The organism is Kitasatospora mediocidica KCTC 9733 (genome assembly GCF_000744225.1).
In the GTDB taxonomy this organism is placed as follows: Bacteria; Actinomycetota; Actinomycetes; order Streptomycetales; family Streptomycetaceae; genus Kitasatospora; species Kitasatospora mediocidica.
Genome location: NZ_JQLN01000007.1, coordinates 570,526 through 628,196, shown reverse-complemented (window position 1 = coordinate 628,196; position 57,671 = coordinate 570,526). Strand labels below are relative to the sequence as shown.

The 57,671-nt window shown below is 72.9% G+C and carries 43 protein-coding genes and 1 riboswitch (2 of these 44 only partly in view); of the genes, 13 read left to right on the top strand and 30 right to left on the bottom strand.

Annotation, left to right across the window (positions count from 1 at the left end; genetic code table 11):
• Nucleotides 1–2,696 carry the 3' portion of a non-ribosomal peptide synthetase gene (locus BS80_RS33095; RefSeq protein ID WP_035805047.1) on the top strand. 310 nt of this gene lie to the left of the window's left edge, so 2,696 of the gene's 3,006 nt are visible here — the last part of the coding sequence; the start codon falls outside the window, past its left edge; its stop codon occupies nucleotides 2,694–2,696.
• Nucleotides 2,697–2,844: 148 nt separating this feature from the next.
• A complete protein-coding gene (locus tag BS80_RS33090; protein WP_035805045.1) occupies nucleotides 2,845–3,567 on the top strand; it encodes a spermidine synthase family protein in 723 nt (240 codons plus the stop codon).
• Here the strand turns inward: BS80_RS33090 and BS80_RS33085 are convergent.
• The 3 genes from BS80_RS33085 to BS80_RS33075 all read right to left on the bottom strand — a co-directional run bounded on the left by BS80_RS33085 (nucleotide 3,537) and on the right by BS80_RS33075 (nucleotide 10,227).
• A complete protein-coding gene (locus tag BS80_RS33085; protein ID WP_035805041.1) occupies nucleotides 3,537–5,645 on the bottom strand; it encodes an MMPL family transporter in 2,109 nt (702 codons plus the stop codon). The two genes, BS80_RS33090 and BS80_RS33085, sit on opposite strands and share 31 nt — an antisense overlap.
• A 76-nt stretch (nucleotides 5,646–5,721) precedes the next feature.
• Nucleotides 5,722–6,657 carry a deoxyribonuclease IV gene (locus BS80_RS33080; RefSeq protein WP_051967526.1) on the bottom strand — a complete coding sequence of 312 codons (936 nt, stop codon included), beginning with the start codon at nucleotides 6,655–6,657 and terminating at the stop codon, nucleotides 5,722–5,724.
• Nucleotides 6,658–6,741: 84 nt separating this feature from the next.
• The gene (locus BS80_RS33075) at nucleotides 6,742–10,227 is read right to left on the bottom strand and encodes a S8 family serine peptidase (protein ID WP_035806613.1); all 3,486 of its coding nucleotides are present in this window, start codon (nucleotides 10,225–10,227) and stop codon (nucleotides 6,742–6,744) included.
• A gap of 311 nt (nucleotides 10,228–10,538) precedes the next feature.
• Here BS80_RS33075 and BS80_RS33070 point away from each other — a divergent pair, with 311 nt between their 5' ends.
• Nucleotides 10,539–12,065 carry a fatty acyl-CoA synthetase gene (locus BS80_RS33070; RefSeq protein WP_035805038.1) on the top strand — a complete coding sequence of 509 codons (1,527 nt, stop codon included), beginning with the start codon at nucleotides 10,539–10,541 and terminating at the stop codon, nucleotides 12,063–12,065.
• Between the two features lie 11 nt (nucleotides 12,066–12,076).
• Here the strand turns inward: BS80_RS33070 and BS80_RS38320 are convergent, their stop codons facing one another.
• From BS80_RS38320 to BS80_RS33055, 3 genes are all read right to left on the bottom strand, one after another.
• On the bottom strand, nucleotides 12,077–15,193 hold the full coding sequence (locus tag BS80_RS38320) for a SpoIIE family protein phosphatase (RefSeq protein ID WP_083975629.1): 3,117 nt from the start codon (nucleotides 15,191–15,193) through the stop codon (nucleotides 12,077–12,079).
• 116 nt (nucleotides 15,194–15,309) lie between these two features.
• Nucleotides 15,310–16,245 carry a hypothetical protein gene (locus BS80_RS33060; RefSeq protein WP_063772137.1) on the bottom strand — a complete coding sequence of 312 codons (936 nt, stop codon included), beginning with the start codon at nucleotides 16,243–16,245 and terminating at the stop codon, nucleotides 15,310–15,312.
• A 2-nt stretch (nucleotides 16,246–16,247) separates the two neighbouring features.
• On the bottom strand, nucleotides 16,248–17,582 hold the full coding sequence (locus tag BS80_RS33055; protein ID WP_035806608.1) for a VWA domain-containing protein: 1,335 nt from the start codon (nucleotides 17,580–17,582) through the stop codon (nucleotides 16,248–16,250).
• Between the two features lie 157 nt (nucleotides 17,583–17,739).
• Here BS80_RS33055 and BS80_RS33050 point away from each other — a divergent pair, with 157 nt between their 5' ends.
• On the top strand, nucleotides 17,740–19,887 hold the full coding sequence (locus BS80_RS33050; RefSeq protein ID WP_051967525.1) for an NB-ARC domain-containing protein: 2,148 nt from the start codon (nucleotides 17,740–17,742) through the stop codon (nucleotides 19,885–19,887).
• Here BS80_RS33050 and BS80_RS33045 read toward each other — a convergent pair.
• On the bottom strand, nucleotides 19,867–21,537 hold the full coding sequence (locus BS80_RS33045; RefSeq protein ID WP_051967524.1) for a hypothetical protein: 1,671 nt from the start codon (nucleotides 21,535–21,537) through the stop codon (nucleotides 19,867–19,869). The two genes, BS80_RS33050 and BS80_RS33045, sit on opposite strands and share 21 nt — an antisense overlap.
• 309 nt (nucleotides 21,538–21,846) lie before the next feature.
• Here BS80_RS33045 and BS80_RS33040 point away from each other — a divergent pair, with 309 nt between their 5' ends.
• Nucleotides 21,847–23,232 carry a S53 family peptidase gene (locus BS80_RS33040; protein ID WP_035805036.1) on the top strand — a complete coding sequence of 462 codons (1,386 nt, stop codon included), beginning with the start codon at nucleotides 21,847–21,849 and terminating at the stop codon, nucleotides 23,230–23,232.
• Nucleotides 23,233–23,305: 73 nt separating this feature from the next.
• Here the strand turns inward: BS80_RS33040 and BS80_RS33035 are convergent, their stop codons facing one another.
• Nucleotides 23,306–23,842 (bottom strand): GNAT family N-acetyltransferase, encoded by a 537-nt coding sequence (locus BS80_RS33035; RefSeq protein WP_232246743.1) that lies wholly within the window; start codon nucleotides 23,840–23,842, stop codon nucleotides 23,306–23,308.
• A 43-nt stretch (nucleotides 23,843–23,885) separates the two neighbouring features.
• Nucleotides 23,886–24,818, bottom strand: a complete 933-nt coding sequence (locus BS80_RS33030; protein ID WP_232246742.1) for an AEC family transporter — start codon at nucleotides 24,816–24,818, stop codon at nucleotides 23,886–23,888.
• Between the two features lie 158 nt (nucleotides 24,819–24,976).
• Here BS80_RS33030 and BS80_RS33025 point away from each other — a divergent pair, with 158 nt between their 5' ends.
• Nucleotides 24,977–25,549 (top strand): methyltransferase family protein, encoded by a 573-nt coding sequence (locus BS80_RS33025; protein WP_035805028.1) that lies wholly within the window; start codon nucleotides 24,977–24,979, stop codon nucleotides 25,547–25,549.
• Between the two features lie 34 nt (nucleotides 25,550–25,583).
• Here BS80_RS33025 and BS80_RS33020 read toward each other — a convergent pair whose 3' ends face one another.
• From BS80_RS33020 to BS80_RS32975, 10 genes are all read right to left on the bottom strand, one after another.
• Nucleotides 25,584–26,930: an ammonium transporter gene (locus BS80_RS33020; protein ID WP_035805025.1), complete on the bottom strand. Its 1,347-nt coding sequence runs from the start codon at nucleotides 26,928–26,930 to the stop codon at nucleotides 25,584–25,586.
• A complete protein-coding gene (locus BS80_RS33015) occupies nucleotides 26,927–28,303 on the bottom strand; it encodes an ammonium transporter (RefSeq protein WP_035805023.1) in 1,377 nt (458 codons plus the stop codon). Before BS80_RS33015 ends, BS80_RS33020 begins: the two co-directional genes overlap by 4 nt.
• A gap of 53 nt (nucleotides 28,304–28,356) precedes the next feature.
• Nucleotides 28,357–29,328, bottom strand: a complete 972-nt coding sequence (locus tag BS80_RS33010; protein ID WP_083975628.1) for an urease accessory protein UreD — start codon at nucleotides 29,326–29,328, stop codon at nucleotides 28,357–28,359.
• Nucleotides 29,325–29,945, bottom strand: coding sequence for an urease accessory protein UreG (gene ureG, locus BS80_RS33005; protein WP_035805020.1), 621 nt, complete (start codon nucleotides 29,943–29,945; stop codon nucleotides 29,325–29,327). The genes BS80_RS33010 and ureG overlap by 4 nt, the downstream gene beginning before the upstream one ends.
• A gap of 52 nt (nucleotides 29,946–29,997) precedes the next feature.
• Nucleotides 29,998–30,696 carry an urease accessory protein UreF gene (locus tag BS80_RS33000; protein WP_035805018.1) on the bottom strand — a complete coding sequence of 233 codons (699 nt, stop codon included), beginning with the start codon at nucleotides 30,694–30,696 and terminating at the stop codon, nucleotides 29,998–30,000.
• Nucleotides 30,693–32,417 carry an urease subunit alpha gene (gene ureC / locus BS80_RS32995; RefSeq protein WP_035805016.1) on the bottom strand — a complete coding sequence of 575 codons (1,725 nt, stop codon included), beginning with the start codon at nucleotides 32,415–32,417 and terminating at the stop codon, nucleotides 30,693–30,695. Before ureC ends, BS80_RS33000 begins: the two co-directional genes overlap by 4 nt.
• On the bottom strand, nucleotides 32,417–32,815 hold the full coding sequence (locus BS80_RS32990; protein WP_035805014.1) for an urease subunit beta: 399 nt from the start codon (nucleotides 32,813–32,815) through the stop codon (nucleotides 32,417–32,419). Before BS80_RS32990 ends, ureC begins: the two co-directional genes overlap by 1 nt.
• Nucleotides 32,816–32,862: 47 nt before the next feature.
• The gene (locus BS80_RS32985; RefSeq protein WP_051967523.1) at nucleotides 32,863–33,732 is read right to left on the bottom strand and encodes a sirohydrochlorin chelatase; all 870 of its coding nucleotides are present in this window, start codon (nucleotides 33,730–33,732) and stop codon (nucleotides 32,863–32,865) included.
• A gap of 3 nt (nucleotides 33,733–33,735) precedes the next feature.
• Nucleotides 33,736–34,041, bottom strand: coding sequence for an urease subunit gamma (locus BS80_RS32980; RefSeq protein ID WP_035805011.1), 306 nt, complete (start codon nucleotides 34,039–34,041; stop codon nucleotides 33,736–33,738).
• Nucleotides 34,042–34,520: 479 nt separating this feature from the next.
• Complete coding sequence (locus tag BS80_RS32975; RefSeq protein ID WP_035805008.1) at nucleotides 34,521–36,290, bottom strand: MOSC and FAD-binding oxidoreductase domain-containing protein; 1,770 nt, start codon at nucleotides 36,288–36,290, stop codon at nucleotides 34,521–34,523.
• Nucleotides 36,291–36,487: 197 nt separating this feature from the next.
• On the opposite strand from BS80_RS32975, the gene BS80_RS32970 reads away from it, so the two are divergent.
• Together BS80_RS32970 and BS80_RS32965 are read left to right on the top strand one after the other, a co-directional pair.
• The gene (locus BS80_RS32970) at nucleotides 36,488–37,201 is read left to right on the top strand and encodes an SDR family NAD(P)-dependent oxidoreductase (RefSeq protein ID WP_035805003.1); all 714 of its coding nucleotides are present in this window, start codon (nucleotides 36,488–36,490) and stop codon (nucleotides 37,199–37,201) included.
• A gap of 113 nt (nucleotides 37,202–37,314) precedes the next feature.
• Nucleotides 37,315–37,842: a hypothetical protein gene (locus BS80_RS32965; protein ID WP_035805000.1), complete on the top strand. Its 528-nt coding sequence runs from the start codon at nucleotides 37,315–37,317 to the stop codon at nucleotides 37,840–37,842.
• A 22-nt stretch (nucleotides 37,843–37,864) separates the two neighbouring features.
• On the opposite strand, the gene BS80_RS32960 is transcribed toward BS80_RS32965, so the two are convergent.
• Nucleotides 37,865–38,212 (bottom strand): ArsR/SmtB family transcription factor, encoded by a 348-nt coding sequence (locus BS80_RS32960; RefSeq protein WP_035804997.1) that lies wholly within the window; start codon nucleotides 38,210–38,212, stop codon nucleotides 37,865–37,867.
• Between the two features lie 96 nt (nucleotides 38,213–38,308).
• Nucleotides 38,309–38,518: riboswitch (cobalamin riboswitch) on the top strand.
• 63 nt (nucleotides 38,519–38,581) lie between these two features.
• On the opposite strand from BS80_RS32960, the gene nicT reads away from it, so the two are divergent.
• The gene (gene nicT / locus BS80_RS32955) at nucleotides 38,582–39,730 is read left to right on the top strand and encodes a Nickel transporter NicT (RefSeq protein WP_035804995.1); all 1,149 of its coding nucleotides are present in this window, start codon (nucleotides 38,582–38,584) and stop codon (nucleotides 39,728–39,730) included.
• Nucleotides 39,731–39,818: 88 nt separating this feature from the next.
• On the opposite strand, the gene BS80_RS43685 is transcribed toward nicT, so the two are convergent.
• From BS80_RS43685 to BS80_RS32930, 5 genes are all read right to left on the bottom strand, one after another.
• The gene (locus BS80_RS43685) at nucleotides 39,819–43,406 is read right to left on the bottom strand and encodes a beta strand repeat-containing protein (RefSeq protein WP_035804993.1); all 3,588 of its coding nucleotides are present in this window, start codon (nucleotides 43,404–43,406) and stop codon (nucleotides 39,819–39,821) included.
• A gap of 152 nt (nucleotides 43,407–43,558) precedes the next feature.
• On the bottom strand, nucleotides 43,559–44,362 hold the full coding sequence (locus tag BS80_RS32945) for an amino acid ABC transporter permease (protein WP_035804992.1): 804 nt from the start codon (nucleotides 44,360–44,362) through the stop codon (nucleotides 43,559–43,561).
• Nucleotides 44,359–45,006: an amino acid ABC transporter permease gene (locus tag BS80_RS32940; protein ID WP_232246741.1), complete on the bottom strand. Its 648-nt coding sequence runs from the start codon at nucleotides 45,004–45,006 to the stop codon at nucleotides 44,359–44,361. Before BS80_RS32940 ends, BS80_RS32945 begins: the two co-directional genes overlap by 4 nt.
• Before the next feature lie 5 nt (nucleotides 45,007–45,011).
• On the bottom strand, nucleotides 45,012–45,971 hold the full coding sequence (locus BS80_RS32935) for a glutamate ABC transporter substrate-binding protein (RefSeq protein ID WP_035804991.1): 960 nt from the start codon (nucleotides 45,969–45,971) through the stop codon (nucleotides 45,012–45,014).
• 135 nt (nucleotides 45,972–46,106) lie between these two features.
• Nucleotides 46,107–46,952, bottom strand: a complete 846-nt coding sequence (locus BS80_RS32930) for a neprosin family prolyl endopeptidase (protein WP_035804989.1) — start codon at nucleotides 46,950–46,952, stop codon at nucleotides 46,107–46,109.
• Nucleotides 46,953–47,108: 156 nt separating this feature from the next.
• Between BS80_RS32930 and BS80_RS32925 the strand changes: the two genes are divergently transcribed.
• The gene (locus tag BS80_RS32925; RefSeq protein ID WP_035804987.1) at nucleotides 47,109–48,566 is read left to right on the top strand and encodes a helix-turn-helix domain-containing protein; all 1,458 of its coding nucleotides are present in this window, start codon (nucleotides 47,109–47,111) and stop codon (nucleotides 48,564–48,566) included.
• On the opposite strand, the gene BS80_RS32920 is transcribed toward BS80_RS32925, so the two are convergent.
• The 4 genes from BS80_RS32920 to BS80_RS32905 all read right to left on the bottom strand — a co-directional run bounded on the left by BS80_RS32920 (nucleotide 48,563) and on the right by BS80_RS32905 (nucleotide 52,476).
• Entirely contained in the window at nucleotides 48,563–49,378 is an 816-nt protein-coding gene (locus BS80_RS32920; RefSeq protein ID WP_035804985.1) for a class I SAM-dependent methyltransferase, read from the bottom strand. The genes BS80_RS32925 and BS80_RS32920 overlap by 4 nt on opposite strands.
• Nucleotides 49,379–49,397: 19 nt before the next feature.
• The gene (locus tag BS80_RS32915) at nucleotides 49,398–50,342 is read right to left on the bottom strand and encodes a phytanoyl-CoA dioxygenase family protein (RefSeq protein ID WP_035804983.1); all 945 of its coding nucleotides are present in this window, start codon (nucleotides 50,340–50,342) and stop codon (nucleotides 49,398–49,400) included.
• 85 nt (nucleotides 50,343–50,427) lie between these two features.
• Nucleotides 50,428–51,180, bottom strand: a complete 753-nt coding sequence (locus BS80_RS32910) for a class I SAM-dependent DNA methyltransferase (protein WP_035804980.1) — start codon at nucleotides 51,178–51,180, stop codon at nucleotides 50,428–50,430.
• A gap of 51 nt (nucleotides 51,181–51,231) precedes the next feature.
• On the bottom strand, nucleotides 51,232–52,476 hold the full coding sequence (locus BS80_RS32905; RefSeq protein ID WP_035804978.1) for a YcaO-like family protein: 1,245 nt from the start codon (nucleotides 52,474–52,476) through the stop codon (nucleotides 51,232–51,234).
• Between the two features lie 705 nt (nucleotides 52,477–53,181).
• On the opposite strand from BS80_RS32905, the gene BS80_RS32900 reads away from it, so the two are divergent.
• Complete coding sequence (locus BS80_RS32900; RefSeq protein ID WP_051967522.1) at nucleotides 53,182–54,324, top strand: glycosyltransferase family 4 protein; 1,143 nt, start codon at nucleotides 53,182–53,184, stop codon at nucleotides 54,322–54,324.
• Entirely contained in the window at nucleotides 54,324–55,256 is a 933-nt protein-coding gene (locus BS80_RS32895) for an NAD-dependent epimerase/dehydratase family protein (RefSeq protein WP_035804975.1), read from the top strand. Before BS80_RS32900 ends, BS80_RS32895 begins: the two co-directional genes overlap by 1 nt.
• A 47-nt stretch (nucleotides 55,257–55,303) precedes the next feature.
• On the opposite strand, the gene BS80_RS32890 is transcribed toward BS80_RS32895, so the two are convergent.
• Nucleotides 55,304–56,746: an MFS transporter gene (locus tag BS80_RS32890; protein WP_198045684.1), complete on the bottom strand. Its 1,443-nt coding sequence runs from the start codon at nucleotides 56,744–56,746 to the stop codon at nucleotides 55,304–55,306.
• 111 nt (nucleotides 56,747–56,857) lie between these two features.
• On the opposite strand from BS80_RS32890, the gene BS80_RS32885 reads away from it, so the two are divergent.
• A protein-coding gene (locus tag BS80_RS32885) for a sulfotransferase domain-containing protein (RefSeq protein ID WP_051967521.1) crosses the window boundary here: on the top strand, nucleotides 56,858–57,671 show its 5' portion. It continues 17 nt past the right edge of the window; only the first 814 of its 831 coding nucleotides appear in the window; it begins with the start codon at nucleotides 56,858–56,860; the stop codon falls past the right edge of the window.

The window sequence follows — 57,671 nt, the reverse complement described above, 5'->3', positions numbered from 1 at the left end:
CCGCGCTGGTGTTCCGCGCCTTCCACGGCGTCACCGATGCCCGCGGCCTGATGCTGTGGGCCGCCGACGTCTTCCGCGTGCTGCGCGGGGAGCCGCCGGTGGGCTACCGGGCCACCGTCAACCATCACGAACTGGTCGAGCGCGTCGCCGGTCACGAGCTGCCGACCGCGCCCGTCTCCCCGCAGGAATGGCCCTCGCTGCTGGGCGACCCGACGCCGAACCTGCCCCACCTGCTCTGGCGCCGCCGCACGATCGACGGCCGCCACCCGGCGGCAGTGGCCAAGGTGGCCGCCGCGCTGGCCGCGACCACCGAGTCCGGCAGCGGCCGGTTCTTCGTCCCGGTCGACCTGCGGCGCCATGAACCGGACCTGCGCTCGACCGCCATGCTGGCCCACTCGCTGCAGGTCGACGTCGCGGCGGGGGAGGACTGGCAGCAGGTGCACCAGCGGCTGCTCGGCTCGCTGGCCGGGCGCGAGGAGCTGGCGCTGCCGCTCGCCCCCTGGCTGCTGCGGATGCCGCTGCCGGTGCTGCGGATGCTCAACGCGGGGATCGAACGCTCCGCCTGGCGCAAGCGCCGCTACTTCGGCAGCGGCTACCTCTCGCAACTGGGCGGCATCGAACTCGCCGAGTTGTCCACCGAGGACTTCCGGGCCGGCGCCTCCTACGCGCTGGGTGGCAGCAGCCCCGGCGGGCCGCCCGAGATCGACCTGATGGAGCGCGCCGGCCGCACCGAGGTCACCGTCGCCTGGCACGACGAGCCCGGCATGGCCGACCGCGTCGAGGGCCTGTTGGAGACCATCGCGGACGCGCTGTCCCCGCTCGTGCACCGCCAGTGGGAGGGCAACCGCACCGAGCGGGCGCTGCCGTCCGACCGCTCGGTGGTCGAGCTCTTCCGCGAGCAGGTCGAACGCACCCCGGACCGGATCGCGCTCAGCGGACCCGAAGGCAAGGTGACCTACGCCGAGTTGAGCCGCCGGGCGGACCGGGTGGCCGCCGAGCTGCGCCGCCAGGGGGTGGGCCCCGGCACGGTGGTCGGCCTGCTGGCGGGCCGTACGGTGGCTGCGCTGGCCGGACTGTGGGGGGTGCTGCGGGCGGGGGCCTGCTATCTGCCGCTGGACGCCCGGCACCCCGACGCCCGGATCGCCGACCTGCTGGCGGACGCCGGGAGCGGCTTCTGCCTGCTGGAGCGTCCCCACGACCAGCGCGAGTGCCTGCCCGAGGGCTGCCGACCACTGCTGCTGGACGAGTTGGCCCTGGACGGCGCGGCCCCCGCCGGCTTCCAGGACGCGGCGGTCGACCCGGCGGATCCCGTCTACGTCATCTACACCTCGGGATCGACCGGCAGACCCAAGGGCGTGCAGATCGAGCACCGCAGCCTGGCCAACTACGTGCACTGGGCCACCCGCGCCTTCGAGGTGGACGCCGACACCCGCCTGCCGCTGATCACCTCGCCCTCCTTCGACGTGTCGGGCACCTCGGTCTTCCTGCCGCTGCTGGCCGGCGGCGAGGTGATCCTGCTGCGCGAGGAGCCCAACCACCTGTCGCTGAGAGACCTGTTGCAGCAGTCGGGCGCCAACACCCTGAACCTGACGCCCTCCCACCTCGACCTGATCGGCCGGCTGGACCTGACGCCCACCGGCTACCGCACGGTGGTGGTGATCGGTGAGCAGCTGCGGGTGGAGGTCGCCGCCCGGGCCCAGCAGATGTTCGGGCCCGACTGCCGGATCATCAACGAGTACGGGCCGACCGAGGCGACCATCGGCTGCAGCGCGCACACCTTCGACCCGCAACGTGACGCCGGTGCGGTCGTGCCGATCGGCCGGCCGGCCGACAACACCACCGCCCACCTGCTCGACGAGCACCTGCGGTTCGTCGCCCCCGGCGAGATCGGCGAGCTGTACCTGGGCGGCGCGCAGCTCGCCCGCGGCTACCTCGGCCGACCCGAGCTCAACCGCGAGCGCTTCGTCCACCTGGCCGACGGCACCCGGGTCTACCGCACCGGCGACCTGGTCCGCCTGCTGCCCTCGGGCGAGCTGGAGTGCGTCGGGCGGATCGACGACCAGGTCAAGGTGCGCGGTCACCGGGTGGAGCCGGCGGAGGTGGCCCAGGCGCTGGAGGCGCATCCCGCCGTGGACCGGGCCGTGGTGATCGCCAGGGCGCGCCCCGGCCGTACGGCGAAGGCGCTCTACGGTTATGTGTTGGCCGACCCGGCCGTCGGCGGGGAGGAGCTGATCACCCACCTGGCCGCCCGGCTGCCCTCGTACCTGGTGCCCGCGGCCGTGTTCGTGCTGGCGGAGCTGCCCTACACCGTGAGCGGCAAGATCGACACCCGCGCCCTGCCCGATCCCTTCGCCGCCGACCCGCAAGGCCCCGATGACGGCTCCGCCGCGGACGCCGGGACGCAGGCGGCGGCACCGGTGGACGCGGTCGAGGAGGCGGTTGCGCTGATCTGGGCCCGCGCCCTCGGTGTGCCGCGCTCGCGGCTCGACGGGAGCGCCGACTTCCACCGCCTGGGCGGGGACTCGATGACGCTGCTCTCGATGCTGGCCGGCGTCTGCCGTGAGGTGCTGACGGCGCCCGATCAGGAGAAGGCCTTCATGGGCCAGCTGGCCTGGCTCCTCCGTGACCCCACCCTGACCCGAGTAGCCCATCTGGCCCGGCGGGCCCGAGCCGGTCTGGAGGCGCCGTCAGGTTGAGCGGTGCCCTCTCCGGCTGCCCGGTGGGGATCGTTGCCGCCTCGATCCGGCCACACCCTCACCCTCCGTTCCCGATCCGTTCCCGGCCGCGTTCGTGCCACACTTCGTGATCACGGACCGTCGGCAGCAGTGATCGGAGAACCCCCAGGTGAGTGCCCGTTTCGAGGAGCTGGACTGGCGGCAGACGTCGCTCGGTGAGCTCGTGCTGCGTCGGCGGTGGTATCCCGGGGTCGGCCGGGACGTGTACGAGATCAAGTTGAACGAAGAGTTTCTGATGTCGAGTCTGTTCACCGTCGCCGAGGAGGAGTTGGCGCACCTCGCGCTGGCCGAGCTGACGGGCGGCACCGGCCTCGACGTGGTGGTCGGCGGGCTCGGGCTCGGGTGTACGGCGCTGTCCGTGCTGGAGAGTGCGGACGTGGCCTCGCTGGTGGTGGTCGACGCGCTCGGCGAGGTGATCGAGTGGCACCAGCGCGGGCTGCTGCCCGGCGGGGTGGCCGCGGACCCGCGGTGCCGGCTGGTGCAGGGCGACTTCTTCGCCATGGTCGGCTCGCCCGGGGGCCTGGACCCGGCGACGCCCGGCCGCCGGTTCCACGCGGTCATCGTCGACATCGACCACTCGCCGCGGCACTTCCTGCACCCGGGCAACGCCGGGTTCTACCAGCCGGCGGGGCTGCGGCGGCTGCACGAACGGCTGCACCCGGGCGGGGTGTTCGCGCTCTGGTCGAACGACCCGCCGGACGAGGAGTTCATGGCGTCCTTCGCGCAGAGCTTCGCCGAGGTGCGGGCCGAGGTCGTCACCTTCGACAACCCGCTGCAGGAGCGCACCTCGACCAACACCGTCTACCTCGGCCGCACACCGGCCGCCGGATAGCTCTCGGGCGCGGCGGCCGGTCTGCGGGAGAGCGCGCTGGGCCACCAGATGCGGCCGCTCAGGTCGATGGTCAGGGCGGTGACCAGCACGGACCGCACCACCAGGGTGTCCAGCAGGACGCCCAGGGCGACCGCGAAGCCGATCTCCGCGAAGGCGACCACCGGCAGGGTGCCGAGGACGGCGAAGGTACTGGCCAGGATCAGTCCGGCCGAGGTGATCACGCCGCCGGTGGCGGCCAGACCGGCCACCGCGCCCGCACGGGTGCCGCGGTGGGTGGACTCCTCGCGCACCCGGGTCATCAGGAAGATGTTGTAGTCGATGCCGAGGGCCACCAGGAAGACGAAGACGAAGAGCGGGAACGCCTGGTCCTGGCCCTCGAAGTGGAAGACGTACTTGAAGACGAACGCGCTGATGCCCAGCGCCGCCGCGTAGGAGAGCACCACGGTGGCGATCAGTACCAGCGGGGCGACCACGGCCCGCAGCAGGGCCGCCAGGATGATCATCACCACGGCGAGCACCAGCGGGATGACCACCTTGTTGTCGTGCGCGGCCGCCCGCCCGGCGTCCAGGATCACCGCGGTGCTGCCGCCGACCTTGGCGTCGGCGTTCGGGACGGCGTGCACGGCGGTGCGCACCCGGTCCACGGTGTTCTTGGCGGCCTGGCTGTCGGGTGGATCGGTCGGGGTGGCCTGGAGGTAGCCGAGGCCGTTCTTCAGGACGGGCACGGTGGTGCTCGCGATCCCGGCGGTGTTCTGGGTGGCGGTCCGCACGGCGTCGGCGCCGGCGGCCGTGCTGATCAGTACCAGCGGCGCACCGGTGCCGCCGGGGAAGTGCGCGTCCAGCACCTGCTGTCCGACCACCGAGTCCGGCTTGCCGGTGAAACTCCCGGCCGTGCTCAGCCCGTTGGCGTTCAGAGCGACCAGGCCCACGCTGCATGCGGCCAGCGCCAGAGCGGTGCCGATCCAGACCTTGCGCGGGCGGCGGCTGATCCAGGCACCCACGTGCGCCCAGCGCCCGGTGCGGGTCGGCTCGGCGCTCCCGAACGCCGGCTTGACCGGCCAGAACACCCAGCGGCCCATGATCACCAGCAGCGCCGGCAGCAGGGTCAGCATCGCCAGCAGCGCGACCAGCACGCCGATCGCGCAGACCGGGCCGAGTCCGCGGGTCGAGTTCATCTCGGCGACCAGCAGGCAGAGCATCGACGCGACCACCGTCGCGGAGCTCGCCAGGATCGCCGGTCCGGCCCGGTGCAGGGCGAACGCCATCGCCTCGTGCCGGTCCTCGTGACGGCGCAGCTCCTCGCGGTAGCGGGCGGTGATCAGCAGGGCGTAGTCCGTCCCGGCGCCCAGCACCAGGACGATCAGGATGCCCGCGCTCTGCGCGTTGACGGTCAGCCCGGCGTGCTTGGCGAGCAGGTAGATCAGCGCCTCCGCGGTGATCAGCGCGACGCCGGCCGAGAGCAGCGGCAGCGCCCAGAGCACCGGGCTGCGGTAGGTCAGCAGCAGGAGCACGATCACCACGCCGACCGTGCCGAACAGCAGGGTGCCGTCGATGCCGGAGAACGCGGCGGCCTGGTCGGCGCCGACCCCGGCCGGGCCGGTGACGTGCACGGCCATCCCCTGGCTGCCGGCCGTCGCGGTGGCGCGCATGCTGTCGACGGCGGGCTTGAGGTTGTTCCAGCCGTTGGTGCCGACCTCGACCGGGACCACGGTCTGCAGGGCCTTGCCGTCCGCCGAGGCCTCCGGCCCGATGACCGGGGCGACCACGTGCGGGGCGGTGGCGAACGCGGCCGCGTCCTGGACCGCCTTGGCGTGGTCGGCGGGGGTGATCCCGCCGGGCGCCTCGTAGACCACCACGGCCTGCGCGGTCATCACCGGCTGGAAGGCCTGCTGGGCGTTGACCACCTGGGTGGACTCGGCGTTGCGGGGCAGCCAGCTGGAGGCCTGGTTGTTCTCGGCGCCCATCAGCTTGCCGGCCAGCGGCCCGGCCGCCGCCACCAGGACCAGCCAGATCACGAGGACGACCCACTTGCTGCGGTGTCCGCACGGCAACGCGGCGAGGTTGCGGATCGGGCTCACAGGTGCCCCCTAGGGGTCTGTCCGGCACATTCCGCGTTCCACTGTTCCACCCGGACGGTCTTCCCGCATCCGCCGGTCAGCGCAGTGCGGCGGACGCCCGCAGCTCCTTGAGACGGCGGACGTCGGCGGCGTGCCCGAAGCCCTCGGCGGCGCTGCGGTCGGGGGTCTCCAGGATCAACGGGACGCCCTCGGTGGCCGGATGGGCGAAGAGTTCGCCGAAGGGGTCGGCGCCGATGTGGCCGTCGCCGATGTTGGCGTGCCGGTCCTTGCGGGCGCCTACCACGTCCTTGGAGTCGTTGGCGTGGATCAGCCGCAGCCGGCCGGGGCCCATCGAGGCCTCCAGCACGTCCAGCGCCGCGCCGACCCCGCCGGGGGCGGCCAGGTCGTGCCCGGCGGCGAAGGCGTGGCAGGTGTCGAGGCAGACGCCGACCCGCGGGTGGTGGTCCAGCGCCTGGGCGTATGCGGCGAGGTCCTCCAGCCGGGAGCAGAGCGAGCGGCCCTGGCCGGCGGTGGGCTCCAGCAGCAGCCAGGGGGCGTCCTCGCCGAGCGCGTCCAGTTCGTCCAGCAACGGGCGGACGTCCGCGCGGACCTGGGCCATCGCCTCGGCGTAGCGGGAGCCGCCGTCCGGCGCGGTGCCGACGGCCGAGCCGGTGTGCACGACGACGCCCAGCGCGCCGATCGCGTGGCCGCGCAGCAGTGAGTGGCGCAGCGAGGCGGTGGAGCGCTCGCGGGTGGCGGGGCTGTCCGAGCCGAAGTTGATCAGGTAGGGCGCGTGCACGTAGGCGGGGATCGACTGCTCGGCGCAGGCGGCCCGGAACGCTTCGTCCTGGGCCGGGTTCCCGGCGGGGGTCGCCCAGCCGCGCGGGTTGGCGACGAAGACCTGGACCGCCTCGCCGCCGATCTCCCGCGCGTAGGCGAGACCGGTGCCGACCAGCCCGCGTCCGGCGACCGGGACGTGTGCCCCGATCGGGTTGCGGCGGGCGGCGTCGGTGGGCGGGGGAGCGGCGTTCATCAGGTGAGGATGTCACGCGGGCCGGAACGCGGCCGAGGCCGCCCCGGTCTCCCGGGACGGCCTCGGCTTCTGTGCGGGGTGTGACTAGTTCACCGTGTAGCTGTACGGGATCGCGGCGAGCACGGAACCGGTGGTCCCGAGGAAGCTGTTCGCGGTGGCCGTACCGGCCGGGCCGGAGACCAGGTACAGCACGCCGTGCACGGTGCTGCCCTTCGCGCCGGTCGGCGTGATGGTGACCTGCAGGCTGCCGGTGGCACCGGGCGCGACGACCACGGGGGTCGGCTGCGCGGCGGTGGCGTTCCAGGAGGCGGCGAACGGGTCACCGGTGCTCGAGGTGAGCGCCGTGTCGAACGCCTGGGTGTGGGCGGTCGCGGTGATCGTCGCGGTGCCCGCCGGGGCGCCGGCGTTGGTGAACGGGCCGATCTGCTGGACGTAGGTGCTCCAGTAGCCCGACAGGATCGGCTGCGAGGCGCTGCCGTTGTCGGTCACGACCGAGATGGTGTTGCCGCCCTGGGCCTGCTTGAGGTCACCGAAGAGGTCCGGCGAGCCGGCCGTTCCGGAGAGCTCCAGCTGGGCCTTGGTGGAGGAGGCGGCCACGCCGGTCAGCTTCGTGGTGCCCGGGGGCACGATGAAGTTGGGGACCGAGGAGGTCGGGGTCAGCGGCAGGGCCACCGTGCCCGAGGTGCCGAACGGGACCAGCGGGACGTCGACCAGGTTGGTCAGTCGGCCGTCCGCCTGGACCTGCTGGGTGGCACCGGTGTTGTTGGTGTACTGCACCGTCAGCGCGGTCGGCTGACCGGCCTTCAGCTTGGTGGAGGTGCTGTTCGGCAGGCCGGCCGCGGTGGCCTGGTCCTGGTCGAAGCCGATCTTGCCGGTGTACGACTGGCTGAGCTCGGAGCCGGAGACCGGGTTGAGCACGACCACCACGAAGCGCCAGCGGCCGGCCGCGGGGTTGACCGCGGTGGTCGAGACGCCGAGACCCGTGCTGGTGACGGTGCCCTGGTTGTTGATCGAGCCGTTGGACTCGATGTCCGCCGGGGTGCCGTTCGGCGTGATCAGGGCGCCCTGGAGGAGCAGGTTCGGGTCCTTGCTCAGGGTCAGGCCGACCTGGATGTCCTTCTTGCCCTTCGGCACGTCGAACGCGTAGGTGAAGCTCTGCGCGGGCGACGAGGCGCGGCCGTTGCCACCGGTGATCGAACCGGTGAAGGTGCCGCCGTTGTTCGAGGTGTCGACCAGGCTGCGCAGGATGACCGGCACGCTGGTGGTGTAGCCGTTCGAGCTCGACACGACGATCGACTGGGCGGCGTCACCGCTGCTCGCCGGGGTGGTGAGCTGCACGTGCAGGGTCTTGCTCTGGCCGGGGGCCAGGGTGGTGACCTGCGGGCTGACCTGGCCGGCCGGGACCGCGCGCTGGGTCGCGGTGTCCAGCTGGACCGGGCCGGTGAAGCCGGCGGTGCCGGCCGGGGTGTAGAGGATCCCGGTCCAGGTACCGGCGGCCGGGCTCGGAACGTCGACCAGGCCGAAGTTCGGCGAGACCGCGCCGCCCTGCGGACGGGTGTTGGTCTCGTAGCGGCCGGACGGGTCGATCAGCGTCAGACGGACCACGGGGGTGACCGTGGAGGCGCCGTTCTTCTGGGGGGCACCCTGCCACGCTATTGACGCGGCGAGCCGGTCGGCGCCGGACGGGACGTTGAACGTCACCTTGTGCGAAACCCAAGTGGCGCCGTTGGTGGCGTACTTGAACGTCGGGTCAGTGGTGGAGTTCAGCGCCACGGTCTGCACGGCGTCGGACTGCGGGGCGAAGGTGCGGGTCGAGCCGCTGACGGTGGCCGGCTTGTTGCCGGTGTTCGCCACGGTGACGTTCGCGGTGTGGGTCGAGCCGGGCGCGCCGGTGATGTCGACCTGGCCGGAGGTGACCGCGACGGTCTGGCTCTTGTCGGAGCCGGTGCCCGCCTGGTAACCCTCGGCGGCCTCGGCCGCCGCACGCACGTTCAGCAGACCGGCGCCCTGCTCCTGGGCCGGCAGGCCCAGGTCCTGGGCGGTGCCGGTGAGCAGCGCCTTGACCACCGCGGGGGTGGGCGAGGTGCCGTGGTGGCCGTTGCGGTAGGCCTCGATGACGACGGCGGCGGCGCCGGCGGTCATCGGGGCGGCCTGGCTGGTCCCGCCGAAGGGCTGGATCGAGGCCGCGCCACCGTTGTAGTTGGTGCACTCGGTGTACTTGCTCGTGTCGGGCGAGCAGAGCGCCCAGTCCGACTCACCGGGGGCGACCAGGTCGACGGTCTTGCCGGCCTGGGTGATGCCGCCGGAGGAGAGCGCCGAGATGCGGTTGTTGGCCCAGGTGCCGTTCGAGAACTGAGCGGCGCCGTAACCGGTCTGCTGGTAGTTCTCGTTGTCGGTCGAGGCGCCGGCGGAAATCACCAGCGGGTCGGCCGACGGGGTACCGATGGTGCCGTTCACGCCCGCGTCGCCGCTGGAGACCGTCACCGTGACGCCCGCCGCGACAGCCATGTCGTTGAAGAGCGAGATGGTGTCGTGCGCGCCGCTGTCCGGGACGATGTTGCTGCCGAACGACTCGTTCAGCACGTCGACGTGGGCCACCGAGACGGCGTAGTCGATCGACTGCAGGATCGCGGAGTTCGGGAACAGGTCGCCGCCGGCCTTGAGGGCCACCAGCGAGGCGCCGGGCGCGATGCCCTGGACGCGGATGTTGCAGCCCGCGGGGAGCGGGTGGCTGGCGTTGACGAACTTCGAGACGTCGTAGACCTGGCGGCCCTGGGCGATCATCGCGGAGGCGTCACCGAAGGCCTCGGCCGCGCCGCTGGGCGCGTCCCAGCCGTCACCGGAGAAGTCCTGGTGGTCGATGATCGCGCTCTTGCCGTTGACCCGGGTGAAGTCCGGGTTGTTCACGTCCAGGCCGTCGGCGATGTAGGCGACCTTGACGCCGGTGCCGTCGGCGAGCTCGCTCGCGCCGGGGGCGCCGGGGGCGCTGGCGACGTGCGTGGAGTACAGCGCCTCGGGCTCGAGCAGCGGCTTCGACGGGTCGGTCGGGCAGACCGTGTTCGTCGCGTTCTCGGTGCTCGGGGCGGCGGCGGGCGCGGCCTTGGTGGCCGGCGCGGCGGCCGGGGCCTTGGCGCCGGCGGTGGTGTTCGTGGTGGCGCCGGCGGTCGGCGGGGTCACGGTGACGGTCTCGTCGGCGACGACCGAGGCGACTGCGGGGTCCGCCGCCAGCGAGGCGCGCAACGCCGGGCTGACCGTGGCGGAGAACGCGTTCCCGACCACGAAGCTCTTGACGTTGGTGCCGCCGTTGGCCTTGACCCGCGCGAGCAGCGGAGCCTGCGCGGACTCGGTGCGCTGCTTGCGCGCGCCGAGGTGTCCGGCGTCGGCCGGGGCACTGGTGATCTGGTCCTTCAAAATCACGATCACCGGGGCCGGTGCGCCGCTCTCCGAGAGCGACTGCGCGCTCGGAGCGGAGGGCAGCGGGGCGCCGTTCGCGCTGGTCCCGATGGCCAGGACAACAGAGGCGGCGGTGAGAGTGACGGCTGCTAGCTGAGCTTTACGCCAGCCGATCATGAACATCCCTTCGTCTGATAAGACGTCAGGGGGCCTGTTCCGAAGCGCGCATCCGGGGTCGGACGCGTGTCTGCTCCTGGAACGCCCGTCCCGACAAGCTCACGCATTCCAGCGTATGTACAGCACCATGACAAGAGGGTAAAGAGGGCAAATCGTGGAGGGTCGCCCGCAGGGCTCGTCCGATAAACGGTCAAATGCAGGCCAGACGGGGTGTACTGCCCTCGCGGGCACGGTTGCAAATTGATCAAGCCGACACGCGAGGTTCACACGGGGGAGGGGTGGCGTGCCCTCAGGCGGATATACCGACGGTCATGGACCTCCCGCACACGAGTACCGTCCCGGACCTCGTCCGCCGCTCCGCCGCCCGCACTCCGGACCGCGTCGCGCTCCACTTCGAGGAACGCCGGTGGACCTACCGCGAGCTCGACGACGCCGTCACCCGCGCCGCCCGCCACCTGCTCGACCGAGGCCTCGGCAAGGGCGACCGGGTGGCCGCCTTCGGCCGCAACTCCGACGCCTACCTGATCCTCTTCCTCGCCTGCGGCCGCGCCGGCCTCGTCCACGTGCCCGTCAACTACAACGCCACCACAGCCGAACTGCACTACTTCGTCACCCAGTCCGGCAGCGCCGCGCTGCTCTTCGACGCCGACTTCGCCGAGCGGGTGGCCGCCCTGCCGCCAACTCCCGCGGTGGCGCACCGGGTCACCCTGGAGGACCTGCTCGACGTGGCCGCGACCGGCCCGGTCCCGGTGGTGGACGTCCCCGTGGACGACCGGGACCTCCTCCAGCTGCTCTACACCTCCGGCACCACCGCGGACCCCAAGGGCGCGATGATGACCCACCGAGCGCTGCTGCACCAGTACCTCTCCTGCGTGGTGGCGCTGGACATGCGCGAGTCCGACCGGCCGCTGCACGCGCTGCCGCTCTACCACTCCGGCCAGCTGCACGTCTTCCTGATGCCCTGCCTGCTGCTCGGCACCGTCAACCGGCTGGTCCGCGCACCGGACCCGGCCGACGTGCTGCGCCGGATCGAGCAGGAGGGCCTGACCAGCTTCTTCGCGCCGCCGACGGTCTGGACGGCGCTGGAGGCCCACCCCGACTTCCGCACCGCCGACCTGAGCACGCTGGACAAGGCCTACTACGGCGCCTCGATCATGCCCGCGCCGGTGCTGGCCAGGCTGCGCGCGGCGCTGCCCGCGGTCGGCTTCTACAACGCGTTCGGCCAGTCCGAGGTCGGCCCGCTCACCACCGTGCTGCGCCCCGAGGAGCACGAGGCGCGCCCGCACTCGGCGGGCCGTCCGGTGCTCTTCGTGGAGGTCAGGGTGGTGGCCGAGGACGGCAGCGAGGCGGGTCCCGACGAGGTGGGCGAGATCCTCTACCGCTCGCCGCAGCTCTGCACCGGCTACTGGGACAAGCCGCAGGAGAGCGCGGCGGCCTTCGAGGGCGACTGGTTCCACTCCGGCGACCTGGTCCGCCGGGACGCCGAGGGCTACGTCTACGTCGTCGACCGGTTGAAGGACGTGATCAACACCGGCGGTGTGCTGGTGGCCTCGCGCGAGGTGGAGGACGTCCTCTACGGGCATCCGGCGGTCGCCGAGGCGGCCGTGATCGGTCTGCCCGACCCGCACTGGGTGGAGGCGGTCACCGCTGTGGTGGTCTGCCACCAGCCGGTCTCCGCCGAGGAGTTGATCGCCTACGCGCGTGAGCGGCTGCCGGCCTTCAAGACTCCCAAGGCGGTGCACTTCGCCGACGCGCTGCCCAAGAACGCCTCGGGCAAGCTGCTCAAACGCGAGCTGCGCGAACGGCTGACCGGGTCGGCGGCGCGCTGGGCCGACTGACCGGACATCGGTCAGTCCTGCGCGGTGCCCGGGGGCAGTTCCAGCTCGAACCAGACGACCTTGCCGTGCCGGGTGCCGCGGCTGCCCCAGCGGTGCGCCAGCGCGTTCACCAGGTGCATGCCGCGGCCCCCCTCGTCGTCCTCCAACGCGCGCCGCATCTTCGGCGCGTGGCTGTCCACGTCGGAGACCTCCACGGTCAGCGCCCGGTTGCGGAAGAGCCGCAGCTGGGTGGGCGCGCCGGCGTGCACCATGGCGTTGGTGATCAGCTCGCTGGTCAGCAGCTCGGTCTGGTCGATCAGCGCGGCCAGGCCCCAGCCGCGCAGGGTGGCGCGGGTGAAGCGCCGGGCGTGACCCACCAGCGCGCGGTCCTTGGTCAGCGTCAGGGTGGCCAGCCGGTCCGCGCCGATCGGCCGGGCCTGCGCCATGATCACCGCGATGTCGTCCTCCCTGCTCCCGGTGATCAGGGTCGCGAGCAGCGCGTCGCAGCTCTCCTCCAACGAGCCCTGCTGCTCGGCCACCGTGCGGCGCAGCTCCTCCATCCCGGCGTCCAGGTCGCGGTCCCGGCGCTCGACCAGGCCGTCCGTGCAGAGCACCAGCAGGCCGTCCTCGGGGAGGGTGAACTCCACCGTTTCGAAGGGGACCCCGCCGACACCCAGCGGCGCGCCGGTCGGCAGGTCGAGCACCCGGACGGTGCCGTTCGGCCCGCTCACCACCGGGGGCAGGTGGCCGGCGCAGCACGCCGTGCAGACCCGGTCCACCGGGTCGAAGACCACGCAGACGCTGGTCGCGAACTGCCCCTCGCCCACCGTCGCCGCCGCCTCGTCCAGCCGCCGCATGACCCGCGCCGGGTCCATGTCCAGCGTGATCAGCGTCCGTGCCACGGTGCGGAGTTGGCCCATCGTCGCGGCGGCCCGCAGGCCGTGCCCGGTGACGTCGCCGACCACCAGCGCGACCCGCCCGCAGGACAGCGGCACGACGTCGAACCAGTCGCCGCCCACCTCGCTCAGCTCGCTGCTCGGCAGGTAGCGGTAGGCGATGTCCAGGCCGAGCGTGGGGTGCACCTCCTGCGGCAGCAGGCTGCGCTGCAGGGTCAGCGCGGTGTCCCGCTCGCGCCGGTACAGCCGCGCGTTGTCCATGCAGACCGCGGCCCGCGCGGCCAGCTCCTCGGCCAGCGCCACGTCCGCCGGGCCGAACGGCTCCGGGTTGTTGCGCAGCCGCATGAACTCCGCCCCGCCGAGCACCGCGCCGCGGGCCAGTAGCGGCACCATCAGGTACGAGTGCAGACCCGAGTCCAGCGCCGGCTGCACCCGGTCGGGGGAGGCGACGATCCGGGTCAGGTTCTCCGCGTTCACGTGGGCCACCAGGATCGACCGGCCGCTGCGCAGGCTCTCCGCGTACAGCCGGGCCGACTGCGAGACCCCGCCGACCGGGTCGGCGGCGCCGGTCAGCAGGCCGCCCGGGCTGTACTCGCCGACGGCGACCGCGCGCATCGTGACCGACCCGGAGGCCGGCACCGGCGCGGTCTCCTCGCCCTCCAGCACCGACTCCATCAGGTCGACGGTCACGAAGTCGGCCAAACGGGGGATCACCACCTCCACCAGCTCCTCGGCGGTGCGCCGCAGGTCCAGCGTGGCGCCGATCCGGGTGCTCGCCTCGGCCAGCAGGGCCAGCCGCTGCTGGGCCGCGTTTGCCTCCTCCAGGGCCTGCTGGCGGGCCCTGGAGGCGTCCCGCTCCAGCGTGTAGAGCCGGGCGTTGTCGATCGAGACGGCGGCCCGGGTGGCCAGCTCCGCACCGAGCGCGATGTCCTCCTCGGCCAGTGACTCACGGTCACCGTGCCGCGAGTAGACCACCATGCCGAGCACCGCTCCGCGGGCCACCAGCGGGGTGACGTGCACCGAGCGCGAGCGGTTGCGCAGGTAGGCCCGCATCCGTTCCTCGGCCGACTTCGAGGTGAGCGGCGGCAGCTCCCAGGAGGGCACCACGACGGTCTGCCCGCTGGCCATCGCCCGGGCGTACGGCGAGTCCGGCGGTATCTCGTACAGCGCGTCGGCCGGCAGGTCCCCCAGCGGGTAGGCGGAGTCCGTGGTGGCCACCGCCAGGCGCCGCACCCGCCCGCCCGGGGCCGGTTCACCGCTGACCAGCCGCTCCAGCACGAACACCCCGCTGACGTCGGCCACCCGGGGCACCATCGCGTCGGCCAGCTCACGGGCGGTGCGCCGCAGGTCCAGGGTGGTGCCGATGGAGGCCGTCGCGTCCACCAGCAACGCCAGGCGCTCGGTCGCCCTGGCCGCCCGCTCCTCGGCCTGGAAGCGCTCGGTGACGTCGACGATCGTCGAGCTCAGCCCGAGCACCTCGCCCGGCGGGTCCTCCAGCCGGAAGTAGGAGGCCGACCAGGCGTGGTCGCGCCCCGGGTCGCGGGGGGTGCGGCCGTGCGAGCGGGCGTCGATGACGGGCTCGCCGGTGGTCAGCACGTGCCGCATCACCTCCTCGACCTCGGCGGCGTTGATCCCCGGCAGCACCTCGGTCACCCGGCGGCCCAGATGCGCCGCGATCGGCAGGCCGTTCACCTCGGCCAGCGCCTCGTTGATCCGCACGAAGCGCAGCTCGGGGTCGTAGACCGCCATCCCGACCGGGGACTGCGTGAAGAAGCCGTCCAGCAGGGCCAGATCCCCCTGGAGCCGACGCACCGCGGTCACGTCCGTCATCACCGAGAGCACCAGCGGGCGCCCGCCGAGACTGCTCACCAGGTGGGTGCGGAAGGCCAGCAGGACGTGGTGCCCGTCCCGGTGGCGGACCGGGAAGACCCCGGACCAGGGCCGGCCGCGCAGGATGTGTTCGAACAGCGCCAGCACCTTGGGGCGGTGGGTCTCGGTGACCAGCAGCCGGGCGGCGGGCTGACCGACCGCCTCCTCGGCGGTGTAGCCGAGCAGCAGCTCGGCGTCGGGGCTCCAGTGCACGATCCGGCCGTCGGCCTCGACCAGGGCGGTCGCCACGGGGAGAATCAGCCGGGATTCCAGCTGGTCCGGAATCTCCTGATCCGGCTCCGGGGCCGCTGCGGGACGTACGGGACTGGCGTCCGTCGCCGTGCGACGGGCGCCCGCGCCCTGCCTTGGCTGCTCTGCCTGCATCCCAGGAACCCCGCTCGGAGGTGGCCGCCCCGCCCAGCCATTTTCGCACGGGACGCCGCTCGTGCAGGGGCGGGCGGCGCGGGCTCGAAGCCCGGCACCGCCCGCCCTGCCCCGGGTCAGCCCCGGGTTGCCTCGACGTACCGTTCGTGCTGCTCCCGCGCACCGGGACCGTACGCCCCCGGGCGGCGTGAGCGGCGCGGGTGGCGGGTGAGGCTGTAGCCCGCGACGCCGGCCAGCGAGGCCAGTGCGCCACCGGCCAGCGTCCAGCCCCAGCGGGTGTTCCACTGGGAGAACCAGTCGGAGTACCAGTGCGAGACGGCGGCCGCCGGGGCGGCGGCGCCGAGCAGGCCCGTCGTCGCCGTCGCCGTCGCCGTCGCCGTCGGGGCGGCGGTCGGGGCGGCCGTCACGTCCGGCGCCAGGGTGGCGCCGGCGTTCACCGGCGGCACCAGGGCGGCCTTCAGCGCGCCGCCCTCCGGCTGGGCGTCGTCCGCGCCGCCGGTGCTGGCGATGTGCAGCCGTGCCTGGGCCGGCAGACCGAGGTCCTGGCCCGGCGCGTCGGCCACCGACAGCTTGACGTAGTACGTCCCCGGCAGCGGGTCGCCGGACCACGGCTCGGCCCAGGAGCGGATCTGACGCAGCGTGCAGCTGGACGTCAGGGTGGCCGCGCTCTGCGCCGCGGTGGCGCTCTGGGTGCCCGCGGTGCAGGACTGGCGGCGGCGCAGGCCGTCGAAGACCTCCGTCGTCCAGGTCTGCGGCCCGTGCCGGTCCGTGGCGGCCGGCAGGGTGACCGTCACCGTGACGGTCGGGGTCTGCCCCTCGGAGGCGGCGAAGGACCAGTACAGGTAGTCGCCGGTGTCGGCGTCCACCGAGGCGTCCTGACCGGGCGCGAGCGAGGTCGCGGTCAGGAAGGAGTTGCCGGCGGTGCTCGCCGGGGCGGCGGGTCCGCTCGAACTCGGGGACGGGGACGGCGAGGCCGCGGTGGCCGCGGCCGCCGGCGCGAGGGCCAGCAGGCCGCCCGCCAGCAGGACGGTCCAGGTGGTTGTCGTACGCATCGTCAGTTCTCCCGCCAGACAGCGATCCGCCAGCGTGCGATCCAGCCGAACAACAGCCCGCAGACCAGCCCGGCGCCGGTCAGCACCAGCAGCAGCGTCCAGCCGCGGCCCAGGCCCAGCACGGGACCCGAGGGCGCGGGCGAGGCGGTGGTGAGGCCGACGGTCAGCTCCAGCGGGAGGCCCGGGTCGGTGGCCACGCCGGGTTGCGGGGCGAGGGAGTTGCTGACGACCAGGCAGACGTCGCCGCCGGCCGTGCTCGTGGTGGTCGCCGTGGTCGCCGCGGTCGGTGACGGCGAGTCCTGGGACGTGCGCGAGGCCGCCCAGCGCAGACCGGTGGAGACCACGTCGGTCCGGCCGCTGCCGGCGTCCGTGCCGCGCACCAGCTCCTGTCCGGAGGTGTCGGTGGCCTGGAGCAGCACGCCGTAGTCACGGGCCACCGCCCGGTCCAGCGAGACGCTCACCGAGGCGCGCAGCTCCTGGCCCGGCTGGACCGGCACCCGGTAGTAGCGGTGCTCGGAGAACTTCTCCCGGTCGCTGTAGACGCCGGGGGCCAGCACCGGCGCGCCCGCGCAGGTGTCGGTGCCGGTCGCCGCCGCCGGGGTCTGCCGGTAGGTGTTGTCGGCCTGCCCGACGATCTGCTTCAGCTTCTTGCTGAGCTGCTCCTGGGTGCGCACGTCGGTGTACGTGCCGCCGGTCGCGTTGGCGATGCAGAGCAGCTGGTTCTTGACGTTGTCGTCGTGCGCCAGGCCCAGCGTGTCGATCACCAGGTGGATGCCCTGGGCGGCCAGCTGGCGGGCCACGTCGCAGGGGTCGGGCGGGGCGCAGTCGTCCTCGCCGTCGGTGATCAGGACGATCCGCCGGGTGGTCTGGCCGGGGCCCAGGTCCTGCGCCGCACCGCGCAGTGCCAGGCCGATCGGGGTCCAGCCGGTGGGCCGCAGGGTGGCGACGGCGGTCTTCGCCTCGACCTTGTTCGTCTTGCCGACCGGGTAGAGCGACTGGGTGTCCAGGCAGCCCTGTGACTTGTCGTTGCCGGGATAGGTGGCGCCGAGCACCCGGATGCCGAACTCGGTCTCGTCCGGGAGGGCGTCCACCACCTCGTCCAGCGACTGCTGGGCGACCGACAGTCGGCTGCGGCCCTGGATGTCGGCGGTTCGCATCGACCCGCTGTCGTCGAGGATCAGGTCGACCTTGGGGGCCTCGGTGGTGGTGGCGGCCGGTGGGCCGCCGGTGGGCTCGTCGGCGAGGGCCGGACACCCGCTGAGCAGCGAGACTCCGGTTATCGCCAGGGCGGCCAGCAGGCTGGGGAGCCTGGCCGCCTTTCGTCGGTTGATGATCACGGCCCGCATCTTATGAATCATCAGTTCGGCTTGGCCAACCGGAGCGGGGCTCCCGGTCCGGTGGCCGAGCGTGGTCGCATCTGCGCGTTCCGCATCGGCGGTCCGGGGCGCACAGTACGATCACCGTAGTCCGGCTCAGCCAACCGCGGGGGACGATGTGGGCGACGATGTGAACGGACGGCGCACCGCGAACTCGGTTTCCGGCAACGCCCAGTTCGACGGCACCACGGTGTTGGCCGACCGGGTCGAGCTGACGATCAACCAGGCCCGTCGCGAGGGCGTCTTCGTGGTCCCCAACGAGGTGCCGCTGCCGCCCGAGGACTTCGTCAACCGCGAGGCCGAGGTGGGCCTCTTCCGCCGGCTGGTCGAGCAGCCCGGCGACCGGACCGGTCCGCTGGTGACGGTGCTGGTCGGCTCGGGCGGGGTCGGCAAGAGCGAGCTGGGCCACAAGTGCGCGCACGACCTGGGCGGGCTCTTCCCGGACGGCAGCCTCCACCTGTCGCTGGCTCCGCTGCGGCGCGGGGGAGTGCTGGAGACCGGCGAGGCGCTGGCCGAACTCCTGCGCGGCCTCGGGCTGGCCGACGGCGTGATCCGCGGGACCGCCGCCGGGCGCCTCGCCCAGTACCGCAGTTGGACGTTCGGGCGCCGCGTCCTGCTGCTGATCGACGACGCGCAGAGTGAGGACGACCTGCGCGACCTGCTCCCGTCCTCGCCGCACAGCGCCGTGCTCGTCGCCAGCCACCACGAACTCCACCTGAGCGGCGCGGTCACGCTGCCCGTGGGCCCGCTCAGCGAGGAGCACGCCACCCGGCTGCTCGCCGGGCTCGTCGGCGCCGAGCGCAGCGCGGCGGAGCCGCAGGCGCTGGCCGAGCTGGTGCGGATCTGCGCCGGGCTGCCGGTCGCGCTGCGGGCGGCCGGCGCCCGGCTGCGCAGCCGCTCGCACTGGACGCTGTCCCGGCTGGTCGAGGAGCTGACGGACGAGGACCGGCGCCTGGCGCGCCTGGAGGGGGGCCGGCCGGTGATGGAGAGGCTCTGGGACGCGGTCTACGCCGATCTGCCCGAGTCGGCCGCCCGGATGTACCGGCTGCTCGCCGACCACCCCGGGCCGGACAGCACCGTCGAGTCGGCCGCCGCGCTGGCCGGCGTGGACGGCTCGGCCGCCGAGGACGACCTCTACGAGCTGAAGCGGGTCAGCCTGCTCGGCGAGCGGGAGGGCCGGTTCCGGCTGCACGACCTGATCCGGCTGCACGCCCGGGCGCAGGCGCAGGCGCAGGCGCGGGTGGCTGACGGCGGGTCGGAGAACGAGACGGAGGTGGCGCTGCGGCGGATCGTCCGCTGGTACCGCCGCCAGGCCGAGCGGGCGGACCGGGCGGCCAAGGGCGACCGGCTGCGGATCGCCGAACCCCTCGGCGCGGTCGACGCGCCCGGGCCCGACCTGCCGTTCGCGAGCGAGCGGCAGGCGCTGTCCTGGCTGGAGCGCGAGCGGGCCGCCCTGTTCGACGTGGTGCGGCTGGCCGCCGGATCGGGCCGGCACGCCGACGCCGCGGCGACGGCCGAGCCGATCGGCGTCCTGTTCGAGAGCCACCGCCACTACGTCGAGTGCATCGAGGCGTTCACCCTCGGCGTGGCCGCCGCCGAGCAGCTCGGCGACCGCGCGGCCGAGGCCTGGCTGCGCTGCCAGCTGATGCGCCCGCTCTGGGAGCTCGGCCGGTTCGCCCAGGCCGAACGGCAGTTGACGGCGGCCTTCGCGGCCGTCGAGCGGGTCGACCGCCCACGGCTGCTGGCAGCGGTCTGGGAGCGCAGCGGCAAGCTGCACCAGGCCCGCGGTGAACTCGACGCCGCACAAGCCGACTTCGAACGTTCCCAGGAGATCAACGAGGAGATCGACCACCCGCGTGGCGTGATGCTCCAGCTCTACCACCTGGCCGGGGTGGCGATCCTGCGGGGCAGCGCGCGCGAGGCGATCACCCTGCTCGACCGGGCCGCCGTGCTCGCCGCGGGCAGCGCCGACCGCCGGCCCGACCGCCGGATGACCGGCCGGATCGCTCAGGCCGCCGGTGCGGCGCACCTGGCGCTCGGGGAGCGGCAGCAGGCCGAGGACGCGCTGCGGCTGGCCCTGGAGACCGCGGTCGGCCGGGCCTCGGAGATGGACGAGGCGCAGGCGCGGGACGCGCTGGCCGGGATCGTCGCCGACCCGAAGGAGGCCGGGGAGCACCGGCGGCGCGCCGACCGGCTCTATGCCGCCGCCGGAGGGCTGCGGATCGCGGTCGCCTCGGTCGACGACTCAGCGGGGGCGCAGGAGTAGTCGCCGGTTCCCGCTCAGGACGGTGGTCTCGCCCGCGGCGGGAGCAGCCTCGTCGCCCGCCGCGTAGAGGGCGGAGGCCACCAGGGGGAGGTCGGCGGTGTCGCCCGTGAACGTCCGGGCCGGGTGGCCGCGCAGCTGGAGGGTCACCTCGTCCGGCCCGCTCCGCACGGCGGCCGCGCGGGCCATCGGGTACTCGTCGAGCAGCGCCGTCGTGCTCGCCGAAGCCGCCACCACCACCTGCGCGTTCATCAGCAGGCGCAGATCGTCGCAGCGGTCGGTGTCGACCAGCAGGTGCGGCCGGCCCCCGGGAGGTCCGGCGGCTGCGGAGAGCGCCGCGACCTGCGCCACGGCGGCCGGGAAGCGCCGTACGGTCACCGTGACCGCGCCCGGCGCGCGGCCCGGCGCCACCCTGGTCCAGCTGCGCAGCGCGGGCGGCCGTTCGACCGGCACGCTGGGCACCGGCACGGCGCGGACCACCGGAGGGCCGCTCGGCTCGCTCAGGTCGAGCACCTGGTACGCCAGGGCCCGCAGCGCCGCGGACGAGCCGCCCACCAGGTCGAAGGCCAGCGCGGCGGCCGCCGCCGGGCCGGCCGGCTTGAACCCGTCGAGCAGCTCGTCCAGTTGCTCGCGCAGCCCGGCCGCCGGATCCAGCCGCGGCACCGCGGCGGCCAGCGCCGCGAGCGGGCTGTCCGGCACGATCTCCCGCCCGCCGTCTCCGGTCAGCATCACCGGGCGCTCCAGGGCCGCCGCGTACAGGGCCAGCGAGCCGTGGTCGGCGATCACACAGGAGGCCGCGACGGTGGCGGCCCGCCAGCCCTCCTCGGGCGGGAGCAGCACCAGGCCGGCGTCCAGCGCGTCGGCCAGCCAGTGCCGCACCAGCCAACTGCTTTGCCTCGCCCAGACATTGGGATGCAGGACCAGCGCCACCTGGTACTCGTCGTACGGCAGCTCGGCGAGGAGCCGGGCGGCCAGGTTCGGCAGGCTCTCGAAGAGCGAGGCCGCTCCCCAGGTGGAGGAGAGCAGGACCAGCCGACGGCCGTCCGTCGCGCCCAGCGCGCGTCGGTAGGCCTCGCGGCGGGTCCGGCCCGCGAGCATCCGGTCCAGGCACGGGTCGCCGACCACCCGGCCGCGCGAGGCGGCGGGCGGGCAGGCCAGCGCGAGGCGGCGGGCCTGGTCGGGGTGGGCGAGGCCGATGAGGGTCGGCACCACCCGTCCCTGGTACGTCAGTTGGGACGCGGACAGGCCGGAGACGTCCCGGTCGGCGTCGGCGTCGGTGGCGGTGTTGGCTCCGGCGGGGGAGGGGCTGGGCAGGCGCTTGTTGAAGCCGGCGCCGTGCGGGACGACCAGCAGGGGCGCGCGCAGCTGGTGCAGCTCGCCGTTCGGGCTCGCGGCCAGCGCGAGGTCCACCCGGCTGCGGACGGCCTGCGGCCAGCTCACGCGGGGTGCGCCGAGGCCGTCGAGCAGCGCGGGGAGGCGGTCGGCGAAGTCGGAGCCGGGGACGACGGTGAACGCGAGGTCGACGCGCTTGTCGCCCGCGAAGACGGGGACGACGTCGAGCATCCGGTAGAGGGCGGCCTCGCTGCGCACCGCGACCAGGACCGACCGGCGGTCGCGTCTGCCGTCAGTGTCGGTGGGGGGACTGGTGCTCACAGCAGCGTCCAAACGCTAACGGGTGCCCGGTGCCCGGTGCCATGATCCGATTACCACGCGGCCAGCTGATCGGCAAAGTGTCCTCCGGCTAGGCATGGTCGATATAGCCACGGTAAGTCAGCGACCGACCATATGCCCAACACACGGGGTCGCTCCCCACCTCCGGAACCCCGTCCCCCCGTACATGCCACGCCACGGCAAAGACTTCCCCATAAGTACGACAAGATGATGACCCGTTAGCTCCCATGCAGTCTCATGTGTCCCAGCCGTCGTCGACGGGATCCACCAACACCCCCAGGGGACACACCCATGCGACGTACCACCCGCCGCCGCACCATGTCGGCACTCGCCGTCACCGCGCTGGCCGCAGGCACCGCCTTCACCGGGGCGGGCACGGCCGGGGCAGCCCTGACGGTCACCGCCGCCGGATCGGCGCACCCGGTGCCCGCCGCCATCGGCCACCGGCTCACCGGGCACCAGTACCCGAGCCCGCTCAGCATCGCGCAGTGCCAGGCCCAGCTCCAGTCCTCCTGCTACGGCGCCACCCAGCTGGAGCAGGCCTACAACGAGCACCCGCTCTTCGCCAAGGGCATCACCGGCGCCGGCCGCACCATCGTGATCGTCGACTCGTTCGGCTCCCCCACGATCCAGCACGACCTGGACGTCTACAGCGCGCAGTACGGCATACCGAGCGCCAACGTCAAGGTCGTCAAGTCCGGTACGGTGCCGCCGTTCGACCCCACCAACGGCGACATGACCGGCTGGGCGGAGGAGACGACGATCGACGTCGACATGGCCCACGCGATGGCGCCCGGCGCCAACATCGTGCTGCTGGAGACCGGCGTCTCGGAGACCGAGGGCACCACCGGGTTCCCGGAGATGATGACGGGTGAGGACGCGCTCATCAAGCAGGGTGTCGGCGACGTCATCTCGCAGAGTTTCGGCGCCACCGAGAACACCTTCCCCGGCTTCGACAAGGGCGACTACTCCAGCCTGCTGAACCTGCGCTACGCCTTCAAGGACGCGGCCGCGCACGGCGTCACCGTGCTCGCCGCCTCCGGCGACGACGGCGCCACCGACGCCGAGTCGGACGGCAGCACGCTCTACCCGCAGCAGGTGACCTCCTGGCCGCCCTCCGACCCGCTGGTCACCGGCGTCGGCGCGACCACGGTCAAACTGGACGACAACGGCAACCGGCTGAGCCCGGACACCGTCTGGGACGACCCCAGCACGGACAGCGGCGCCTCCGGCGGCGGCAAGTCCAAGGTCTTCAACCGGCCGCTCTTCCAGACCGGCGTGGCGGGCGTGGTCGGCAACTCCCGTGGCGTCCCGGACGTCAGCATGCTCGGCGACCCGCTGACCGGCGTCTGGACGTACAACTCCTTCGGCCCGGACGACAACGGCTGGGAGCTGTGGGGCGGCACCAGCGTCGCCACCCCGATCTTCTCCGGCGTCGTCGCCCTCGCCGCCCAGGAGGCCGGCCACCGCCTCGGCAACCTCAACTACGGCCTCTACGCGCTGGGCGCCCTCCAGCAGGCCGGCGCCCCCGGCACCGGCCTGACCGACGTGGTCGGCGGCTCCAACACCTACAACGGCGTCCCCGGACAGCCCGTGACCCCCGGCTACGACCTGGCCACCGGCTGGGGCACGGTCGACGCCTCGAAGTTCGTCCCGGCCATCGCGGCCCTCGGCTGACCCGACCGCAGGCGCTGAGACGCCGGCCGCCGCCGTCCTCCCGGCGGCGGCCGGCGTCCCGCCGACAGTGAGGTCAGCCGGTCTCGGTCAGGTCCATCCACCAGTCGTTGCTGCGCATGGGGCGACCCGGCGGGTACTCGAAGTCGCAGGCCCCCGCGAGCGTGAACCCGGCCTTGCGGCAGACCGCGTTCGACGCGGGGTTGTCGACCGACGGGAAGGCATGCACCCGGCGCTGCTTGCACTCGGCCCGGGCACTCGCCACGGCCGCCGTCGCCGCAGCCACCGCGATCCCCCGCCCCTGGAACGGCGGCAGCACGTTCCAGCCCATCTCGTACACCTGCTCGCCCTGCCACACCCGCCCGTGGTAGCCGACGGTGCCGACCGCCAGCTCCTCCGGCAGTAGGACGACGACGAACATCCGCCCCCGCCCCGACGCGTTGATGTCCAGATACCGCTGATGCCGCACAAGCACCTGCTCGTCGGTCTCCGCCCCGCCGACGTGCTTCTTCATCTGCGGAGTGTTGACCCGCCGCAGCACCTCCAGCCCGGAGGCATCCCACGGCACGAGCCGCACGCCCTGATCGTCCTGCCCGCCTGTCAGCATCGCCATGATCCAAACCTAGCCACCCCAGGGGCCTGCGGACACTCGATTTTCAGCGGTGGGTGGGGCCCAGGGTCCAGTAGACGAGGGACAGGGTGGCCATCGAGATCAGGGTGGAGAACATCACCGAGTCGCGGGCGAGGCTCGGATCCAGGTTGTACTGGCGGGCGTAGATGAAGGCGTTCTGGGCGGTGGGGAGGGCGGAGCAGAGGACGACGGCGAGGAGTTGGTGCGGGGGGAGGTGGAGGAGGAGGGTGCCGACGGCGAGGGCGATCAGGGGTTGGGCGAGGGTTTTGAGGAGGACGGCGGTGCCGACCTCGGCGGTGAGGCGCCGGCCGGTGGCGCGGCCGTGCAGGGATAGGCCGAGGGTGAGCAGGGCGACGGGGACGGCGGCGCTGCCGAGGAGGTCGCAGGAGTGGGTGAGGGCGGCGGGGAGGTGCCAGTGGGTGGCGGAGAAGAGGGCGCCGAGGGCGGAGGCCATGATGATCGGGTTGCGGATCGGCATGGTCAGGGCGCGGAGCAGGCCGCCCTGGGTGCGGCCTGCGGTGCCGGTGTCGAGCAGGGTGAGGATCACCGGGGTCACGAACAGCACCTGGAACAGCACCACCTGGGCGACGAACGAGGCGTCGCCCAGCACCTGGACGGCGACCGGGATGCCGAGGTTGGCGGAGTTGACGTACCCGGCGGTCATGCCGCTGAGTGCCTGCTCGGCCAGGGGGCGGTGGAAGAGGTGGCGGGCGGCCAGCAGGCCCAGGGCGCAGACCAGGGCGGTTCCGGCGGCGAAGGCGATCATCGCGGTGCTGGCGAAGGCGGTCAGCGGGGTGCGGGCGAGCATGGTGAAGAGGGTGGCGGGCATGGCGACGTGGAAGACGAAGCGGCCGAGCACCGCCTCCGCCTGGTCGCCGAGCAGTCCGCTGCGCGCGGTCAGGTAGCCGATCGTGGTGAGGATCCAGATCGGGACGAATGCGGCGAGCAGCGAGGACATGGCGATCATGATGGCAGCCCGCGGTGAGGGCGCGGCGTCCTCCCCCGGGTGGAGAGGCGGTGCGGACTCCACCCGGGAGTCCACCCGGCGGTCCAGGTGGTGGACACCCTTGCTGCTTACGGTTGGTGACGAGTCGTCAATGAGAGAGGCGGGCCGTCATGGGGTTCCTCACGCTCCTGATCAACCTGAGCATCCTGCTGTGGATCGCCGCCGAGGCGGTGCTGCAGTGGCGCCAGTACCGCGACGGCGGACGGGCCGTGCGGACCGAGTGGCGGTCACTGGGCGTGGTCGCGGCGGGCGTCGTGGTGGGGGACGTCCTGGCCGTCGCGGCGTTGCACGCGCTGCCGGGGGCGGACTTCGGCGGGCGGACGGCGACGCTGGCCGGGGCGCTGGTGGTGCTGTGGGCGGGGGCGGGGTTCCGGCTCTGGGCGATCCGCAGCCTGGGCCGGTTCTTCCGCGGGGTGGTGCACGTGCAGGCGGACCACCAGGTGGTGCGCTCGGGGCCGTACCGGGTGCTGCGCCACCCCGCCTACACCGGGGCGCTGGTGGCCGTCCTCGGTCTCGCGCTGACCTTCGGGAACGTCGCCTCGCTGGTGCTGCTGAGCGGCTGCAACCTGCTCGGCGTGCTCTACCGGATCAAGGTCGAGGAGGCGGTGCTGAGCGCCGAACTCGGCGACGCCTACACGCAGTACGCGGCGCAGACCGCGCGGCTCGTCCCCGGGGTGTGGTGACGACGGGGGGACGAGCCGCGCGGGGACGGGGGGATCAGTCGGCCAGGTGCTCCCGGTCGTCCGCCGCGAGCATCCGGCGGACCTGGTCCAGCAGCGCGCTGGCGTCCGGGTCGGGCTTGTCGCCGGAGTCGACGGAGCCGCGCAGCGCGTCCGCGATCTCCTTGAACTGGACGTCCCAGTCGTTCTGGTAGACCTGCTCGTGCTCCTCGGCGCCGCCGGGCTGGCGCAGGCCGACGGTGAGGTCGACCACCTTGCCGATCAGCGCGGTCATCCCGAACGAGAAGAGCCCGAGCACCAGTACGGCGACCAGCTGCTTGCCGAGCAGGTCGAACCCGCCGCCGAAGAACAGGCCCTTCTTGCCGGTCATCGCGCCGGTGGCGGCCAGGCCGACCATCACCATGCCGAACAGGCCGCCCCAGCCGTGGATGCCGACCACGTCGAGCGTGTCGTCCACGCCGAAGCGGTACTTCCAGCTGATCGCGAAGGCGCAGGTCAGACCGGCCAGGAAGCCGATGATCGCGGCCCAGAGCATGGTCACGCCGCCCGCCAGCGGGGTCATCGCGACCATGCCGGTGACCGCGCCCATGCACATGTCGAGCAGCCCGACCTTGCGGGTGCGCAGGTAGACCGTCACCGCCCAGCCGGCCATCGCGGCGCCGGCCGCCAGCTGGGTGTTCATCACGCCCATCGCCGCAGCGCCGGGAGTGCCCAGCGAGGAGCCGGTGTTGAAGCCGAACCAGCCGAACCAGAGCAGCGAGAGGCCGATCACGACCAGCGGCAGGTTGTGCGGACGGATCTTCGTCCGCTCGAAGTCCTGCCGCCGGCCGGCGACCAGTGCCAGCGCCAGGCCGGCCGCGCCGGAGCTCAGTTCGACGACCGTACCGCCGGAGAAGTCGACCGCGCCCACCTGCTTGGCGACCCAGCCGTCGGGCGCGAACACCCAGTGCGCCATCGGGATGTAGACCAGCAGGGTCCAGGCGCAGACGAAGACGATCCAGCCGCGCATGGTCGCCCGGCCGGCGACCGAGCCGCTGATCAGCGCGACGGTCACGATGGCGAACGACATGTGGAACACCGAGAAGATCACGGTGGGCACGCCGCCGGTGGTGCTGTCCATCCCGACCCCGGACATGAACAGGTGGTTCAGCCCGCCGATCACGCCCAGCCCGCCGGCGTCCGTACCGAACGCCAGGGTGTAGCCGACCGAGAACCAGATGATGGTCACCAGGACCAGACAGACGAAACACATCTTGAGCATCGCGATGACCTGGCTGGTCTTCACCATGCCGCCGTAGAAGAAGGCCAGCCCCGGTGCCATCAGCAGCACCATCGCGGCGGCCATCATCAACCAGGCGCTGTTGCCCGTGTCGAGGGCGCTCACTTCTCCTGCTCCCGCCGTGACAGCACCTCGCGCAGGTCGGCGAGCAGCTGGTGGTCGGCGGCGGCCGGGTCGACCGACTCCGCCCCCGCGCCCACCGGGACCGGCACCCGGGCCTGCACCAACCGCGCCCGGATCTCCGCGATGGTCTCGTCGTCGTAGGCCAACTCCTCCTCGTGGCCCGGGACGTGCTCGTACTCCTCGTCGGCGCGGAAGCCGACGGTCTTCTCGATCACCTTGGCGATCAGCCAGGTGGCCGCGAAGGAGAAGGCCGCACAGGCGATCACCGCGACGGCCTGGCGCCAGAGCAGCCCGACGCCGCCGCCGTAGAACAGGCCCTTCTTGCCGCTCATCTGGGCGGTGGCGAACAGGCCGATGGCCAGCGTGCCGACGATGCCGCCGAAGCCGTGCACGCCGACCACGTCGAGCGTGTCGTCGTAGCCCATCTTGTACTTGAAGTTGATCGCGAAGGCGCAGACCACACCGGCGATGAAGCCGACGGCCAGCGCGCCGATCGGCGAGATCTCACCGCAGGCGGGGGTGATCGCGACCATGCCCGCCACCGCCGCGCCGGCGACGCCGAGCATCTCGACGTGGCCGAGCTTCCACTTCTCGATCAGCGGCCAGCCCACCATGGCTCCGGCGGCGGCCAGTTGGGTGTTGAAGAAGGCCATCGGGGCAGTGCCGCCGGTCTGCAGCGCGGATCCGGCGTTGAAGCCGAACCAGCCGAACCAGAGCAGCGCCAGGCCGACCACCACGAGCGGCAGGTTGTGCGGGCGGATGGTCTCCCGCTCGAAGTCCTTGCGCTTGCGCACCACGATGGCCACGGCCAGGCCCGCCGCTCCGGAGTTGATCTCGACCGGCAGGCCGCCCGCGAAGTCGAGCGCGCCCAGGTGCGCGGTGACCCAGCCGTCGGGCGCGAACACCCAGTGCGCCAGCGGCACGTAGACCAGCAGCGTCCAGGCGACCGCGAACCAGATCCAGCCGCGCATGGTCGCCCGGCCGGCGATGGAACCGCTGATCAGGGCCACCGTGATGATCGCGAAGGCCATCTGGAAGCAGGAGAAGATGACGGTCGGGATGCCGGTGGAGCCCCACAGGCTGGTCATCCCGACGTCGTGCATGAACCAGTGCTCGGGAGTGCCGATCAGGCCGAGGCCGCCGACGTCCTTGCCGAAGGCCAGGCTGTAGCCGATGGCCAGCCAGAGCAGGGTGACCACGGCCAGGCAGACGAAGCTCATCTTGAGCATCACCAGGACGTGTTTGGTCTTGACCATGCCGCCGTAGAAGAAGGCGAGGCCCGGTGTCATCAGCAGCACCATCGCGGTGCTGGCCATGAGCCAGGCGGTGTTGCCCGTATCGAGCGAGGTAGGCATCCGAGGGTCTCCCGGGTCGGGGTACCGTGCCAGGGCGGCACGGTGACGGATCGTCAGGTCTTGCGCATGGCTGGTGCGGGTACGCCGATCAGCAACCGGCGCACCGCGTCCCAGGCCCGCCGGACCGCCGCGGCGACGGCGGGGGAGTCGCCGCCCAGCACGCGCAGCCACGCGCCGCTGTCGGACGGCAGCACGCTCACGCCGTACAACAGCCCGCTGCCCGCCAGCGCGTCGTGCAGCGCGTCGGCGACCGCGGCCGCGGGGGCCAGCGGCGTGACGGCGTAGAAGGTGGACACCAGGTCTTGGGCGGCCAGCACCGCGGGGCCGGTGACCCCGCTGGTGCCCGGCTCCAGCCGCACGGTGTCCAGGGCGAACAGGCGGCTGCCCGACCCGGACGGGTCCGGGCGGCGCCACTCCAGGTCGGCGGCGAAGACCTGGTAGGCGTTGCGCTCGCCGTGCGCGAGCCGCCCGGCCAGCACCGTCTCACCGGCCAGTACGGTGGCGGACGGCGCCGCGGTGATCACGGTGCGCTGGTAGAAGCGGGAGTCGCGGTACGGGATGGTCGGCTCGGGCAGGTACTCGACGTAGCTGTCCTCGGCGGCGCTGAGGTGGACCAGCTGGGTCGCGTAGTCGGCGTCCATCCGGTGGATCTTGGTGGCGGCCTGGGTGGTCAGGTGCACCGCGCTGCCGGGGCCGCAGTCCAGGTCCATCCGCAGTCGGTCGGCCTGCACGATGCCGCCGCCGGTCGACATCAGGTAGGTGATCGCCAGGTCGGGCCGCTCGGGGTCGAAGTGCAGCGGGCGCATGATCTGCAGCGGCGACTTCTGGTAGCGGGTGACGAGTTCGGTGCGCGCGCCGATCCGCTCGAAGCCCAGCTCCAGCAGGCCGACCTTGCCCGGCCGGCCCACGCCGAGCGCCTCCGGCCGGCCGGCGAGGCGGCGGACGGAGGCGGGGACGCGCGCGGGCTCGTAGTGCGCGGGCGTCAGGCGGTGCGGCGCCGCACCGGCCGGTGCGGCCGTGCTCACGCGGGCACCTTGCGGTAGGACTCCAGCAGGTCCGCCACCCGCTCCAGGCCCTCGCCGGTCAGGCTGTTGGTGAGCACCACGGGCCTTCCCTCGCGCACCCGGTCGGCGTCGGACGTCATCACGCCCAGGTCGCAGCGGACGTACCGGGCGATGTCGATCTTGTTGATGACCAGCACGTCCGAGTCGGTGATGCCCGGGCCGCGCTTGCGCGGCATCTTCTCGCCCTCGGCGGTGTCCAGCACGAAGAAGAACATGTCGACCAGCACCGGGCTGAAGGTCAGCGTGAGGTTGTCGCCGCCCGACTCGTAGAGGAGAGTGTCGATGTCGGGGAAGCGTTCCAGGAGTTCGGCCCCGGCGGCGAGGTTCATCGTCGGGTCGTCGCGCACCGCGGTGTGCGGGCAGGCGCCGGTCTCCACGCCCACCACCCGCTCGGGGTCCAGCAGGCCGGCGAGGTTGCGCCGCACGTGCTGGGCGTCCTCCTGGGTGTAGATGTCGTTGGTGATGACCGCCGGGCGGTGCCCGCGCGCGATCAGCACCGGCACCAACGCCTCGACCAGCGCGGTCTTCCCGGAGCCCACCGGCCCGGCGATACCCACGCGCAGCACGTGATCAGTCATGTCTCCCGCTCTCTTCGCTCTCTGGCCCCCGCGGTTGTGCAGTGCTGGTCCGTCAGGTGGCGAACATCCGGGCCTCCGCCCGTTCGTGGCGCCCGGACATGGCGTCGGCGGCCGGGACGCAGCCGCCCAGGTCCGCCAACTCCCTTTCCAGCGCCGCGCCGGTGACCTCCTGGATCACCGGCGCGAGCGCCCGCAGCGCGCTCTGCGCGCGGCGGTGGTCGGTCAGCCGCAGCCGCAGGCCCGCCCCGACGAAGCTGACGGCGAAGGCGAACAGGTCGCTCGCCACCGCCTGTTCGGTCGGCACGCCGCCGGCCGCGTAGGCGACACCGGCCGCGACCGGCTGGCAGCCGGGCGTGAGCTTGGCCGCCACCAGCTCGGCGTAGCGCTCCAACTCCTCACCGCCCAGCGCCAGTCGGGCGGTGTCCAGCATCTGCCGGCCGGTCCTGGTGGAGGCGAGGCGCAGCTCGCGGTTGAGCTTGCTCGCGTGCAGCCGCTCGTCCACCGCGACCACGCCCGCCCAGTCCCCGGCCTCGGCGGCCCGGTGTGCCAGCGCCAGCGCGGTGGCGTCCGCCGGTCCGACCGAGTGCCGCAGTAGGTCGGCCAGCAGCTCCGGCATGCTCTCCGGATCCACCGCCTTGGCCTGCGCGTACCCCTCCAGCCCGTGCGAGAGGGTGTACAGCCCGCTGGGGAAGGCCGAGTCGGTCAGCTGCAGGCTGACCAGCAGCGCGTCCAGCGTCGTCGTCCCGGTCATGCGAGGTAGAAGAGCTGGTTGAGCGGGAGGGTCTCGGCCGGTTCGATGGTGGCCGGGACGCCGTCCAGGGTGACCCGGTAGGTCTCGGGGTCGACCTGGATCAGCGGGGTGGCGTCGTTGCGGACCATGTGCTGCTTGCCGACCGTGCGGCAGTTGCGGACCGGCAGCACCCGGCTCTGCAGGCCGAGTTGGGCCGGCACGCCGAGGTCCACCGCGGCCTGGGACATGAAGGAGACCCGGGTGGCCTGCTTGGCCCGGCCCATCGCGCCGTACATCGGGCGGTAGTAGATCGGCTGGGTGGTGGGCAGCGAGGCGTTCGGGTCGCCCATCAGGGCCCAGTTGATCAGGCCGCCCTTGATCACCAACTTGGGCTTGGCGCCGAAGGAGTTGATCGGCCACAGCACGATGTCCGCGAGCTTGCCCGGCTCCAGCGATCCGATGTGCTCGGCGGTGCCGGAGGCGATCGCCGGGTTGATGGTCAGCTTGGCCAGGTAGCGCAGGACGCGGAAGTTGTCGTTGCGCTCGCTGTCGCCGGCCAGCTTGCCGCGCTGGTCCTTGCAGTGGTGCGCGGTCTGGAAGGCCCGCGCGAAGGACTCGCCGATCCGGCCCATCGCCTGCGAGTCCGAGGAGAAGATGCTGATCACGCCCTCGTCGTGGAGCACCGTCTCGGCGGCCACCGTCTCCGCGCGCACCCGCGAGTCGGCGAACGCCACGTCCTCGGGGATGTCGTGGCTCAGGTGGTGGCAGACCATCACCATGTCGAGCAGCTCGTCGATCGAGTTGACGGTGTAGGGGAGGGTCGGATTGGTCGACGAGGGAAGCACGTTGGGCTCGCCGGCGATCCGCATGATGTCCGGCGCGTGGCCGCCGCCGGCGCCCTCGGTGTGGAAGGTGTGGATGGTGCGGCCGTCGATCGCGGAGAGGGTGTCCTCGTAGAAGCCGCCCTCGTTGAGGGTGTCGGTGTGGATCGCGACCTGCACGTCGTACTCGTCGGCGACCCGCAGCGCGGTGTCGATCGCGGCCGGGGTGGTGCCCCAGTCCTCGTGCACCTTCAGGCCGCAGACGCCGGCCTCGACCTGCTCGCGCAGCGCCTGCGGCAGCGAGGCGTTGCCCTTGCCCAGCAGGCCGACGTTGACCGGCAGGTCCTCGACGGCCTGGTACATCCGGTGGATGTTCCAGGGTCCCGGGGTGCAGGTGGTGCCGTTGGTGCCGTCGGAGGGGCCGGTGCCGCCGCCGATCAGGGTGGTGATCCCGTTCGTCAGGCCCTCCTGGACCTGCTGCGGGGCGATGAAGTGGATGTGGGTGTCGATGCCGCCGGCCGTCGCGATCAGGTGTTCGCCGGAGATCACCTCGGTGCCCGGGCCGATCACCAGGCGCGGGTCCACCCCGCTCTGCAGGCGGGGGTTGCCGGCCTTGCCGACCGCGGTGATGAAGCCGTCCCGGACGCCGATGTCGCCCTTGACGATGCCGAGCACCGGGTCCATCACCACCACATTGGTGATCACCAGGTCGAGCGCGCCCTGCAGCGAGGTGGCCGCCGGGTCCTGGGCCATCCCGTCCCGGATGCCCTTGCCGCCGCCGTAGACGGCCTCGTCGCCGTAGTGGCCCTCGTTGAAGTCCTTCTCCACCTCGACCACCAGGTTGGTGTCCGCGAGGTGGAAGCGGTCGCCGACGGTGGGACCGAAGAGGTCGGTGTACTGCCTGCGCGGGATGATCGCCATCAGTGCTCGCCCTCCACGGTCTCCAGGCGGGCGCCCTTGAAGCCGAGTTCGACGGCGCGGCGCAGCGCGCGGGTGCGGGCGTCGGCCGAGCCGAGGCCGCCGTCCACCAGGGCGCTGAAGCCGACCAGCCGCCGGTGCCCGGCGTACGCGGCAAGCTCCACCTCGCGCGTGTCGCCGGGCTCGAAGCGCACGGCGGTGCCGGCGGGGAGGTCCAGGTGCATTCCGTAGGCGCTGTTGCGGTCGAAGTCCAGGGCGCGGTTGACCTCGAAGAAGTGGTAGTGCGAGCCGATCTGGACGGCCCGGTCGCCGGTGTTGCTCACCGCCAGGCGCACCTTGGCCCGACCGGCGTTGATCTCGATCGGATCGTCTCCGTACAGGTATGCGGAACTCCCGGACATGGCGCCTCTTTCTGCTGCTACGGCGGTGCGGCTGGACCGAGGGGCGGTCAGTGCCGGTGGGGGTGGGTGGCGGAGTGGTCGTGCGTGTGGGCGTAGCCGTGGCCGTGCTCGGCGTCGAGGCCGGCGGCGATGCCGTCGTCCCCGTGGGCGAGTCGGTGCAGGGCGGCGGCGGTGCGGGCGCGCAGGACCGCGGCGAGCGCGGGTGCGCCGAGCAGCGGGCCGCCGTCCTCGGCGTCCTGGACCGGACGGGTCGAGGCCGGCCCGAAGCCCGCCGACAGCAGGACGACGCGGCGCGCCCCCAGCCGCAGGCAGCGCTGAACGCCCTCGGGCGGGCTCGGGTCGCCGCCGTCGAAGGCCACCTCCACCCGCCGGTGCGTGCCGTAGCGGCTGACCAGCCGGGCGACGCGGAAGAGTTCGGCGTCCTCGAACGGTCCGGCGGCCGGGGCCGTGACCAGCATCGCGCAGTCCTCGCGCCGGGCTCCGGCAGTGCGCCCGGCGGCGGCCCGCAGCCAGCCGATCAGGTGAGCGGGGGTGCCGAACGGCTCGGCCAGCACGATCCGGCCGGGTGCGCGGTGACCGGTGGCGGTGAGCCAGCGCAGCGCCCGGGCGGTGTCGGCGACCAGGCCGGGGTCGCGGCCGAGCGTCATCGGCAGGACGCAGACCGGGCGGTCCGCGTGCGCGAGGGCGTCGGTGACGGCCGTCGCCAGCTCCCGGCCGACGGGGACGGCACGGAAGGCGCCGAAGGCGCCGCTGTCCGGGGAGCCGTCGGGGGAGCTGTCCGCGGAGTCGGAACAGAACTGTCGGAGGTCGGCCGCCCGGGCGCTCTCGTGTCCGCCGACCAGGACCAGGGTGGCGGCGGCCGGGTCCGAGCCGTGCTCCGTACGCGGCTTCGGGGCGGCCTCGGCGGTCGTCGTCATGGCTCAGGCACCCACGGGGTCATGGCAGGAGACGAGCTTGGTGCCGTCCAGGAAGGCCGCCTCGATCTGCAGCAGCGGCAGCATCTCGCGCACGCCGGGCATGACCTCCTCGGCGGAGACGACCTTCTTGCCGAGCTCCATGCACTCGGCCAGCGTCCGGCCGTCCCGGGCCGCCTCCAGGATGCCCTCGCTGATCAGCGCGACGGCCTCGCTGTAGTTCAGCCTGAGGCCGCGCGCGCGGCGGCGGCGGGCCAGGTCGGCCACCACGTAGACATAGAGCTTGTCGATCTCCCGTGGAGCGAGGTTCACGGCTGCCGTCCTTTCGAGGGCGAGGGCGAGTGCCCGCCCGCGACCGCGGGTGCCGGTCGGGGGCGGCTTGCGAGGTCGGGGCGGTGCCCTGGGGGCCCGGGACGTCCGTGCGGGGGTGGGTCGCGCGAACGTCAATAATTTCACGATGCGGAAAATAACTTCCGCTCGGAACGAAACGTAGAGCGGCGATCAGGGCGCGTCAACGGTTTGTTGAGAGCCTTGGCCGTTTCTTTAACCGGCGACCGCGCCGGTTTTCTGGACAACTCCGATACGTATCAAGCGAGTTGGGGTACTGCGCGGGCGGCGGCGGAGCTGGGCGACTGTGCCGCTTCGGCACAAGCAGGACGTACTTGGGCTTTCGGCCGGTGCGGCGAGAGTGCGTGCCGGGCGTCGCGACGGGGCGAAGGTTGCCTGACGCGGCACTAGGCACCCCTGGCGACCGCCCGCAGCCCAGACCGAACGGGGGCCGATGCGTGCGCTCACATGTCCAGGACCACGTCGGCGGGGGGCGTCGAACAGCAGATGAGTGCGCTGCCTTCGGCCGGGAGTTCCAGGGGCTGCGGGGAGTACGCGACCTGGCCGGAGAGAACCGCGGTCTCGCAGGTGTGACAGATTCCGGTGCGGCAGGACCAGCGCACGGGGACGTCGCACGCCTCGGCGAGTTCGAGCAGCGTCCCGTAGCCGGAGTGCCAGGGGACGGTCAGGCCGCTGCGGGCGAAGGAGACGGACGGCCCCGGTTGTCCGTCGGGTGGCCGGGCCGGCTGGTGTGCTGCCCGAGCGGAGCCGGCGACCACGCCGGGAGTGAGGGCGGCGGCGGCTCCGAAGAGCTCGGTGTGGATCCGCGCGGACGGCAGGCCGCAGGCCTCCAGGGCATCGGTCATGTCCCGCATGAACGCGGCGGGCCCGCACACGTAGGCGTCGGCGTCCTGCGGCGGGTCGAGGCCGCGGATCACCTCGCGGCTGAGCCTCCCGCGTGCTGTGTAGTCGACGCCTGGACGGTCGACGTCCGACGGACGGCTGTAGGAGACGAACGAGCGGCAGGCGGGCAGCCGGGAGAGCAGGGCGCGCACCTCGTCGGCGAAGGGGTGGTTCTCGCTGTTCCGGGCCGCGTGCAGCCACCACACCACGCGCGGCGAGGGCTCCGCGGCCAGGGCGTGCAGCATGGCCAGCACCGGGGTGGCGCCGACACCGGCGGACAGCAGCAGTACGGGGGTGGCCGCGTCCGCCAGTAGGAACGTCCCGCGCGGAGCGGCGACATCGAGAAGGTCGCCGACCCTCACGTGCTGACGCAGGTACGTGCTGGCGACGCCCTGCGGTTCCTGCTTGACGCTGATCCGGTACGTCGCGGCGCCCGGGCGGCCGGAGAGCGAGTAGCTGCGGATGACCGGGGAGGTCTGTGCGTCCGGCGGCAGGCGGACCCCGACGAACTGCCCCGGCAGCGCGGACGGCAGCGGCTCACCGTCGGCCGACGCCAGCGCGAGCGAGAAGATACTCGCGCTCTCCGGCGTGACACCGACGACTTCGAGTCGGCGAAATCCGGGCCACGCCGGTGGCGGGCCGCTGGTGGTCAGCCCGCTGTTCCCGCCCACGGCACCCGAGCCGCGGACCGCGTCGTCGAGCAGGGCTTGCAGTGAGGCTTTCCAGCCGGGGCTCAGCGCGGGGATGCGCAGGGCCCGTTCGAGCTGCGGGCGGCTGTGGCCGGGAAGGTAGAGCAGCGCGTCGATCTCCGCGACGGTCAGCTCCTCGGGGCCCGAGGCGATCTTCACGATCTCGTCCCCGGCCCGCACCTGACCCTCCGTCAGTACCCGCAGGTAGAAGCCCGGGCGGCGATGGGACACCAGCAGGGCGGCCATCTGCGGCTCCCCGAGCCGAAGCCCCACGCGGTAGCACGTCACGCGGGGCTGGGTGACCTCGAAGACCGCGCCGCCGATCCGGTAGCGGTCGCCGATGCACACCTCGTCGTCGGCGAGACCGTCCACGGTGAGGTTCTCGCCGAACTGGCCGTACGGGAAGGCATCCCGCCGCAGCTGCTCCTGCCAGTGTCGATAGGAGCTCAACTGGTAGACCAGTACCGCGCGTTGCTCGCCCCCGTGTCCGGCGAGGTCACCCTGCCCGTCGCCGTCCAGATTGAGCCGGCGTGCCATCACGGGCCCTGCGACGGGGTACTTCCAGATGCCGGTGCGGACGGTTCCGCCATGCCAGGCGACGTCCTTGGGCATGCCGACGTTCACGGCGATCAGAACGGCCATCCGACGTCCCTTCGGTCGAGCGCTGCCGGGCCGGTACCTCCAGCCTCGTACGGTCGGACCGCGGCCGCACCCGAAAGCCCCGGCCGCACCCATGAGCCCCACCCGGCGCCGGGGCCCGGTGAGTCGTAGCGTGAGAGCCGGAGGGCGCACTTCTGGCGCGAGAACCTCGGCTTGGACAGATCCATGAGCACAGATCCATGAGCACAGTGCAGAAGGTCGCGATCGTCACCGGTGCCTCACAGGGCATCGGCGCGGCCGTTGCGCAGGCGTATCGCCGGCACGGGTACGCCGTCGTCGCGACGGCCCGGTCCATTCCCCCGTCGGACGCCCCGGACGTGCTGACCGTCGCCGGCGACCTGGCCCGGCCCGGTACCGGTGCGCACATCGTCGAACAGGCACTGGACCGCTTCGGCAGGGTCGACACGCTGGTGAACAACGCCGGCGTCTACGTGGAGAAACCGTTCACCGACTACACCGACGCCGACTACGACCTGGTGACCGGCGTCAACCTGCGCGGATTCTTCGACGTCACGCGCAGCGCCCTCCCGGCGATGCTGGCGGGTGGCGCCGGCGGGCACATCCTGTGCGTGTCGACGTCGCTGGTCGACCGCGCCAACGCGCGCGTACCCGCGGCACTCGCCTCGCTGACCAAAGGCGGCCTGGTCGCGGCGACCAGGGAGCTGGCCATCGAGTACGCGGCGCGCCGCATCCGCGCCAACGCCGTCTCGCTCGGCGTCATCCGCACCCCGACGAGCCCGCGCGACCCGGGCGGGGCACTCGCCGCGCTGCACCCGCTCGGGCGGATGGGCGAGATCGACGACGTCGTCGGGGCGGTCATGTACCTGGAGCAGGCGTCATTCGTCACCGGCGAGATCCTGCACGTCGACGGCGGCCAGAGCGCCGGCTTCTGAGACGCCCGCCGGGGGAGTTCCCGCCGAGTGGTGGCAGGGTGTCGGTGGTGTGAGCATCGAGACGGGGGCGAATGCAGGAACGGGGACAGAACCGGCATCGGGAGCGATCCACCATGCGCACTCGCAAGCAGCTGACTCCGCTCGGCGCCATCGGCGCGGGTCTGGCGGCCGGAGCCATCGGCACCCTCTGCATGGACACGGTGCGGTTCCTGCGGCAGCGCCGAACCGGAGGCGAACGCAACCCCCTGCGCTGGGAGTTCGCCCCCGTCCCCACCTGGCAGGAGGCGCCGGATCCGGGGCAGGTCGGCAAGCGGCTGGCCGAGGCCTTCACCCAGCGCGTGTTGCCGGACCGCGCGGCGTTCCCCGTCAGCACGTTCATGCACTGGGCCTACGGAGTCGGCAACGCGGCCGCCTACGGCGTCGTCACCGCCTCGGTGCGCAGGCCACACGTCCTCTATGGGCTTCCGTACGGCGCGCTCGTCTGGATCAGCGGATACGTGCTGCTTCCGATGGCGGGACTCTACGAACCCATCTGGAGATACGACGCCAGGACGCTGGGCGATGACCTGACCGCCCACCTCGCCTACGGCATCGGCACGAGCAGCGCCTTCTGGGTGTTGAGCAGGGTCGCGGCGTTCTGAGCTCTGGGCGCCGGCGAGAGTCCTAACCGAGTGAGTCGAGGAGTGCGGACACCTGGGGGTCGACGAGCCGGTAGCGGACGATCCGGCCGTCCTTCTCGGCGGCCACCGTGCCCGAGGCCCGCAGCAGGCGCAGTGCCTGGGAGACCGCGCTGTCCCGGATGCCGGTGGCCAGGGCGAGGTCGGAGACCGCGATCGGGCCGGCGCGGTGCAGGGAGAGCAGCAGGGCCAGCCGGCCCGGCTCGCCCAGGAGGGCGAAGCGTGAGGCCCAGGCGTGGACCCGTTCGGGGTCGCCGATCGCGTCGATGGCGTCACAGACCGTGTGCTCGTCGATGGCGCGCCAGTGCTCGCGCTCTTCGGGGACCAGATGCATGACCCCATCCTCACCCCTAAAGGCAGGTGATATCCAACACCCGCGTCTCGACATCTGCATATCTGTGCAGGCTTGTGGATCACGTCCCGTTGCCCCTACCGTGTTGAGCGCCGTGGTGTTCGGGAAGACCGGTGACGGATCCTTCGGGATCCCAGACCGGAGCGGCCCTCGCCACTGTGATCGGGAAGTCATCGCCCCACCCCCGTCCGCGAGGACGGGCGGCCACTGGACACGTCGTCCGGGAAGGCCGGGGGCGCGGACGTTCGACCCGTCAGCCAGGAGACCGGCCACGGCACCCGCATGAAACCCGCTCAGCCCTCCCGGGCCGGGTGGCGCTCCCCATCGAGGTGCTGGAGAGGCTTTCCTGAGATGACCATGCCCAAAAACGCCGCCCCCGCGGCGTCCCCGGCCACGGCCGGCCCGATTCCCGCCACCCCGCTGATGCGCTGGGAGCGCAAGGACTGGATACGCACCGGCGGCCTGCTCGCGGTGATCGCGGCCATGCACGTGGCGGCCTTCGGCATCCTGACGGTGATGGTCGCCCCGCACCACTACGCCATCGGCACCCAGGTGTTCGGCCTCGGGCTGGGCGTGACCGCCTACACCCTGGGCATGCGGCACGCCTTCGACGCCGACCACATCGCGGCGATCGACAACACCACCCGCAAACTGATGGCCGACGGCAAGCGGCCGGTCTCGGTCGGCTTCTGGTTCGCGCTCGGCCACTCCACCATCGTGGTCGTCCTGGCCGGCGGCATCGCGGCCGGCGCGCACTTCGTCACCACCCTGACCGACGACAACTCCAGCACCCACAAGGTGCTCGGCGTGGTCAGCACCAGCATCTCCGGCTCCTTCCTCTACCTGATCGCCGCCCTCAACCTGGTCTCGCTCTTCGGCATCTACCGGGTGTTCAAGGCGATGCGGGCCGGCCAGTTCGACGAGCACGAGCTGGAGAAGCACCTGGACAACCGCGGCTTCATGAACCGCATCCTGGGCCGGCTCACCAAGTCGATCACCCGTCCGGGCCAGATGTACCCGATCGGCCTGCTCTTCGGCATCGGCTTCGACACCGCCACCGAGGTCACCCTGATGGTGATGGCCGGCTCCGGCGCGGCCGCCGGACTGCCCTGGTACGCGATCCTCTGCCTGCCGCTGCTCTTCGCCTCGGGGATGAGCCTCTTCGACACCCTCGACGGCACCTTCATGAACTTCGCCTACCACTGGGCGTTCTCCAACCCGGTCCGCAAGGTCTACTACAACCTCACCATCACCGGGCTGTCGATCGCCGTCGCCTTCCTGATCGGCACCATCGAGCTGGTCGGAGTCCTGCACGACCAGCTCAACTTGGATGACCCGGTGAGCAACTGGATCTCCGGCATCAACCTCAACAACGTCGGCTTCGTCATCGTGGGGCTGTTCGTGGCGGTCTGGGCGAGCGCCCTGGCGTACTGGCGGTTCGCCAAGGTCGAGAACACCTGGGCCCGCAAGGCCGAGGACGCCGCCGTCGAAGGGGTCTGACGCTACGGCGTTACAGCGGCACGACAAGCGGCGGGCCGCCCCGGATGGATTCCGGGGCGGCCCGCCGCGCGCGTGGGGTGGGTGAGGGTCAGAGCAGGCTTGCGTACAGCGTGAAGGCCTGGGTGGTGGTCCCGGCGGCGCTCTTGGCCGTCAGGGTGAGGCGGAAGGTGCCCAGGGCCAGCTCACTGCCGGAGATGGTGGCGGTGCCGTTGGTTCCGGGGGTGAACTTCAGCCCGGACGGCAGGGTCCCGGTCGCGCTCAGCACGGGCGCCGGGTAGCCGGAGGCCTTGACGGTGAAGCTGAACGGGAGCAGCAGCCCCGCGGTGGCGGTGTTCGGACTGGTGAACGCGGGGGCCTGGTTGACCGTCAGGGCCAGCGGCTGGGTGGCGGTGCCGACCGGGTTCCTGGCGGTCAGGGTGATCGGGTAGCTGCCGCCGGAGCCGGCGGCCGGGGTTCCGGCCAGGGTGGCGGTGCCGTTGCCGTTGTCCTTGAAGGTCACACCGGCGGGGAGCTTGCCGGTCTCGGTCAGGGTGACCGGAGCCGTCCCGGTGGTGGTCACCGAGAAGGTGCCGGCCGTGCCGGTCGCGAAGGTCACCGCGCTGGCGCTGCCGATCGACGGGCCGGTGCTCTGGGTGACCGTCAGGGTCACCGAGCCGGTGGCGCTGCCGGAGGCGTTGGCGGCGGTCAGCGTGATCGGGTAGCTGCCGGCCGTGCCGTCGGGGGCGGTGCCGGAGACGGTGGCCGTGCCGTTGCCGTTGTCCTTGAAGGTGAGGCCGCTCGGCAGGGTCCCGCTCTCGCCGATGGCGGGGGAGGGGTAGCCGCTGGTGGTCACCGTGAAGGTGCCCGCCGTGCCGGTGCTGAAGGCAGCCGTGGTCGCGCTGGTGACGGCCGGCTGCTCGGCGGTGGTCAGCGTGTAGCTCTGGTTGGCGGTGCCGGCCGCGTTGGTCGCGGAGACCGTCAGCGGGTAGCTGCCGCCGCTGCCCGTGGCGGGCGTGCCGGCCAGGGTCGCGGTGCCGTCGCCGTTGTCGGTGAAGGTGACGCCGGCGGGCAGGGCGCCGGACTCCTTGAGGGCGGGGGCCGGGCTGCCGGTGGTGGTCACGGTGGCGCTGAACGCGGTGCCCACGGTGGTGGCCGTGGCGGCCGCGCTGGTGATCGACGGCGCAACGTTGACGGTGACGGTGGTCGAGGAGTTCGCGCCCAGCGTGGTCCACGCCGACAGGGTGCCGCCGTAGGACTGGCCGAAGGCCGCGCCGTTGACGGTGCTGCCGGTGGGGACGGTGAGCGGGACGGTGACCGGGCTGCCGGCGCTGTTGGTGACGACCACCGCGCCGTTCTGCACCGAGGCGGTGACCGTACCGGCGTTGCGGGCGCCCGACCAGGCGGCCGCCTCGCTCAGCACCTGCGACTGGCTGGCGTCGGTCATCTGGCTCAGCGGCGCGGTGTACCAGCTGTTGTACTGCGCCTGCATGTCGTTCAGCAGGCTGAGCAGCGTGTAACCGTAGTCCGAGGTCACCCCGTTGGTCGTGGTGGTGGCCGGGCCGATCAGGTTGCTCTGGTGGGCGTAGTTCATCCGCGGGTCGTTGTTCAGGACGTGCCCGAGCATGATCCGCGACTCGGAGGCCAGCACGGTGGCCTCGGTGGCCGGCGTGCTGGTGCAGGTGGTGGACGGCGAGCCGGAGCACTTGCCGGTCTCGGCGGGGTACTGGCTGTCACCGAGGCTGGAACCGGTGGCCACGTAGGCCGTGTTGTACTCGTTCAGCTCGTCCGACCAGTTGGCCGCGTTGTAGTAGATGTTGCTGGGGTAACGCGGCGCCGAGCTGGCGGTGTTGGTGGCGCCGCCGGGCGCGGTGTACGGGATGGTGTACGACTGCGGCTGGCGCGAGGCGTCGGCGCCGAAGACGTTGATGCCCATGTCCGAGAAGGCCTGCGGCGTGTTGGGGTTCTCCAGACCGGAGTGCTCACCGGTCACCACGTCGTGCGAACTCCAGTTGGTGAGACCGTTGTTGGCCGCGAAGGCGTCGTCCAGGCCGATCTCCTGCTCGATGCTGGAGTCCGCCGTGGTGCTGGTGGCCGGCAGCCAGCCGGCCGCCGAGGCGCAGCCGATGCCCGGGTCGGTGGCGGTGGGGTAGGTGGCGGTGCTGCCCGGGCCGCCGCCGGGGGTGGTCGCCCCGGTGTCGGTGAAGGAGTACGAGGTGGCGGCGCCGGTGGCGTCCTCGTTCACCTGACCGACCAGGCCGTAGCTGGTCGAACCGGCGGGCGCGCGGTAGATGTTGTAGCCCCAGAAGCCGGTGCCGCCGGAGTACTCGGACTCCAGCTTCGCCAGGGTCGGCCCGCCGCCGTTGGGCGCGTCCGGCCAGGAGAGCGCGACCGATCCGCTCGCGCCCACGGTGGCCTGCTGGGCGGTGGAGGGCTCGGACTCGCCGTACGCGGTGGCCGCGGTGACCTCGTAGCTGTAGCCGCCTGCGCTCAGCGAACCCGCCGAACCGGCCGTCACGGCGGTCATCGGCAGCGGCTGGGCGACGGTGCAGCCGAGGAACATGTGCGACCAGGTGTGGGTGATCCAGTTGAAGGCGCCCTGGTTCTTCAGCATCTCGTTCACGAACGCCGAGTCGTCCGGGTAGCCGGTGTCCACGGTTTGGCCCGGGTCGGTGTACGTGGTGCCGTTCACCGTGGTGCTGCCACCGCAGTTGGCGCCGGAGGTCGTGGTGGTGCTGGGCGCGGTGCAGGCGCCGATGGCGTTGAAGGCCAGCTCCAGCTTGATGCCGGTCTGCTGCTCCCAGGCGGCCACGTAGTCCACGTCGGCCGCGCTCATCTGCACGTCCGGCGGGCCGTCGGCGGCGTTGCCGCCCACCCCGGCCGGGCAGAGCACGTCATCGGGGTTGGTGGCGCCCGGCGTGCACTGGTACTTGTTGCTCCACTCGTTGTCGGCGATGAAGAGGTCGTCGACGTCCTGGCCGAAGTAGTTGCGGTAGAGGCCGAGATGGGTGCTCTGGGTGACCCAGTTGACCAGTCCTGGCGAGAGCAGCAGCCAGGGCAGCATGGTGGAGCTGTAGTCGAAGGTGAGCGACAGCTCGGCGACGCCGGCCTGCGGGTCGGTGGTGGGGTGCTGGTAGACCGCGCCCAGCACGTTGCCCGAGGCGTCCTTCAGCCAGGGGGTGACCGGGGCGCCGGCGACCACCGTCGACGGGTAGCCGTAGGAGCCGGTCTCGAACGGCACCGGGCCCTTGAGCTCGGGCAGTTGGGCCAGCGCGTCCGGGGTCAGCTGGGCCGTCCCGCTGATCGCTCCGGCTCCGGCGGGGGTCAGGCCGAGCGACGCCGACGGGTACATGTAGCCGTCCAGCTGGCGGATGCCGAAGCCCGACTCGTAGCTGTCCAGGCCACTCAGCTGGCCGGCGGCGAAGTACGTCGGCGAGTCCGCGACCACCACGCCGTTGAAGTACCCGTGGGTGCCGCTGGAGAGCGTCGGCAGCGACACGGTCTCGCTGCCCAGCGCGCCCGTCGCGTTCACCAGGGTGTAGGCGACGCCCTCGCTGTCGAGTGCGGCCTGCCAGGCCGTCGTGGTCGGATCCCCCGAGCCGCCCCCGATCAGCAGGATCTTCAGATCGATCTGCGGTGGTGTCGTCGCGGCGGCCGGCACCACGGCCTGTGCCGTCGCCAGCAGAGTGGCTGCGGCCACCCCGGCCGCGAACCATTTCATCCTTCGCCTCAACACATGACCCTCCCAGGACAGTTCTTGACAGCCCTACGGACTGCGGGGTCAGCATGCATCATCGTGGAGGGCCAGGATGGGGAAAATGCATACACATGGGCAGATCTTCATATGGGCGTCTACTGTGGACCCTGCCGGTGCTCCAGCCACCCCGCGGTCCGCGACAGCGCGCCGTTGATCAGGACGTAGCAGGCCGCGGCGACCAGGTAGGCGGGCAGCACGTTGTGGTAGTACTCACCGAGGACCTGGGCCTTGTGCAGCAGTTCCAGATAGCTGACCACGTACCCGAGCGTGGAGTCCTTGAGCAGCCGCACCAGTTGGCTCACCAGCGCGGGCAGCAGCTTGCGGACGGCCTGCGGGACCACCACCCAGCGCATCGCCTGCCCGTACGTCATGCCCAGGCTGTACGCCGCCTCCGCCTGGCCGCGGTCCTGGGCCAGCACCCCGGCCCGGAAGATCTCCGCGACCACGGCGCTGTTGCTCAGCGCCACCGGCAGCACCAGCTGCCAGAAGACCGGAAAGGTCACACCCGCCCTGGGCAGCGCGAACAGGAAGACGTACAGCAGGAGCAACAGCGGTACGGCGCGGAAGAGTTCGCCGTACACCCGGGCCGGACCGCGCAGCCACCGGCTGCGGCTCAGCCGGGCGAGGGCCAGCACCGCCCCGAGCGGGAAAGCGATCGCCGCCGCGACGGCCGTCACCAGTAGCGTCTGCTCGATGCCGGTCAACAGGAACCGCAGGATCGGCCACTGCGTGAAGGGCGACCACTGGGCGGCCGACAGCTCGCCGTGGATCGCAAACTGACGGATCATCAGGGTGAGTAGCCCGGCCAGCACCACGAGCGAGGCGCCGGTCGCGATCCTGGTGCGGCGGCGGGCGCGCGGCCCGGGGACGTCGAACAGCAGCCGGCTCTCCTCGCTCACCGCCGGATCGCCACCCTCCGCTCGATCCGCCCCGCGAGCAGGCCGATCGAGAGCGTGATCAGCACGTAGACGACCGTGGTCGCGGCGAAGCCGGTCAGCGGGTCGTCGTACTTGAGCGTGGCGAACTCGGTCTGTCCGGTCAGCTCGGCGACCCCGACGGCCGCCGCCAGCGAGGTGCTCAGGGCCAGCCCGATGAAGACGTTCGCCAGCGGTTGCACCATCGACCGCAGCGCCTGCGGCAGGATGACGCACCGGATGCACTGGGCGGCGGTCATCCCCAGCGCCCGGGCCGCCTCGGCCTGGCCGAGCGGCACGGTCCGGATGCCCGCCCGCAGCACCTCGCAGACGAACGCCGCCCAGTACAGCGCCATGGTGGCGGTCACCGTGAGGAAGAGCGAGAAGAGCAGGCCGACGTCCGGCAGGCCGAACACGAACAGCACCAGCAGGACCAGCAGCGGGACGTTGCGGAAGAGCGTCACATAGGCCGTGCCGACCGCGCGCAGTGGCGGCACCGGGCTGATCCGGCACAGCGCCAACAGCACCCCCAGCAGCAGCGCGCCGGTGAAGGCCAGTGCGGTCATCGCCAGCGTCAACAGCAGGCCGTGGCCCAACTGGCCGAGCGTCGCAGTCAGTTCCCTGGGCACCGGCCTCAACTGCCCTGTGCGGAGCCGATCACCGGCGGCGTCGGTGGCTGGCCGGTGAGCGCGGTGCCGATCGTCGCCTGCCAGAGCTTGGCCCAACTGCCGTCGGATTCGATGAGTTTGAGCCAGTCGTTGACGAAGGCCTTCATCTCGGGTGAGCCAAGCGGCACGCCGATCCCGTACGGCTCGGTGGTGAACGGCGTGCCGACCACCTTCACGCCCTTGTCCCGGTACTGGTCGCCGAGCAGCAGGGCCTGGTCGAGCACATAGGCGTCCGCGCGACCCTGCTCGACCGCCTGCTCGCACTCGGCGTTGGTCTGGAAGAGGATCACCTTGGCCGACGGCGCGTACTGCTTGATGTCGTTGGCGGCGGTCGAACTCGACTCCGTGCAGACCGACCGGCCCGCCAGGTCGGTCACCGTCTTGATGCCGTTGTTCGAGGCGGCGACCAGGATCGCGTCGCCGGAGGAGTAGTAGGGACCGGCGAAGGCGACCTTCTGCGCGCGGGCCGGGGTGATCGTGTAGGTGGCGAACACGGTGTCCACGGTGCCGTTCTGGAGCAGCGCCTCGCGGGTGTCGGCGGTGACGGTCACCAGGTTCTCGTTCGGCTTGCCGGTGATGTACCGGGCGAGCATCTGCGCGAGGCCGGCGTCGAATCCGGTCAGCTTGCCGGAGACCGGGTCCTTCAGCGAGAAGAGCGCCGCGGCGTCCGTCCCGCCGACGTTCAGCGAACCGCGGCTCCGGATCTTCGCCATCAGGCTGCCGGCCGGGATCGCCGAGGCGTCCGCCACCGGAGCGCCCGCGATCACCTGATCAAAGCTCTCGGCCGAGCCCGATCCCGAACCGGCGGGCGCCGGGAGCGAGTTCGACGATCCGCTGCTGTCGCACGAGGTGAGTGCCGTGACCAGCGCCAACGCCGCCACGGCACCGGCCAGCGTTCGGATCGGTGCTGTCGTTCTCGCTCCCATGATGGTGACCCCTCCGTCGCGATGTGTCACTCAGCATGACCACCTGACAACTCACCTGTCTAGAAGGGGTCCCGGCGCGCGCAGCTGCTTGGTGCGGGCGGCGGGCGAGCGCCGCCGCCCGCAGCGGGCGGACGGTCAGCAGGGGCCGGAGCCGGCCCCGCCCAGGTGGAAAGAGGTCCGGGTGACGTGGCCCGCGCTGTAGAGCGCCGGGCTGGTGGCGGTGACCGTCAGGGCCGGGCGGTCCTTGGAGCCGTGCAGCTGGAAGTCCTCGATCAGGCCGGAGCGCCCGGAGCTGCCGGGCCGGCCGTTGCCCATGTCCTCGCAGGTGGAGCCGGTCGCGTGGGCGACCTCACCGAAGGCGGTGACGACCTGGGCGCGGGTGTAGCTGCCCGACCAGAGCGAGCCGGGGAAGTAGCCGACGGCGTGGTCGTCGTAGAAGACCCACCAGTCGCCGGCCAGGTTCTGGATGGTGAACTTCGCCTCCGTGCCCGGGCGGACGGCCATGCCGGGCTTGACGGTGCGGGAGACCTGGACGAACCCGCAGGCGTTGTAGCAGCTCTCGGCACCGTTCACCCAGTGGTAGACGAAGAGGTGCGGCTTGGTGTCGCCGTTGAGGCCGAAGTCGACGGTCCAGCCGATCTCCACCGTGGACAGGTGGTCGGTGGACTGCAGGGCCAGCTCCTGGAGGGAGTGCGAGTCCACGTCGCCGGGTTTGATCTCCGGGTCGGCCTGCAGCATCCGGACGCTCGCGCCCGCCGTGTCGGTGATCTGCCGGCCGGAGACGTAGTCGTAGCAGGAGCCGTACCAGCAGACCGGGCCGGTGGGGGCGGCGGTGTCGGCCGTGGCTGCGGCGACCGCGGCGCGGGCGGGCGGCGGGCTCGGCGCGCGGGTGGCGGCCTGGGCGGCCGGGCTGCCGGAGAGCAGGGCGAGCGTGGCGAGGAGGGCGGTCGCGCCGCTGGCGAGGGTACGGCGGGTGCGCATGGGTTGGCTCCGTTCCGTTGTGGACAGCGGGAGTTGAGGTCGCTCCCGCAATGTCAGTGGGAATGTAAGTGCGTTTATGTTGTCGGTTAAGCTAGTGGCGGTGACCCGGCCACGCAATACCCTGGGTCCACCGGAATAGAGACGAGGAAAAGCACCATGGCGAAGCGGACGACGCAGGGCGAAGCGGACCCCGCGCAGGACCGCGCCCTGATCGGCCGTCGCGTGCTGCGGCTGCGCACCGAGCGCGGGCTCACCCAGCGCGCGCTGGCCGAGCCGGCGTACACCGCTGCGTACATCTCCACCCTGGAGGCGGGCAAGGTGCGCCCCTCCGACACCGCGCTGCGCTACCTCGCCGACCGACTGGACGTCAGCTACGAGGAACTCGCCTCCGGGCAGCCCGCCCACCTCGCCACCGACCTGCGGATGCGGTTGACCGACGCGCGGCAGGTTCTGGCGACCGGGGGCGCCGGCGCCGCGCGGGAGGCGGCCGGGCGGTTCGCCGCGCTGGCGTCCGAGGCGGGCGAGCTGGCCCTCGCGGCCGAGCGGGCCGCGGCCCTGGTGGGCCTGGGCGACTGCGCGTTGGAGACCGGCGAGCTGGACCAGGCGATCGCGCACTTCCAGGCGGCCGAGGACCTGTTGGCCGAGAGCGGCGCCGCACTGCCGCAGCGCGTCCCGGCCCTGCGCGGCCGGGCCGTCGCCCACCTGCTGGCCGGTGACCTGCGCTACTCCTGCTACCTGCTGGAGAACGCCATCGACCAGCTCAACGCGGCCGGGCTGCACGACCCGAACGCGCTGCTGCTGCTCTACTCCGCCGTGATCGCGCCCTATATGGACATGGGTGCCCAGGCCCGCGCCGCTCAGGCCGCCGACCTGGCCCTCGCGTTGGCGCCACAGGTCGACGACCCGGCGCTGGTGGCCCGGATGCACCGCGGCGTCGCGCGGACCCTGCTGGCGGCCGGCCGGGCCGCCGAGGCGGACGCCTCGCTGGCCCGGGCCCAGGAGCTCTACCAGCAGCTCCAGATCCGCTCGGAACTCGCCCACTGCCACTGGATGCGCGGCTACCTCCGCGCCCAGGACGGCGACCTGGCGCAGGCCGAGGACGAGCTGCGCACTGCGCGCGGCATCCTCGCCGACCGCCGGGCCACGCTGTACACCGTGCAGATCGACGTCGAACTCGCGGACGTGCTGCGCCGCCGGGGCAAGACCGACGAGGCCGAACGGCTGCTGGCCCGGCTGCTCGACGGGTTCGACGGTGTCGACGGTGTCGACGGGCCCTCGACGTCGGGCGGTGGTGCGGGCGGTGGTGCGGGCGGCGGACTCAGCGCCGAGCGCGGGGCCGTCCACGCGGGCGGTGCGCACCGGCTGCTCGGGCTGATCGCGGAGGAGCGGGCCGACCCGGAGGGCGCGGAGAAGCACTACCGCAGCGCGCTCGACCTGCTCGAACACGCGGGCGCCGCGGGCGACGTCGCCGACCTATGCCGACTGCTCGGCGACCTGCTGCGCCGCACCGGCCGGACCGAGGCCGCCCTCGACGTCTACCGCACCGGGCTGGGCCACCGCGCCGCCCCCGGCACGACGACCCTGGGCCCGGCCCCGACGGCGCCGCCCGCCTAGGCCCCGGCGCGCCTGGCCGAGACCACGTAGTAGTCCAACAGCCCCTGCCGCCAGGCGGGCAGGAAGTTGCGCGGCCAGAGGTCGCGGATCGGCGTGCCCTCCAGGTAGCGGTCCATGCCGGGCCAGACCGCGGCGCCGATCGACTCGACCCGGACCGACTCGAACCCGGCCTTCGTCAGGTCGGCCTCGAAGTCGCCGATCGGGTGCGCCACGTCCAGCCCGTCCGCGAAGCTCTCCAGCAGCTCGGCCAGCGGGGCGGCCGCCTCGGGGCCGGTGCTGAAGAAGGTGGTCATCACCAGCTGCCCGCCGGGCCGCAGCACCCGCGCCGACTCGTTGGCGAAGCCGGTCAGTTCGCGGAAGTGCTGGGCGGCCTCCACCGAGTAGAGCGCGTCGAGCGAGGCGTCGGGGAACGGCTGCGCGTCGGCCGCGCCCAGCTGGTAGCTCAGGCGGTCGCCGTGCGTGGCCAGCAGCTCGGCGTTGGCCGCGCGGGCGCGGGCCAGCTGATCGGGGTGGATGTCCACGCCGCAGACCTGGGCGAAGCCGAACTCCCGCAGGGCCAGCGCCGATCCGAGCCCGCGTCCGCAGCCGATCTCCGCCACCCGGCACTCGGCCGGGTGCTCGAAGGCGCCGAGCACCCGCCGGTACAGCTCCTGCTGGCTGCGCACCCGGTCGGCGTCGTCCAGCGTGTCGCCGAGCGGGATCGCCTCCCAGTAGCCGAAGTTGATGTACCCGCCGGCGAACGACGGGGAGGAGCTCAGGTCCTCCGGTCCGTACATGGTGCGCACCCGCGGGGGGATCCGATCCTGACTCACGTGGCGACCTGCTTCCTCGTCATCGGTTCGTGTGCTCCGTATCCGCCAGGTTCTCACGAGCGGCCCGCCGTCGGGCCCCGAACGCGCAACACCAGCGCGCGCCGTCGCGTCCGAGCTGGCGCGCGCGTCCGGCGGTGAGGACGGAGCGCAGCGGGGCGAGCGGACTGAGCGGTGTGCCGAGGAGGCGGGGGTCGAGGTACGGCACCCAGCCGGTGGCGTGCGGGTGGTAGCGCGGTGGGCCGAGGCAGATCCGTTTGGTGACCACCCAGCGGGTCCGGTCGCCGGTGTTGGGCCGGGTGGCGTGCAGCTGGTCGCCGGCGAAGAGCAGCAGGTCGCCCGGGTCGAGCTCGACCTCCACCGGCGATCCGATCGGCTGGCCCGGCAGCAGCCGCACCCCGTCGTGCCGTAGCGGACTGCGGTAGGCCTGCGGCCAGAGCAGCAGGCCGTTGTCGCGCCGGACGCCGCTGACGGCCATCCACAGGTTCACCGAGTTGACGGCGGTGTTGAACCAGGAGTCCACGTGCGCATCCGTCGGGATCAGGAAGCCGGTGTAGCCGCTCAGTTCCCCGGCCCGCTCGTCAACGGCCGTGGTCGGCGCCATGATGCGCACACCCAGGTGGTCGCTGACGTAGAGCCGGCGGCCCTGCGGCGCCAGCGCCGTGCCGAAGCGCAGCAGCAAGGTGGTTGCCATGGCCCGGACTTCACCGTCCATCCGGTCGCGGACGGCCCGGATCTGCTCGACCGTGGCCACCGTGTGCAGCTGTTCCAGCCCCTCCTGGGCCAGGTGCTCGGCCGCCTCGCGCGACACGCTCGCTGCGACGGCGTCGAGTGCTGCCCGGTGCATCCGCTCGGCGGCGCCCAGCCACTCCAACCCACCGCGCACGACGACCAGTTCGCCGTCCAGCACCCGGCGCAGGCTGACCTCGCGCCCGGTCGACTCCGATAGCTGAGCTGCCTGTGCCATCTGCGTCCCGGCTCCTTCGTCCGCTCGTCCGCTCGTCCAATCGTCCGCTCGTCCGCTCGCCCGTCCGTCCGTCCGCCGGCCCGGCTCAGGCGGGCAACTCGTAGACGCTGACGTGGAAGGTGCTGGAGTCGCGCAGTGCCACGCCGGACCAGCCGCCGAGGCGCTCGCGCAGCCGCAGCCCGGCGGCCGCGGCCATCAGGTCGAGTTCGCCGGGCGCCGCGTAGCGGAAGACCACCTGTGCGTGCCGGCAGCGGCCGTCGTCGAGCACCAGGTAGTCCGAGGTGTACTGCTGGGTGGCGGCCTGGATGCGGCGGGTGCGCATCACCAGGTCGCCGTTGGCCGCCTCGACGGTCTGCGCCCCGGAGTTGGCACTCGCCACCAGGGCCTCCGGCAGGTAGGCGTCCAGGACGAACAGACCGCCGGGCAGCAGGCGCCGGGCGGCCTGGGCGAAGCAGCACAACTGGGCTTTCTGGGTGGGAAGTTCGAAGAAGGTGCCGTTCGCCACGTAGACCATGGCGAAGCCGTCGCCGCAGTCGGTCTCGACGAAGTCCCCGGTGGTGACGGTCAGTTCCCCGCCGCCCGGTTTGGCTCGCAGCCGCTCGACCATCGCCGGGGAGGCGTCCACGCCGTGCACCTTCAGCCCGCGTTCGGCCAGCGGCAGGGCCAGGCGGCCGGTGCCGATGCCGAGTTCGAGCACCGGGCCGCCCGGTGCGGTGCGCGCGAGAGCGTCCAGCAGGTCGACGGTGGCGCGGGTGGTCGCGGGCGGCGGGGTGAACCAGTCGTCGTAGCGGTACGCGAGTTCGGTGGCGTAGCCGGTGCCTGCGGTCGGCGGGGTCATCGGGCTCCTCGGCTGGGGGGGTGGGCGGTGCTCGGCGGGTGGGGCTGGGGGTCAGCCGAACGGGTGCGGCGGGACGCCGGGATCGGTCCGGCTCGCGCTGGGCAGCGGCCGGGCGCCGGGGGCCAGCAGCCGGACGAAGGCCAGGCCCTCGTCCCGGAGGGCGGCGGGGGCGTACTCCACGGCGACCACGTCCTGACCGGTGTACGCGGCCAGCAGCCGTACCGGGTCGTCCGGGTCGTCCGGGGTGCTCGCGCTCCCGTCGCCCGGGTCGGGGAGTGGTGTGGTCGGCCCGCCGACGGGTGTGTCGCCGAGCCAGTGGGCGAGGGCGTCCTGGCCGCCATGGAACGCCCACAGCGCGTGGTCGACGGCGTCGGACGGTACGCCGGTGACGCTGAGCCGCTGCCCGGCGCGCAGCGCTGCCGGTGTCGTCATGCTCCAGCGCACCATCAGCGCCTCGTACGCGGCCCTGGCCAGCAGGTCGGCCCGCTGCCCGGTCGGCCCGAACCGGGCGCCGAAGCTCTGCTCGCGGCGGTCGGCGGTGTGCAGGCAGACGGCCACCGCGCAGGCGCCGGGGGCGGGTGTGGGCAGCGTCAGTGCGGTGGCCAGCAGGCCGAGTTCCTCGCACAATCGGACCACGGCGGGCGGCAGTTCGCAGCGCACGGCATGGGCGGTGGGCGGGTACAGGGCGGGCGCGCACCAGCTGCGGCGCAGCAGGTCCCGCTCCAGGACCTCGTGGGCGGCGTGCGCCAGGGCGGCGGCGCGCCGCGGGTGGGCGGAAAGGCCGGTCGAACCGCTGCGACTCGGCACGGCGCACCCGGCCGGGGGCCGGTGCTGCAGGAACGCCAGCCCGGCCGGCACCAGGATCTCGTCGCCGGAGAGCAGGGAGCGCCCGGGCACCCAGAGCTGCCGGGCCGCGCGGCTGTCCGCGCCGGACCAGGGTGCCGGGTCCAGCACGGCGTCGCCGCGTCGCCGCAGCTCCGCGTGGCTGGCCTGGACGGTCGGTGCCTGCTCCGCCTCGCGGCCGGCCAGTACGCTGCCCATCCGCTCCAGGAGTTCGCCGCGGGCCCGGACCGCGACCTCGCCCGGGTCGGTCCCGGCGGAGCTGCCGATCAGCACCCGTTCGCCGCCCGTGCTGCCGGTCCGTCCGAAGAACGCGCTGCGCGCCGCGACCCGTCCGAAGAGGAGCCGTGGCTCGGCGGGGAACGGCTGGAAGACCTGCGCGGACCAGCGCTCCGCGGGCTTCCCGAGGGCTCGGTCCGGCTCGGTCGGCGCGGAGTGCGGGACGGGCAGGGGCATCGACGGGCTCCAGCGGGTCGGGGGCGGGGGAGTCGGGCCGGTGCGGGGCTCGTCGGCGGCCGGGGTGCGGGCGGCGGCCGGGATGCGGGCGCGGCGGATCAGCCGTACGCGGCGGTCCGCCGTGCCCGCGGTGGCCGACAGGCCGGGAGCGGTCGCGCGTCAGTCCTGGTCGGGAAGGTCGACCATCAGGGCGAACTCGGGGAGTTCGTCGATGATCTGCTCGATGTCGTGGTTCTCCATGAGGGCTCTCCGTTGTCTCTGCTGTTCCCGGGCCGGGGCCTGCGTGCGGTGCGCCCCGACGGAGCGCCGGCCGACGCCCGGTCCACAACTACCCCGGCCGGGGCGGCCCCACCACGGTGCCCGCCCCGGGGCCCGGCGGAACCGGACACCGCCGGGCGGCCGTGCTCCGCCCGCTGAGCGCTCCGGCGTCGGTGGGTCCCGTGGCTGCTGGGTCCGCCGGGACCGGGGAGGTCCGCCGGAGCCGCTGGGCGAGCCGTCCGTGCCCCTCCCGGGCGGTCGAAAACTGGCCGATACCCGCCTGTGGCCGGTCCGCCGTGCGCCGCCGTGCGCCCTGCGGTGCTGCGGCCGGCATGGCGGACCCCGTTGTGGCGGCGGCCCCGGGGGAGACAGCATGAGTCGCCGTGATCACGCAGGTCACCGCATCGGCCCGCTGCCGTCACCGTCCCGTCCCGGAGGTCACCAGCCATGCGGATCGCCTACCTGCACTCGGGCAGCATTCCGTCCGTCTACGCCAACGGCGTCCACGTCATGCGGATGTGCGACGCGTTCGCCGACGCCGGGCACGAGGTGGTGCTGTACGCCCTGTCGGGCTCGGCACCCGCCGAGGACGTCCACGCGTACTACGGCACCCGCAACCGCTTCACCGTGCGCACCGTCCCGCTGCCGTCGGTCCCGGTGCTGGGCTGGTGGATCCGCGCCTGGCGGGTCCGGCGCGAGGTCCGCCGGGACGGCGTGCCCGACCTGCTCTACGGGCGTGACCTGCGCGCGCTGCTGCTGGCCTCGCGGCTGGCGCCGCTGGTGTACGAGACGCACATCCTGTGGGCCAGTCGGACGGTCCGCGCGATCGAGCAACTCCTCTTTCGGGCGCGGGGGTTGGCTCGGGTGGTGTTCGTCTCGCAGGCGCTCGCGGACGACTACCGCCGGGCGTTCCCCCGGCTCGCCGCCCGCGCCGGGGTCGACCTGGTCGCGGCCTCGGACTGCGCCGACCCGCCCCCGTCCATCGGCGAGAGCGCCGAACTCCCGGGCAGGCCGGGCGCGTTGAAGATCGGCTACGTCGGCCACCTGTACCCGGGCCGGGGCACCGACGTCATCCTCGACCTCGCGACCCGGCTCCCGGCCGCCGACTTCCACCTGGTCGGCGGCACCGCGGAGGACCTCGCGCACTGGCGCGGTCGGCCGCACGGCGCCAACGTCTTCTTCCACGGGCACCGCCCACCGGCCGAGTTGCACCCCTACTACCGCGCCTTCGATCTCGTCCTCGCGCCCTACCAGCGCAAGGTGGCCTGCGCGGGCGGCATCGGCGACATCAGCCGCTGGGTCTCGCCGATGAAGATGTTCGAGTACATGGCGCACGGCAAGGCGCTGATCGCCTCGGACCTGCCGGTGCTGCGCGAGGTGCTGGTGGACGGGGTCAACTGCCTGCTCTGCCCGCCCGCCGACACCGCCGCCTGGGAGCGCGCCATCACCCGGCTGGCCGACGACCACGACCTGCGGGAGGCCCTCGGGGCCGAGGCCAGGCGGCAGTTGCTCGACCGCTACACCTGGCGGGCCCGGGTCGACCGGGTGCTGCCCGCCCGGCTGCGCAGCTCGGTGCGGGTGGGTTTCTGATGCGTGCCCTGGTGACCGGCGCGGCCGGCTTCATCGGCTCGCACCTGTGCGCGCACCTGCTGGCGGCAGGTGACACCGTGGTCGGCGTCGACTCCCTCACCGACTCCTACGATCCGGCGCTCAAGGAGGCCAACCTGCGGGTCCCGGCCGCCTCCCCGGCCTTCACCTTCCACCGCGCCGACCTGCTCGCGGCCGACCTCGGCGCCCTGCTCGACGGCGTGGACGCCGTCTACCACCTGGCCGGCCAGCCGGGCGTCCGACCGTCCTGGGGACGGGAGTTCGCCCTCTACACCAGCCGCAACGTGCTGGCCACCCAGGCGCTCCTGGAGGCGGCGCGCGGCCGGCCGCTGCGCAAGTTCGTCTACGCCTCCAGCTCCTCGGTCTACGGCGACGCGCTCCGCAGCCCGACGCCCGAGACCACCTGCCCGCGCCCGGTCTCGCCGTACGGGGTGACCAAGCTGGCCGGCGAGCAGCTCTGCGAGCTCTACCGCACCGCGTACGGCCTGCCCAGCGCCTCGCTGCGGCTGTTCACCGTCTACGGGCCGCGCCAGCGACCCGACATGGCCTTCGCCCGCCTGGTCGCGGCCGCGGCGAGCGGCGAGCCGTTCCCGCTGTACGGCGACGGCGAGCAGACCCGCGACTTCACCTATGTGCGGGACGTCGTCGGCGCGATGCGCGACGCGGTCCGCTCGCGCTTCACCGGGGTGGCCAACCTCGGCGGCGGCTCCCCGGTCTCGATGAAGCAGGCGATCGCGGCCGTCGAGCGGGTGATCGGCCCGGTCGCCCTGGAACTGCACCCCGAGGGCCCGGGCGACGCCCGCCACACCTCCGCCGACATCACGCTGGCCGCACGGGAGTTCGGCTTCCGGCCACGTACCGAGCTGCACGACGGCCTGGCGGCGATGGCGGGAGCGCGTGAGCGCCGCGGCTGAGTGGCGCCGGGCCGTCGCCTGAGCCTTACGGCGCCGGCGCCGCGAGCCTACTCAGCCCGGTGGGCGCGCAGTCCCCGGACGTCCGGCAGCAGCAGTGGCAGGACGGCGGCCAGTGCGATCAGCAGTGCGGCGGCGCCGAGGGTGGTGTGCAGCCCGAGCAGCCGGGTCGCCGGACCGGCCAGCAGGTAGCCGAAGGGCAGGACGGCGAGCTGTCCGAGCGCCGCGTACGAGAGCGTCCGGCTGAGCCGGTCGGCCGGGATGCGCTCCTGGACGAGGGAGGTCCACACGACCGTCGACAGCGCCCCGGCGGCCCCGGTCACCCCGGCGGCGACGGCCAGCGCCGGTGCCGAGCCGCCGGTCGCCATCAGGGACAGCGGCAGCGCGAGGACGGCCGTCCCCGCGCAGGAGACCACGCCGACCCGGGCCGGCTGCCACCAGAGCGCGAGCGCGGCTCCCAGCAGCAGCCCGCCGGCGAACCCGGCGGCCACCAGGCCCCAGCCCGCCAGCCCGCCCAACTCCCGCTGCCCGTAGACCGGTCCGAGCAGCTGGTAGCCGAGCAGCCAGAGCGGCACCACCACCGAGGACTGCAGGACCAGTGCCCAGAACCACCGGCGCGAGCGGACCTCCGCCCAGCCGTCCGCGAACTCGGCGCGGAACCCCGCCCCTCGCTCCCGCGAGCCCTCGGTCCGGGCGGGCAGCCGCAGGCCGGCGAGCAGGAACGCCGCGCCGGTGAAGGTCACCGCGTCCCAGCCGATCACCCAGGCCGGCGAGGTCAGCGCCACCACCGCCGCGCCGAGCGCCGGGCCGCCGACCTTGACCGTCGTCTGGGCGAGTTTCAGCAGCGCGTTGGCCTCCTGGCGCAGTGCGCCCGGGACGAGGTCCGGCAGCATTCCGGAGCCCGCCGGGACCGAGAACGCCGCCGCCGTCCCGCAGACGGCGGCCAGCCCGGCCAGCTGCCAGACCGCGACCGCGCCGGTGCCCAGCAGCAGCGCGGCGGTCGCCTGCGCCGACGCGCACGCCAGATTGGTCACGGTCAGCACCCGGGTGCGCGGCCAGCGGTCGGCGACGACACCGCCGACCAGCAGGAGCAGCAGCTGCGGCGCGGTGTCCGCCGCCAGCACCACGCCGAGCCCGCCGGCCCCGGCGCCCAGTCCGAGCACCCCCCAGGCCAGCGCCACCGGGGCGAGGGCCGTCCCGGTCCAGCTCAGCAGCCGGGCGGCGAAGTAGCGGCGGAAGGCGGGCCGGCCGAGCGGGGCGAAGGCCTGCCGCGCGGTCCGGCGCGGGCGCCCGGGCGCGGGCGGGACGGTGCGGGGTGCACTGAGCAGCGGCGCGGGCAACAGCCGGCGTCCTTTCCCGGCCCGGGCCCGGTGCGGCCCGTCCGCGTTCGGCGGCCGGGCGGGCGCGAACGCCGCCCGGGAGGCCCGGTCGCGTGGCCCCAGCAGGAGAACGGCTCTGCGGGCCGGGGCGACACGGGCGGGCGTGAACGCCACCCGTTCGGCGTGCGCCGCGAACTGCGCGCCCCTGGAGTGCGCTGGCCGCCGGACTGGCCCACCCGCACGCCTCGTTGCCCGGCCGATGACCGCTGCCGACAATGAGGCACTGTGACCACCCACCGCGCCCCCGCGCAGAGCGTCAAGCCCGTCAAGCCCGTCGACGCGGACGGCGACGTCTACGTCATCTCCTTCCCCAAGTGCGGCCGGACCTGGCTGCGGGTGCTGATGGCCAAGGCGATCTCCGAGGGCCGCCGCCTCCCGATGGAGCTGTGCGAGGACCTGGTCCTGACGGGTTTCAGCGACGCCGACAGCGCCGTCCCGCGGATCGTCTTCTGGCACGACGACCGCGTCGAGTGGCGGACCCCGGCCGAGCTCTCCCGGGACAAGAGCTTCTACCGCGACCGCAAGGTGGTCCTGCTGGTCCGCGACCTGCGCGACACGGCCGTCTCCCGCTACTTCCAGAGCGCCCGCCGCTCCGAGAACCCCTACCCGGGCGAACTCGCCGACTTCCTGACCGAGGAACAGGGCAGTGTGAAGACCTGCCTGGCCTTCTGGAACATCTGGCACGCGAGCCGCCACGTGCCCGCCTCCTTCCTGCTCACCTCCTACGAGCGGCTGGCGGCCGACCCGGTCGGCGAACTCGCCCGGGTGCTGGACTTCTGTGGCCTGCCACCCGTCGACCCCCAGGCGCTGCGCACAGCCGTCGACTTCGCCGACTTCGGCAACATGCGCGCGATGGAGCTGGCCGACACCCTGCGCTCCGAACGCCTGCGCCCCGCCGTCCCCGGTGACCCGGAGTCCTTCAAGACCCGCCGCGGTGTCGTCGGCGGCTTCCGGGAGTACCTCTCACCGGACCAGATCGCCTACGTGAACCAGCTCGTCCGGCGCGATCTGGTCCCCGAGTGGCACCCGGCCGCCCTGG

Excerpts from the sequence above, each read along its gene's own strand:
- BS80_RS33080 (WP_051967526.1), bottom strand. The coding sequence starts at position 6,657 with ATGAACGCCGCTCCCCCGCCCACCGACGCCGCCCGCCGCAACCCGATC.
- BS80_RS33075 (WP_035806613.1), bottom strand. The coding sequence starts at position 10,227 with ATGATCGGCTGGCGTAAAGCTCAGCTAGCAGCCGTCACTCTCACCGCC.
- BS80_RS33070 (WP_035805038.1), top strand. The coding sequence starts at position 10,539 with ATGGACCTCCCGCACACGAGTACCGTCCCGGACCTCGTCCGCCGCTCC.
- BS80_RS38320 (WP_083975629.1), bottom strand. The coding sequence starts at position 15,193 with ATGCAGGCAGAGCAGCCAAGGCAGGGCGCGGGCGCCCGTCGCACGGCG.
- BS80_RS33060 (WP_063772137.1), bottom strand. The coding sequence starts at position 16,245 with ATGCGTACGACAACCACCTGGACCGTCCTGCTGGCGGGCGGCCTGCTG.
- BS80_RS33040 (WP_035805036.1), top strand. The coding sequence starts at position 21,847 with ATGCGACGTACCACCCGCCGCCGCACCATGTCGGCACTCGCCGTCACC.
- BS80_RS33035 (WP_232246743.1), bottom strand. The coding sequence starts at position 23,842 with ATGGCGATGCTGACAGGCGGGCAGGACGATCAGGGCGTGCGGCTCGTG.
- BS80_RS33030 (WP_232246742.1), bottom strand. The coding sequence starts at position 24,818 with ATGTCCTCGCTGCTCGCCGCATTCGTCCCGATCTGGATCCTCACCACG.
- BS80_RS33025 (WP_035805028.1), top strand. The coding sequence starts at position 24,977 with ATGGGGTTCCTCACGCTCCTGATCAACCTGAGCATCCTGCTGTGGATC.
- BS80_RS33015 (WP_035805023.1), bottom strand. The coding sequence starts at position 28,303 with ATGCCTACCTCGCTCGATACGGGCAACACCGCCTGGCTCATGGCCAGC.
- ureG (WP_035805020.1), bottom strand. The coding sequence starts at position 29,945 with ATGACTGATCACGTGCTGCGCGTGGGTATCGCCGGGCCGGTGGGCTCC.
- BS80_RS33000 (WP_035805018.1), bottom strand. The coding sequence starts at position 30,696 with ATGACCGGGACGACGACGCTGGACGCGCTGCTGGTCAGCCTGCAGCTG.
- ureC (WP_035805016.1), bottom strand. The coding sequence starts at position 32,417 with ATGGCGATCATCCCGCGCAGGCAGTACACCGACCTCTTCGGTCCCACC.
- BS80_RS32990 (WP_035805014.1), bottom strand. The coding sequence starts at position 32,815 with ATGTCCGGGAGTTCCGCATACCTGTACGGAGACGATCCGATCGAGATC.
- BS80_RS32985 (WP_051967523.1), bottom strand. The coding sequence starts at position 33,732 with ATGACGACGACCGCCGAGGCCGCCCCGAAGCCGCGTACGGAGCACGGC.
- BS80_RS32975 (WP_035805008.1), bottom strand. The coding sequence starts at position 36,290 with ATGGCCGTTCTGATCGCCGTGAACGTCGGCATGCCCAAGGACGTCGCC.
- BS80_RS32970 (WP_035805003.1), top strand. The coding sequence starts at position 36,488 with ATGAGCACAGTGCAGAAGGTCGCGATCGTCACCGGTGCCTCACAGGGC.
- BS80_RS32965 (WP_035805000.1), top strand. The coding sequence starts at position 37,315 with ATGCGCACTCGCAAGCAGCTGACTCCGCTCGGCGCCATCGGCGCGGGT.
- BS80_RS32960 (WP_035804997.1), bottom strand. The coding sequence starts at position 38,212 with ATGCATCTGGTCCCCGAAGAGCGCGAGCACTGGCGCGCCATCGACGAG.
- nicT (WP_035804995.1), top strand. The coding sequence starts at position 38,582 with ATGACCATGCCCAAAAACGCCGCCCCCGCGGCGTCCCCGGCCACGGCC.
- BS80_RS32935 (WP_035804991.1), bottom strand. The coding sequence starts at position 45,971 with ATGGGAGCGAGAACGACAGCACCGATCCGAACGCTGGCCGGTGCCGTG.
- BS80_RS32930 (WP_035804989.1), bottom strand. The coding sequence starts at position 46,952 with ATGCGCACCCGCCGTACCCTCGCCAGCGGCGCGACCGCCCTCCTCGCC.
- BS80_RS32925 (WP_035804987.1), top strand. The coding sequence starts at position 47,109 with ATGGCGAAGCGGACGACGCAGGGCGAAGCGGACCCCGCGCAGGACCGC.
- BS80_RS32915 (WP_035804983.1), bottom strand. The coding sequence starts at position 50,342 with ATGGCACAGGCAGCTCAGCTATCGGAGTCGACCGGGCGCGAGGTCAGC.
- BS80_RS32910 (WP_035804980.1), bottom strand. The coding sequence starts at position 51,180 with ATGACCCCGCCGACCGCAGGCACCGGCTACGCCACCGAACTCGCGTAC.
- BS80_RS32905 (WP_035804978.1), bottom strand. The coding sequence starts at position 52,476 with ATGCCCCTGCCCGTCCCGCACTCCGCGCCGACCGAGCCGGACCGAGCC.
- BS80_RS32900 (WP_051967522.1), top strand. The coding sequence starts at position 53,182 with ATGCGGATCGCCTACCTGCACTCGGGCAGCATTCCGTCCGTCTACGCC.
- BS80_RS32895 (WP_035804975.1), top strand. The coding sequence starts at position 54,324 with ATGCGTGCCCTGGTGACCGGCGCGGCCGGCTTCATCGGCTCGCACCTG.